The 57,671-nt window shown below is 42.6% G+C and carries 59 protein-coding genes (2 of these 59 cut by a window edge); 16 read left to right on the top strand and 43 right to left on the bottom strand.

All coding sequences use genetic code 11. The features are described from left to right. A protein-coding gene (locus tag NSQ29_RS10575) for an amino acid permease (protein ID WP_076283591.1) crosses the window boundary here: on the bottom strand, window positions 1-326 show its 5' portion. The gene continues 1,057 nt to the left of window position 1, outside the view; the window shows 326 of its 1,383 coding nt (coding positions 1-326); its start codon is at window positions 324-326; the stop codon falls past the left edge of the window. 172 nt (window positions 327-498) lie between these two features. Here NSQ29_RS10575 and NSQ29_RS10570 point away from each other — a divergent pair, with 172 nt between their 5' ends. Next, window positions 499-1,422, top strand: a complete 924-nt coding sequence (locus tag NSQ29_RS10570) for an L-lactate dehydrogenase (protein WP_042188714.1) — start codon at window positions 499-501, stop codon at window positions 1,420-1,422. A 90-nt stretch (window positions 1,423-1,512) separates the two neighbouring features. Here NSQ29_RS10570 and NSQ29_RS10565 read toward each other — a convergent pair whose 3' ends face one another. After that, the gene (locus NSQ29_RS10565) at window positions 1,513-2,418 is read right to left on the bottom strand and encodes a tyrosine-type recombinase/integrase (protein ID WP_076283590.1); all 906 of its coding nucleotides are present in this window, start codon (window positions 2,416-2,418) and stop codon (window positions 1,513-1,515) included. A 63-nt stretch (window positions 2,419-2,481) separates the two neighbouring features. Further along, the gene (locus tag NSQ29_RS10560) at window positions 2,482-3,378 is read right to left on the bottom strand and encodes a LysR family transcriptional regulator (protein WP_341124996.1); all 897 of its coding nucleotides are present in this window, start codon (window positions 3,376-3,378) and stop codon (window positions 2,482-2,484) included. Window positions 3,379-3,505: 127 nt separating this feature from the next. Here NSQ29_RS10560 and NSQ29_RS10555 point away from each other — a divergent pair, with 127 nt between their 5' ends. Further along, window positions 3,506-4,828, top strand: coding sequence for an APC family permease (locus NSQ29_RS10555; RefSeq protein WP_341060960.1), 1,323 nt, complete (start codon window positions 3,506-3,508; stop codon window positions 4,826-4,828). Between the two features lie 87 nt (window positions 4,829-4,915). Beyond that, a complete protein-coding gene (locus NSQ29_RS10550; RefSeq protein WP_341124995.1) occupies window positions 4,916-5,872 on the top strand; it encodes an alpha/beta hydrolase in 957 nt (318 codons plus the stop codon). Between the two features lie 239 nt (window positions 5,873-6,111). On the opposite strand, the gene NSQ29_RS10545 is transcribed toward NSQ29_RS10550, so the two are convergent. The 5 genes from NSQ29_RS10545 to NSQ29_RS10525 form a co-directional block, all read right to left on the bottom strand. Further along, the gene (locus NSQ29_RS10545) at window positions 6,112-6,492 is read right to left on the bottom strand and encodes a hypothetical protein (protein WP_341124994.1); all 381 of its coding nucleotides are present in this window, start codon (window positions 6,490-6,492) and stop codon (window positions 6,112-6,114) included. Between the two features lie 3 nt (window positions 6,493-6,495). Beyond that, on the bottom strand, window positions 6,496-6,672 hold the full coding sequence (locus NSQ29_RS10540; protein WP_341124993.1) for a spore gernimation protein GerPD: 177 nt from the start codon (window positions 6,670-6,672) through the stop codon (window positions 6,496-6,498). Beyond that, window positions 6,653-7,105, bottom strand: a complete 453-nt coding sequence (gene gerPC / locus NSQ29_RS10535) for a spore germination protein GerPC (protein WP_341124992.1) — start codon at window positions 7,103-7,105, stop codon at window positions 6,653-6,655. The genes NSQ29_RS10540 and gerPC overlap by 20 nt, the downstream gene beginning before the upstream one ends. A gap of 210 nt (window positions 7,106-7,315) precedes the next feature. Then, complete coding sequence (locus NSQ29_RS10530) at window positions 7,316-7,537, bottom strand: spore germination protein GerPB (RefSeq protein WP_341124991.1); 222 nt, start codon at window positions 7,535-7,537, stop codon at window positions 7,316-7,318. A gap of 12 nt (window positions 7,538-7,549) precedes the next feature. Then, window positions 7,550-7,774 carry a spore germination protein gene (locus NSQ29_RS10525; RefSeq protein WP_036687577.1) on the bottom strand — a complete coding sequence of 75 codons (225 nt, stop codon included), beginning with the start codon at window positions 7,772-7,774 and terminating at the stop codon, window positions 7,550-7,552. Window positions 7,775-7,889: 115 nt separating this feature from the next. On the opposite strand from NSQ29_RS10525, the gene NSQ29_RS10520 reads away from it, so the two are divergent. Then, on the top strand, window positions 7,890-8,348 hold the full coding sequence (locus NSQ29_RS10520; protein WP_341124990.1) for an Hsp20/alpha crystallin family protein: 459 nt from the start codon (window positions 7,890-7,892) through the stop codon (window positions 8,346-8,348). Window positions 8,349-8,585: 237 nt separating this feature from the next. Then, window positions 8,586-8,762: a hypothetical protein gene (locus tag NSQ29_RS10515; RefSeq protein ID WP_339241515.1), complete on the top strand. Its 177-nt coding sequence runs from the start codon at window positions 8,586-8,588 to the stop codon at window positions 8,760-8,762. Between the two features lie 131 nt (window positions 8,763-8,893). On the opposite strand, the gene NSQ29_RS10510 is transcribed toward NSQ29_RS10515, so the two are convergent. Beyond that, window positions 8,894-9,832 (bottom strand): GNAT family N-acetyltransferase, encoded by a 939-nt coding sequence (locus tag NSQ29_RS10510; RefSeq protein ID WP_341124989.1) that lies wholly within the window; start codon window positions 9,830-9,832, stop codon window positions 8,894-8,896. A 148-nt stretch (window positions 9,833-9,980) separates the two neighbouring features. On the opposite strand from NSQ29_RS10510, the gene NSQ29_RS10505 reads away from it, so the two are divergent. Continuing rightward, the gene (locus NSQ29_RS10505) at window positions 9,981-10,376 is read left to right on the top strand and encodes a hypothetical protein (protein WP_143759354.1); all 396 of its coding nucleotides are present in this window, start codon (window positions 9,981-9,983) and stop codon (window positions 10,374-10,376) included. 175 nt (window positions 10,377-10,551) lie between these two features. On the opposite strand, the gene NSQ29_RS10500 is transcribed toward NSQ29_RS10505, so the two are convergent. The 5 genes from NSQ29_RS10500 to NSQ29_RS10480 all read right to left on the bottom strand — a co-directional run bounded on the left by NSQ29_RS10500 (window position 10,552) and on the right by NSQ29_RS10480 (window position 14,568). Beyond that, window positions 10,552-10,770: a hypothetical protein gene (locus NSQ29_RS10500; RefSeq protein ID WP_341124988.1), complete on the bottom strand. Its 219-nt coding sequence runs from the start codon at window positions 10,768-10,770 to the stop codon at window positions 10,552-10,554. A 54-nt stretch (window positions 10,771-10,824) separates the two neighbouring features. Next, window positions 10,825-11,073 carry a hypothetical protein gene (locus tag NSQ29_RS10495; RefSeq protein WP_341124987.1) on the bottom strand — a complete coding sequence of 83 codons (249 nt, stop codon included), beginning with the start codon at window positions 11,071-11,073 and terminating at the stop codon, window positions 10,825-10,827. 60 nt (window positions 11,074-11,133) lie between these two features. After that, complete coding sequence (locus NSQ29_RS10490) at window positions 11,134-11,547, bottom strand: VOC family protein (protein ID WP_042188733.1); 414 nt, start codon at window positions 11,545-11,547, stop codon at window positions 11,134-11,136. A gap of 34 nt (window positions 11,548-11,581) precedes the next feature. Then, a complete protein-coding gene (locus NSQ29_RS10485) occupies window positions 11,582-12,505 on the bottom strand; it encodes a ketopantoate reductase family protein (RefSeq protein WP_341124986.1) in 924 nt (307 codons plus the stop codon). Window positions 12,506-12,792: 287 nt separating this feature from the next. Beyond that, a complete protein-coding gene (locus NSQ29_RS10480) occupies window positions 12,793-14,568 on the bottom strand; it encodes an ABC transporter substrate-binding protein (RefSeq protein WP_341124985.1) in 1,776 nt (591 codons plus the stop codon). A gap of 143 nt (window positions 14,569-14,711) precedes the next feature. Here NSQ29_RS10480 and NSQ29_RS10475 point away from each other — a divergent pair, with 143 nt between their 5' ends. Further along, window positions 14,712-15,947: an MDR family MFS transporter gene (locus tag NSQ29_RS10475; protein WP_339241526.1), complete on the top strand. Its 1,236-nt coding sequence runs from the start codon at window positions 14,712-14,714 to the stop codon at window positions 15,945-15,947. Between the two features lie 170 nt (window positions 15,948-16,117). On the opposite strand, the gene NSQ29_RS10470 is transcribed toward NSQ29_RS10475, so the two are convergent. Continuing rightward, window positions 16,118-17,074: a helix-turn-helix transcriptional regulator gene (locus NSQ29_RS10470; protein WP_339241528.1), complete on the bottom strand. Its 957-nt coding sequence runs from the start codon at window positions 17,072-17,074 to the stop codon at window positions 16,118-16,120. A gap of 114 nt (window positions 17,075-17,188) precedes the next feature. On the opposite strand from NSQ29_RS10470, the gene NSQ29_RS10465 reads away from it, so the two are divergent. After that, entirely contained in the window at window positions 17,189-18,124 is a 936-nt protein-coding gene (locus NSQ29_RS10465) for a Gfo/Idh/MocA family protein (RefSeq protein WP_339241529.1), read from the top strand. Window positions 18,125-18,412: 288 nt separating this feature from the next. Here the strand turns inward: NSQ29_RS10465 and NSQ29_RS10460 are convergent, their stop codons facing one another. From NSQ29_RS10460 to NSQ29_RS10445, 4 genes are all read right to left on the bottom strand, one after another. Continuing rightward, entirely contained in the window at window positions 18,413-18,892 is a 480-nt protein-coding gene (locus NSQ29_RS10460) for a flavodoxin domain-containing protein (RefSeq protein ID WP_341124984.1), read from the bottom strand. Window positions 18,893-18,925: 33 nt separating this feature from the next. After that, complete coding sequence (locus tag NSQ29_RS10455) at window positions 18,926-19,573, bottom strand: TetR/AcrR family transcriptional regulator (protein ID WP_341124983.1); 648 nt, start codon at window positions 19,571-19,573, stop codon at window positions 18,926-18,928. A 184-nt stretch (window positions 19,574-19,757) separates the two neighbouring features. Then, on the bottom strand, window positions 19,758-19,859 hold the full coding sequence (locus NSQ29_RS10450) for a sporulation protein YjcZ (RefSeq protein WP_197069683.1): 102 nt from the start codon (window positions 19,857-19,859) through the stop codon (window positions 19,758-19,760). Between the two features lie 184 nt (window positions 19,860-20,043). Continuing rightward, window positions 20,044-20,607: a GNAT family N-acetyltransferase gene (locus tag NSQ29_RS10445; RefSeq protein ID WP_341124982.1), complete on the bottom strand. Its 564-nt coding sequence runs from the start codon at window positions 20,605-20,607 to the stop codon at window positions 20,044-20,046. A 245-nt stretch (window positions 20,608-20,852) separates the two neighbouring features. Between NSQ29_RS10445 and xerS the strand changes: the two genes are divergently transcribed. After that, on the top strand, window positions 20,853-21,935 hold the full coding sequence (xerS, locus tag NSQ29_RS10440) for a tyrosine recombinase XerS (protein WP_149647344.1): 1,083 nt from the start codon (window positions 20,853-20,855) through the stop codon (window positions 21,933-21,935). A 230-nt stretch (window positions 21,936-22,165) separates the two neighbouring features. Here xerS and NSQ29_RS10435 read toward each other — a convergent pair whose 3' ends face one another. The 8 genes from NSQ29_RS10435 to NSQ29_RS10400 form a co-directional block, all read right to left on the bottom strand. Then, window positions 22,166-23,428 (bottom strand): molybdopterin molybdotransferase MoeA, encoded by a 1,263-nt coding sequence (locus NSQ29_RS10435; RefSeq protein WP_341124981.1) that lies wholly within the window; start codon window positions 23,426-23,428, stop codon window positions 22,166-22,168. A 174-nt stretch (window positions 23,429-23,602) separates the two neighbouring features. After that, window positions 23,603-24,109, bottom strand: a complete 507-nt coding sequence (locus NSQ29_RS10430) for a DUF4178 domain-containing protein (RefSeq protein WP_149647342.1) — start codon at window positions 24,107-24,109, stop codon at window positions 23,603-23,605. Between the two features lie 14 nt (window positions 24,110-24,123). After that, complete coding sequence (locus NSQ29_RS10425) at window positions 24,124-24,528, bottom strand: DUF350 domain-containing protein (protein WP_094869154.1); 405 nt, start codon at window positions 24,526-24,528, stop codon at window positions 24,124-24,126. A gap of 123 nt (window positions 24,529-24,651) precedes the next feature. After that, a complete protein-coding gene (locus NSQ29_RS10420; protein WP_042188756.1) occupies window positions 24,652-25,320 on the bottom strand; it encodes a PspA/IM30 family protein in 669 nt (222 codons plus the stop codon). Between the two features lie 70 nt (window positions 25,321-25,390). Then, complete coding sequence (gene lpdD / locus NSQ29_RS10415) at window positions 25,391-25,729, bottom strand: prenylated flavin chaperone LpdD (protein ID WP_341124980.1); 339 nt, start codon at window positions 25,727-25,729, stop codon at window positions 25,391-25,393. Between the two features lie 23 nt (window positions 25,730-25,752). Next, window positions 25,753-26,685 carry a dihydroorotate dehydrogenase gene (locus NSQ29_RS10410; RefSeq protein ID WP_341124979.1) on the bottom strand — a complete coding sequence of 311 codons (933 nt, stop codon included), beginning with the start codon at window positions 26,683-26,685 and terminating at the stop codon, window positions 25,753-25,755. After that, window positions 26,678-27,382: a dihydroorotate dehydrogenase electron transfer subunit gene (locus NSQ29_RS10405; protein ID WP_339796113.1), complete on the bottom strand. Its 705-nt coding sequence runs from the start codon at window positions 27,380-27,382 to the stop codon at window positions 26,678-26,680. The genes NSQ29_RS10410 and NSQ29_RS10405 overlap by 8 nt, the downstream gene beginning before the upstream one ends. Window positions 27,383-27,469: 87 nt before the next feature. After that, window positions 27,470-28,504 carry an NADH:flavin oxidoreductase/NADH oxidase gene (locus NSQ29_RS10400; protein ID WP_341124978.1) on the bottom strand — a complete coding sequence of 345 codons (1,035 nt, stop codon included), beginning with the start codon at window positions 28,502-28,504 and terminating at the stop codon, window positions 27,470-27,472. A gap of 185 nt (window positions 28,505-28,689) precedes the next feature. Between NSQ29_RS10400 and NSQ29_RS10395 the strand changes: the two genes are divergently transcribed. Next, on the top strand, window positions 28,690-29,571 hold the full coding sequence (locus NSQ29_RS10395) for a polysaccharide deacetylase family protein (protein ID WP_341124977.1): 882 nt from the start codon (window positions 28,690-28,692) through the stop codon (window positions 29,569-29,571). Window positions 29,572-29,701: 130 nt separating this feature from the next. Here NSQ29_RS10395 and NSQ29_RS10390 read toward each other — a convergent pair whose 3' ends face one another. Then, the gene (locus NSQ29_RS10390; RefSeq protein ID WP_149647339.1) at window positions 29,702-30,361 is read right to left on the bottom strand and encodes a 3D domain-containing protein; all 660 of its coding nucleotides are present in this window, start codon (window positions 30,359-30,361) and stop codon (window positions 29,702-29,704) included. 400 nt (window positions 30,362-30,761) lie between these two features. Here NSQ29_RS10390 and ppk1 point away from each other — a divergent pair, with 400 nt between their 5' ends. After that, on the top strand, window positions 30,762-32,876 hold the full coding sequence (gene ppk1 / locus NSQ29_RS10385; RefSeq protein ID WP_339265039.1) for a polyphosphate kinase 1: 2,115 nt from the start codon (window positions 30,762-30,764) through the stop codon (window positions 32,874-32,876). Here the strand turns inward: ppk1 and NSQ29_RS10380 are convergent. The 6 genes from NSQ29_RS10380 to glgB all read right to left on the bottom strand — a co-directional run bounded on the left by NSQ29_RS10380 (window position 32,824) and on the right by glgB (window position 40,549). Continuing rightward, the gene (locus NSQ29_RS10380) at window positions 32,824-34,353 is read right to left on the bottom strand and encodes a Ppx/GppA phosphatase family protein (protein ID WP_341124976.1); all 1,530 of its coding nucleotides are present in this window, start codon (window positions 34,351-34,353) and stop codon (window positions 32,824-32,826) included. The two genes, ppk1 and NSQ29_RS10380, sit on opposite strands and share 53 nt — an antisense overlap. Before the next feature lie 157 nt (window positions 34,354-34,510). Continuing rightward, window positions 34,511-35,233, bottom strand: coding sequence for an amino acid ABC transporter ATP-binding protein (locus NSQ29_RS10375; RefSeq protein WP_042188767.1), 723 nt, complete (start codon window positions 35,231-35,233; stop codon window positions 34,511-34,513). Continuing rightward, entirely contained in the window at window positions 35,220-35,885 is a 666-nt protein-coding gene (locus NSQ29_RS10370) for an amino acid ABC transporter permease (RefSeq protein ID WP_042128253.1), read from the bottom strand. Before NSQ29_RS10370 ends, NSQ29_RS10375 begins: the two co-directional genes overlap by 14 nt. A 106-nt stretch (window positions 35,886-35,991) precedes the next feature. Further along, window positions 35,992-36,810 carry a transporter substrate-binding domain-containing protein gene (locus NSQ29_RS10365; protein ID WP_341124975.1) on the bottom strand — a complete coding sequence of 273 codons (819 nt, stop codon included), beginning with the start codon at window positions 36,808-36,810 and terminating at the stop codon, window positions 35,992-35,994. A gap of 328 nt (window positions 36,811-37,138) precedes the next feature. Then, entirely contained in the window at window positions 37,139-38,563 is a 1,425-nt protein-coding gene (gene glgA / locus NSQ29_RS10360; RefSeq protein WP_341124974.1) for a glycogen synthase GlgA, read from the bottom strand. Window positions 38,564-38,611: 48 nt separating this feature from the next. Further along, window positions 38,612-40,549 (bottom strand): 1,4-alpha-glucan branching protein GlgB, encoded by a 1,938-nt coding sequence (gene glgB, locus NSQ29_RS10355; protein ID WP_340970124.1) that lies wholly within the window; start codon window positions 40,547-40,549, stop codon window positions 38,612-38,614. Window positions 40,550-40,765: 216 nt separating this feature from the next. Here glgB and NSQ29_RS10350 point away from each other — a divergent pair, with 216 nt between their 5' ends. Beyond that, window positions 40,766-41,989, top strand: coding sequence for a glucose-1-phosphate adenylyltransferase (locus tag NSQ29_RS10350; RefSeq protein WP_076283564.1), 1,224 nt, complete (start codon window positions 40,766-40,768; stop codon window positions 41,987-41,989). Window positions 41,990-42,184: 195 nt separating this feature from the next. Here NSQ29_RS10350 and NSQ29_RS10345 read toward each other — a convergent pair whose 3' ends face one another. From NSQ29_RS10345 to NSQ29_RS10320, 6 genes are all read right to left on the bottom strand, one after another. Beyond that, on the bottom strand, window positions 42,185-43,243 hold the full coding sequence (locus tag NSQ29_RS10345; protein WP_052404317.1) for a GNAT family N-acetyltransferase: 1,059 nt from the start codon (window positions 43,241-43,243) through the stop codon (window positions 42,185-42,187). 11 nt (window positions 43,244-43,254) lie between these two features. Then, window positions 43,255-44,712, bottom strand: a complete 1,458-nt coding sequence (locus NSQ29_RS10340; RefSeq protein WP_042188776.1) for a sensor histidine kinase — start codon at window positions 44,710-44,712, stop codon at window positions 43,255-43,257. Continuing rightward, a complete protein-coding gene (locus tag NSQ29_RS10335) occupies window positions 44,709-45,407 on the bottom strand; it encodes a response regulator transcription factor (protein WP_042128265.1) in 699 nt (232 codons plus the stop codon). The genes NSQ29_RS10340 and NSQ29_RS10335 overlap by 4 nt, the downstream gene beginning before the upstream one ends. Then, window positions 45,400-46,677: a hypothetical protein gene (locus tag NSQ29_RS10330; protein WP_042194029.1), complete on the bottom strand. Its 1,278-nt coding sequence runs from the start codon at window positions 46,675-46,677 to the stop codon at window positions 45,400-45,402. The genes NSQ29_RS10335 and NSQ29_RS10330 overlap by 8 nt, the downstream gene beginning before the upstream one ends. Window positions 46,678-46,717: 40 nt before the next feature. Next, complete coding sequence (locus NSQ29_RS10325) at window positions 46,718-47,443, bottom strand: phosphonate ABC transporter ATP-binding protein (protein WP_076283562.1); 726 nt, start codon at window positions 47,441-47,443, stop codon at window positions 46,718-46,720. A gap of 90 nt (window positions 47,444-47,533) precedes the next feature. Continuing rightward, entirely contained in the window at window positions 47,534-48,688 is a 1,155-nt protein-coding gene (locus NSQ29_RS10320) for an MFS transporter (protein ID WP_076283781.1), read from the bottom strand. 162 nt (window positions 48,689-48,850) lie between these two features. Between NSQ29_RS10320 and NSQ29_RS10315 the strand changes: the two genes are divergently transcribed. From NSQ29_RS10315 to NSQ29_RS10305, 3 genes are all read left to right on the top strand, one after another. Beyond that, window positions 48,851-49,768, top strand: coding sequence for an ArsR/SmtB family transcription factor (locus NSQ29_RS10315; protein ID WP_341124973.1), 918 nt, complete (start codon window positions 48,851-48,853; stop codon window positions 49,766-49,768). A 35-nt stretch (window positions 49,769-49,803) separates the two neighbouring features. Continuing rightward, on the top strand, window positions 49,804-50,550 hold the full coding sequence (locus NSQ29_RS10310; protein WP_341124972.1) for an HAD family hydrolase: 747 nt from the start codon (window positions 49,804-49,806) through the stop codon (window positions 50,548-50,550). A 103-nt stretch (window positions 50,551-50,653) separates the two neighbouring features. Beyond that, a complete protein-coding gene (locus tag NSQ29_RS10305) occupies window positions 50,654-51,379 on the top strand; it encodes a DsbA family protein (protein WP_341124971.1) in 726 nt (241 codons plus the stop codon). 89 nt (window positions 51,380-51,468) lie between these two features. Here the strand turns inward: NSQ29_RS10305 and NSQ29_RS10300 are convergent, their stop codons facing one another. Continuing rightward, the gene (locus NSQ29_RS10300) at window positions 51,469-53,724 is read right to left on the bottom strand and encodes a type IA DNA topoisomerase (RefSeq protein ID WP_341124970.1); all 2,256 of its coding nucleotides are present in this window, start codon (window positions 53,722-53,724) and stop codon (window positions 51,469-51,471) included. Between the two features lie 186 nt (window positions 53,725-53,910). On the opposite strand from NSQ29_RS10300, the gene NSQ29_RS10295 reads away from it, so the two are divergent. After that, complete coding sequence (locus NSQ29_RS10295; RefSeq protein ID WP_076298740.1) at window positions 53,911-54,774, top strand: pentapeptide repeat-containing protein; 864 nt, start codon at window positions 53,911-53,913, stop codon at window positions 54,772-54,774. An 11-nt stretch (window positions 54,775-54,785) separates the two neighbouring features. On the opposite strand, the gene NSQ29_RS10290 is transcribed toward NSQ29_RS10295, so the two are convergent. Then, on the bottom strand, window positions 54,786-56,501 hold the full coding sequence (locus NSQ29_RS10290) for a proline--tRNA ligase (protein WP_341124969.1): 1,716 nt from the start codon (window positions 56,499-56,501) through the stop codon (window positions 54,786-54,788). 423 nt (window positions 56,502-56,924) lie between these two features. Further along, window positions 56,925-57,671, bottom strand: partial view of a glutamate synthase subunit beta gene (locus NSQ29_RS10285; protein ID WP_341124968.1) — the 3' portion only. It continues 741 nt past the right edge of the window; the window shows 747 of its 1,488 coding nt (coding positions 742-1,488); the start codon falls outside the window, past its right edge; the stop codon is at window positions 56,925-56,927.

Here is a 57,671-nt window from a genome sequence, read left to right as displayed (position 1 = left end):
AGGTCCCAACCCAAAATCCAAGCGAGTAATTCTCCAAAAGCTACATAACTATAAGCATAGGCACTTCCGGAGACCGGGATGGTCGATGCAAACTCTGAATAACAAAGGGCTGACAGCACGCAAGCAAACGCGGCTAACAGGAATGAAATGACAAGGCCAGGACCAGCGTGTTCTGCTGCCGCTACTCCTGTCATTACAAAAATACCAGTACCAATAATCGCTCCTACACCTAACATGGTTAGATCCAGCGCACCAAGTGTTTTGTTTAACTTGGTTGCACCCGAGTTTGAAGGTGCGATTAGCGGTTTTTTGCGAAATAAATCCATTCTCACATTCTCTCCTGTCTAGTCTTGTTGTCAAATTGATTAGAGAATTTCTATTAAGTATGCCCAAAATGGGGTAATGCATTAAATAAGACCTGCTTGAAAACAATATCGTTAGCGATTATGATGGACAAGATTAAAAGCTAAAAATTTTAATTACTGAGGAGATGGAATCATGGCCCCCCCGAAACCCAATCGTGTCGTAGTCATTGGTACTGGAGCAGTTGGTACAACAACAGCCTATACATTACTGCTACGGAGACGTATGCCTGAGCTCGTACTTATTGACGTTAATCAAAAGAAAGCCCTTGGAGAAGCATTGGATATGAATCACGGCATGCCCTTTGTTGGTGGTGTGAAGCTATGGGCTGGTACATATGAAGATTGCCGGGAAGCGGATATCATCATTGTAACTGCCGGTGCATCACAAAAACCGGGTGAAACCCGGATAGATCTTCTCCGCAAAAACATTTCAATTTTCAAAGATATCGTTCAAAAAATCACCAAATATAATCAACATGCGATACTACTTATTGCTACTAATCCTGTAGATATTTTGTCATATGCCACTTTGAAAATAAGCGGTTTTGATCGCAGAAGAGTCATCGGTTCCGGAACGGTGCTGGATAGTGCACGTTTTCGCTACCTGATTGGACGCCACAAAGAAATTGATCCACGCAGTATTCATGGTCAGATTATCGGGGAACATGGAGACTCGGAACTTCCTGTTTGGAGTCTAGCGAATGTTGCCGGGATTGATCTCGGTTTTGACGAAGCAGAACAAGATGAAATATTCCAGGATACTAAGAATGCCGCTTATGAAATTATTGATGCCAAAGGTTCAACCTCTTACGCAATAGCATTAGCACTAGATCGTATTGTGGTATCCATTCTTCATAATGAAGGCTCTGTATTGAACGTATCTACTTTATTGAATAATTATAACGGAGTTTCGGATGTCTACCTTGGCGCCCCTTGCGTCGTAGATCGGTCCGGTGTACGAGAAGTACTAGATCTTCCATTAAATGAGACAGAACGAGCTCTATTCCAGAAATCTGCCGAGAAGCTTAAAGCTGAGATAGCTAAGCTAGAACTATAAGCAAATGAATACATGGGGCTCTCCCTGTTGTCATGATACATGGCCGGGGATAGCCCCTTTTTCACGAAAAGAATTGCACCTTGAATTCTATCAAATCTGGACTTGCAATTTCGACATGGCTTCTTCCTTCTCACGGCTCGTGATATGCGTGTAAACCGTTGTTGTCTGAATGGAAGAGTGCCCCAGTAGCTCCTGAACCGTCCTCAGATCCGCACCTTTTCGTAGCAGCATGGTAGCGAAGGAATGTCGTAGCTTATGGCTGGAATAGGGTCGACGTTGTGCAGCAGGCACATCCCTTTGGAAACGATCGAAGGTGTCCGCAGCGATTTGCTGAATGCCACGTATGGACAGCCTGCGTCCTTTTTGTGAAATGAACATAGCTTCCTCTTTACTGCGCCAAGGATTTAATCGTTCTTCTATTGCCAGATCGAGAAAAGGTACCACATCCTCTGGAATCGGTACATTACGCCATTTACGTCCCTTACCGAACACTCGAAGGGAATGTCTTTCTACATTATAATCACTTAAATTAAGCGTGTGGACTTCCCCCACCCGAAGCCCCATATAGGACATCAGTAAAAAGACTGCTAAATTACGACCTTTGTATTTCCCATCTATAGAAGACAAAAATCGCCCCAGATCACCTTCATCTAAGTAGACCGGTTCGCGATTGATCTCAGTTTTAGATTTCTTAATCCCAGCTGCAGGATTGGTTAGAAGCAATTCCAGCTCAATTAATGCCTTAAAAAAACAGTTAATTGAGGCATGCTTCCGGTTACGGGTAGCATCACTTACTCCACGTTCACGCACTGACGTAAGAAAAGAAATAACATGTAACTTCTTTACGGACTCTAGCTTTTTACCATTCAGACTTTCTAAAAACTGTTTTACATCCACTAAATAGGATTTCTGCGTATAGGGAGTGTAACCGGCATCCTTCATCCAGATTAAAAAAGCCTCAAGCCCCTCTTCGTAGTCTTCACTCCACTCATTCATGGCTTCGAGCCTCCCTTGATTTCGACAATCTATTGTACCATAGAATAGCTACAAGAATTAAACTTAGCTGCTCCATTTTTCAGCATGCTTTTGCACAGCTTTTAAAAACTCTGTTAGAACAGGAGATTTCCATTTCTTATGATGATAGGCAATTTGAGTAGCCACACGCTGCGATTCATCATTCCAACTCAGCCTAGCTAACTTCCCTTCCGCTAATTCGTTGCTCACTGTAATCATTGGAATAAAAGCAATGCCTAGACCCGCCATAACACATTGCTTGATCGCCTCAATACTCCAAAACTCTAACGTAGGGTCCGGAAATACCCCGTGTCTGTTTAAATGATGTTCAAATAAAGTACGGTAGCTACAACCAGTTTCCGTATGCAATATCGTTTCTCCCTTAAGATGAACCGGTTCTACCACTGGAAGACTCAATAAGGGATGATCCGGCGGAGCGATCAGGGTCATTTGTTCATGCACCAGTGTTTCTATATTCAGATCTTTATCTTCCATCTCTGGTTGAAGTAGGAAGGCCAAATCCAATTCACCGGATCGAACTAAATCCGTTAGCTCCCAGCAGACCCCAGGCTTCAGAAGAATTTGGACCTTTGGATATTTCACGCGAAACTCCTTGATAATGCCTGGTAAGCGAAAAGCAGCCAGAGATTCAGGTGCACCAATGCGTAAAGACCCCGTTAGCTCACTCTCGGAGCGAAGAGCATCTTGCGCTAGAGAGTGCATTCTGGAGATCTCTTGAGCGAATGGGAGCAGACGGCGGCCTGCATCGGTTAGGATGATCTTTTTACTGATCCGATCAAATAAAGGCTGACCTATTTCAGTCTCTAACGCTTGGATCTGTGCGGTAATACTGGATTGTGCATAATCAAGCTTCTGTGCAGCGCGTGTGAAGCTACCCGTCTCCACTACGACTATAAAGGTAAAAAGATGACGTGATTCCATACATGCCCCCTGAATAATAGTTACCCATCGGAATTTCGAATGGATACTATCCAAAAAATCTGTTTTTCCAATGGATCTATTATCTGCTACTCTATAACAAAAGACAATGAAAGCAGGATTAAAAATCATGAAAGATTCAAGTTCAACCACTTTACGAAGAAACATCGGCATGCCGCAAGCCATAGCTCTTTATATCGGCGCTGTATTGGGCTCGGGAGTCTTAATCGTTCCCGGACTGGCTGCAGAAATGGCAGGTCCCGCTTCATTGCTGGCATGGGGATTTATGACGCTGTTGATTTTACCAATGGCATTATCGATGGGCCTGCTCTCTGCCAAATTTCCTAACGCAGGAGGCGTGTCCCACTTCGTTACCCTTGCTTTCGGACCTAAAGCCGGATCTTTAGTGGGCTGGTTTTTTCTAATGTCTGTTCCGATTGGTGCGCCTGTCGCTGCGCTGACCGGAGCTGGTTATATGACAGCCGCAATGGGCTGGGATGAACCTGCGAGAATTACTATCGCTGCGGTGATGTTGGCCATTGGGCTAATTACAAACTGGATTGGTATGCAAGTGGCGGGAAAGGTACAAATTGCTGTAGTGATTGCGATTGTAGCTGTTCTCGTCTTCTCCTTTGCTACCGCGCTTCCTCGGATGGAGGTTGAACACTTCACTCCCTTTGCCCCACACGGATGGATGAGCATTGGACAGGCTGCAGCAATCCTATTTTGGTGTTTTATTGGTTGGGAAGCTGTCTCACATCTCTCTGAGGAGTTCAAAGATCCACAACGTGCTGCAGTCAAAGGTGTGACCATCGCTGCTATTATTGTAGGTGTTCTATATTTCTTATCCGCTTTAGCAACGGTTGGCACACAAAGCTACCTTAAAGGTGGGTCGAGCACTTCACTTGTCTGGATCATCAGCCAGCCTCTTGGACGCTGGGGAGGATTTATCGCAGGACTTACAGGTCTCTTCATCTGTACAGCCACCATTATCGCTTATGCCGGTGCTGCCTCTCGTGTGGCTTATGCGTTATCACGTCAGGGCTATGCACCGCAATGGATGGGGAGACTATCCAAACCATATCATACCCCTATCGGTGGGATAGCTTTCCTGCTCCTCTGTTTTGTAACGGTCATGTCACTGTACAGCAGCGGATTGATATCTATCACTACTTTGATCCAGTTTCCAAATGCGACATTTATCCTGACTTATATCGGAGGTTGTGCTGCGGGGATACGCCTACTTAAGGGAAGTAGATTAGGCGTAACGATTAGCTGGATCTCTTTTCTAGCTACCGCTGCTGTGTTTCCTTTTACGGGCTGGGCGATAGGGTATCCGTTACTTATTACTTTGATGTTTATTTTGATCTTCCGTATCAAACATAAACAAGCGGTTGCCGGAATAAGGGATTTAAAAAGTGAAATTCGTGAGGATCAACAAAAAGCATTGTAAGACTCATGTCGTTTCAGCATTCGTTTAGATGGTTATGGTATGAAGAGGGTAAACTATACTATGACCAGACAAAGGAGACGATACATCATGTCAAATCAACCAAAGATCATTCTAGAGCCAGCAGCGCAGAAATTTGCCGATGATAATTCCAAGCCTCCGTTCCTTCCTGATCTTGGACCAGATAAAGGTCGTGAGACGGTAGATACTGTACAATCCAGTGAGATATATAAACCTGAAGTCGAAATTGAAGATCTTATGGTGCCAGGAGGACCTAATGGTAATGTTTCCATAAGAATTGTTCGGCCTCCTAGCTCCTCTTCCGCGTCGTTGCCAGTGATCCTTTACATTCATGGTGCTGGCTGGGTGTTTGGTAATGCACATACCCATGACCGCTTGATCCGTGAGCTAGCTGTTGGAGCGGAGGCTGCCATTGTTTTCCCAAATTATAGCCTCTCTCCAGAAGCTAAATATCCTACAGCAATTGAAGAAATCTATGCTGTTCTGAAATGGATCGCTGCACAGGGTAGTGAACATGCACTTGATGCTAGCAAGCTATCCATAGGCGGTGATAGTGTCGGTGGAAATATGGCAGCCGCCATTACGCTTATGGCTAAAGAACGCAGTGGCCCGAAGATAGGGAAACAACTTTTGTTCTATCCGGTAACGGATGCCTCCTTTGATACCGAATCTTATCATGAATTCGCAGAAGGATACTTCTTGCAGCGTGATGGAATGAAATGGTTCTGGGATCAATATACAACTGACCCTGAGGAGCGGAAGCAGATCACAGCCTCCCCGCTTCGAGCTAGTGTAGATCAGTTACGCGATCTACCCGAAGCACTAGTCATAACGGGTGAAGCAGATGTTCTACGTGATGAAGGTGAAGCTTATGCCGCCAAATTACGTGAAGCTGGAGTCACAGTCACGGCAGTTCGTTTTCAAGGGATCATACATGATTTCGTGATGCTTAATCCTTTAGCTGAAACCAATGCCAAAAAAGCCGCCATCAAGCTGGCGACTACATGGCTTCGCGAAGGTTTCTAAATAAATATGTTCGTTCACCAAATTAGAGAAAGCCTGCAAATGTGCAGGCTTTCTCTAATTATGAGTTTAATGCTATTTCAATAGCTGAATGCCTTTGATGGCCCTCCTTTTCATAGCTCGAAACTCCTTTATTTGTGAAAAGTACTTTCTTATAGGACAGTACCTTATATTAGTTAACATAATAATGATTATGTTAACTATTTTATTTTTATAAAATAAGTATCAACAAATATGCTAAATTACCCCTCATCTTCTGAAGCTATTTCTCGCTTGAACTCACTGGTTCGACTCTCCAGATAAACTGAGCCACCATTTCCAATCTGGAAGGTCGTCCCAGACCCAATCGATAAAATCCTAATATATTGCATGTTAATCGTTGATTCCTTGGAATCATTCAAAATCTTAAATTCATCTTCATTCACTTGCTTCGGCCATGCCATGAGTGGGATCTCTAAGGGTGAAGCCTCTCTATTATTGCCATTAATCTCTTTTATGTTATATAGGTAATTTTCTTTATTTCCCACAAATTTAGACTGAATCCGCTCTACAGATCCACATATGAAAATCGAACTGTCAGACAGATTATTGATATACACATCTAGTATACGTGAGGTGTGCATTTATTAACTGCCTTTTCGGACTTGATCTGGAGCACTCGGAGCATACTCTATCACGCTGTCAAACGCCGAAGAACAGTTAATCGTCTGTGTATCCCCTACTAAAAATACTGAAGAACCTGATATCGAAACCACTTTTACTGCGTTTACATTTATGTCTCTGTTAATCACGGTTACTTTCATGCGGCTTCCGCCTTCCAGTTATGTTTATTTCCAAATGCCGTTCTACCGCCGTAACAATATCTCGTTTGATTTGTTCAACAATAGAAGCACTTTCCTCTTCTGTGTATCCACGCCCTTCTTCTGCGGCAGGAAGCTGGCTTACATACTCGTTAATCCGGCCATCCATCTGATTCAGCAGATCCTGAGTTACCATTTGGATATACTGCTCATCAATACTTAAGTTCTGTTCTTTTTCTAAGCGTGAAAATTGAGAAGGAACTTCCTCTTGCACATACTTCAGAATCTCTGGACGAATTTTATCCGATATTGCAGTTGGTGTCCCTCCCTCTTGCTCCCCAATAGGCTTACCATTGATCATCGCTTCATCCAGATTATTTCCCTCATTTGGTGTAATGCCTATATTTAAAGTGCCTTCCAGCTTCTCGATTTTCAATTATTCAAAATGATAACTTATAGGACCTATACTTGCAATGTTATTGTTCTTTATGCTGACTACTTCACACTGTAAATCTTGGAGCTGTTTTTCTAGAAGTCGAATCTTTTCAGTTTGTATTCTTAATGCGTTAAAGACTTGCTGAACATAATACGGATGCATACAACCCCCTCCTATGGTTTATTGTATGCGAAGGATAAGAGCCTAATTCTAGCGTGTATATAGTTCAGTTGGTGGAGGCAAGGGTACAAGAGGTGAATCACTTACCGCTGGTGATGGCGCAGGAGGAGATTCTGGATCGTCACTAGACTGATAACTATGAGACAAGGCATTAATTCGGCCGGAAGTACCGATCTGCAGTACCGATGAATTTGAGATCGTACCAATTTTCAGATGATTGACCGATATGCACTGATACACCGTAATATTCATGTAAACCCACCCTTAAGGAGGCGATACTTGATCCACCACATCTGAATCCATCGTGTTCGTACTGCTGGCTGCATTATTCGTAATGTTTGTACCTATGGAGTCACCTATGGAGAAGGAGTTGGCACCGGCATAGATTTTGGAGTTACTGCTCAAGATAACAGATGCCGTATTTCCTACTAAGACTGTGGAACTGGGGCCTACGCTGTTGATTTTAATATTGCCGATGATTGAAACCACCAAACCACTCCTCCCTTCGGAATGATAACCTATTCTATGTAGATATCCGCCCAGATGTCACTGAATAAGTCATACGCCCATACAATGGATTAAAAATGAAGGAGGTTGAGCGTTCATGAGTCCGAATAAATCAAACCCTTTAAATTGGATGAACGAAGATCCCTTTTTTAAGAAAAAGTTATCCTTAAAGTCGCTTGAAGAGCAATGGAAGCTGGATCCAAGCCAGATCGATGGATATGTTGAAAAAATAATCAGAGAAGCTACCGCGGCCACCTCTTCCTCATTGACGGACGAAACCTCAAGTCTGCAATTTGAGCATCTAGACACACATAATTATTTGATCACGAAAATTCGTATTCCAAGTGGAATTCACCCCGAAAGTATTTGGGCACAAATCAACCGAACACAAATCAAATTAAGCGGTCTCGGAAAAGATCATAGCGAGATCATCCCACTCCCCGTTCCAGTCAATCCCGATCAGAGCAGAGGCACTTATAAACAAGGCTCATTGCAATTCAGAATGCCGAAAATGTCAGTAGGTAAATTTAGAGATATCGACATCCGTTATTTATAAAAAAATCCTTAAAATCCCTCCTTTTTGCTCGTCCAAGTGGCGATCTCTCCTCAAAAAAACGTCTTAAAACTAAAACAGCGTATAATTTAAGTTATGCGCTGTTTTTTTAGGGCGTTTTTCGCCCTTTTTATCCTTAATTTTGTCTGCAATCACAAAGGAATTTATAAGCTTTATTCTCCGAACTTTAAGGTTCCCTCGCTCATAAGATAGGGTATCAATCGCAAAGGTGGGCTATTTATGTCTAAAAACAAGCGTGGCAAAGCACTCTGGCGTATGCCATCCCGAAGCAGAGGAACATGTCTGATCTGCGGCAGCACTCGTATTAAGCTGTTGTACATCGGAAAAGGACTTTCTGGCGAAAAGGTTAACGTGTGTAAGAAATGCGAGGGTAAACAAGTAACTAACAGTAACTGAACAAAATTGTTCAGAGGATTTCCAGTCATCATTTATTACAAGGCGAACGGATTACTAAAAAAGTGCAATCCTGTCATCGAACCTCGATGAAACTGAATCACACTTTGCTTAGTAATCCTCCACTTCAAAAACTATAGGAGTTCTATACGATACCGTCTTTCCTCACTCGATAAACTGAATCCGACAGATTCATAAAGATGCAATGCAGAATCATTATCTGTTAACACCATTAAATAGGCTTCTTCAAGTCCATGTGTTCTGAAATAGTTTAACGCTTGAGAAAGCATGTACGTAGCAATCCCAAATCTTCTCCACGGCTCTAGTACAAAAACATTTTCAATATACCCACTTTTCTCTTCCTGCCATACCATCAAGCTGCCTACAACCCTCTCCCCTTCTCGAACAACCATAGAGTTCCAAAGCGGATTTTGCTTAAACTGAGATAGCCGTTCTTTCCCGAGTGGGGTTTCTGGCCAAACCTCTGCTTCCAATTCTAAATAAAGATCTTCTTCTTGTGGCGTCTCCATCATCCAAGTTGCAAATTCAAATTCCTTTTTCAGTTCAGGTACGGTGTAGGAATGATCAAGAGTATGATTCATTTTAAATAAGCTATTGAATTGACAGAAGCCCTTTTCTTTTTCAAAAAATTGCGTATTTGCGATCTCTGATGCGTTATTCCCGACACATAGCGTCGTTTTGTACGCTGTTGATAAAGTTTCCTTCAATTCAAGTGCTCTCAAGAGGAGCGTTTGATACATGCTCTCTAATAAATCGTAGTCTTCTGCTCGTTCAGGTATTGTTTTCAAATTCAAATAGATCGAATGTCTGCTTTCCTTTGAACGCCCAGGTGGCACAATATTTATGATCTCTACTTGACCTTTGGCAACCATTTTTCCATTTTCAAAGGCGCAGTACACATTCTCCCAGTTTTCTTCATCACCAACCCACCAAAAAACAGCATTTCCCCGCGAAGTGACCGAGTTATATAACTCACCCAGTAATGGCATGTCCCCTTGTTCAAAATGACGAATCGTTATTCCTTCTGATGAAAGAATCGTAGATTTTGTCAAAACAAAACCCCTTTTCATATAAATTTTGGCATACATTAAGGGTAGCACAACTCTTCCAATTTCACTTGTTAATGAATAGTTATAATTAATTCTTATATACCGTAACATTTATCGAGTGAACCCTGTCTTACTTACATAGGGGGACTGCATGATGAAGAGACGATTTTTTATAGGTATTGCTATATTTTCAATGGGTATTGTGATAGCTTTCGGGATCAGTACGATATCCAATATTCTGAGTCCATTTAAGAGTTTCTTGCTCACTGTAGATAATCAGTCGGATGATGATATTAGCTCTATTGAAATAGGTTTAATCCATACGGATTCCAAGGAATTATTTACAAGTCCCATCAAGAAAGGTGAAACGAAAAGGTTCAAACCTACACTGAGCTTAAGTGGTGAAGGTTCTATATACCTTAAGTATACTAACGCAAAAGGACAATCCACCCAAGAAACTGTATGCGGTTATACAGAGTATCTATCTGGTTATTCAACTGTCACGATTACTAATGAGGGCACAACTGTTGTTCAGCAATGTAATTAAATCCGTTCTTCTAAGAAGAAACGATAGTGTCGTCTTTTTAAGATGATAACCGTTTCTCGTAAAAATATAAGGATAAAGTATACTGTGAAATTTATACTTTATCCTTATATTTTCAAAAAAAGAGGAGGTAAACCCTATTAGGTTCACCTCCTCTTTTCATTTATGCAGCTTGCGATTATACCTCCTGAACTGCAGCCCTCGAGATCAGATAATAGTCGTTGAAAGACACCAGTGCGTTGCCCACAATTTTTGAATAACCACTATTTAATAGTGCGCTGATTCTTTGCTTAGCGGTAGGAATGGCCTTGGTAATCATCGCATCAACCCTAAAACAATCATAGAACTCCTTCTCAATCATAGAGAGGATCTCTGTAAGAACTCCTTCATTCTCCAATCTCGAGATCAGATCAAGCCTTAGAACCCCAATCAGTCCTACCTCTTCAACGCTCTAATTTCTCGCAAAAAATTCAACAGTACCAACAGCTTTATCACTATCTTTCTCTACAATACTAAATCGAACGTAAACATGTCCTGCATATTCATCCAGCCAGAATCGTATACAGCCACTCATCTCTTCTATCGTTTGAAAGTTAAAATCGTTATTACAGTTATCGCTATTGAAGAGCGGGATAGAAGCAGCGTCTGAATAACATTCCAGTAGGTCCTCAGCGTCTTCCTCTTGAACCAATCTATACATCAATTGATCACTTTCAAATACCGGGCATTCCTGATATGGGCCTTCTTCAAAGTTTTCTTGTTACGCATTCCCCGAAAAATTTAATTGCCAAGTCACGCCAAATCTATCCGCTACCCAGCCAAATTTCGGACTAAACGGATAGCTTCCAAGAGGCATTAGGACCTGTCCACCTTGCGCTAATGATTCGTAGACCCGATCAATTTCAGCTTCACTCTCACAATTTACATATAAGGATATCGCTGGAGTAAAGGTAAACCCGTGCTGAACATAACTATCTATACACATAAATACTTGTCCATGCATAGAAAAGGAAGCTTGCATTACACTCCCTTCAGGTCCTGCTTCATTCGCTCCATATCGCTTAATGCTAATAACTTCGGAATCATCAAACAAGGACGTATAGAAATTCATAGCTTCTTCTGCCTTACCTTCGAACATTAGAAAAGTCATGATCTTTTGATTCGTTTCCTTCATAATTGTCCAGCTCCTTATTGTGATTTAAAGTAGATCATTTCATATCATTAACGCTTTCGTATACTTTCAAACGGGCATACACGGTTTCGAGAACCGGATACGCGCCTTGACCCGGAACAGCCATAGCCAGAAGTGCCCCATGCAGATGGTCCGCTTCTACAGGTAGTTGCTTATGCATATCCCGATGCATGGATGAAGTAAATTCAGGTAACACAGAAAGCATCTTTTGCATCGTGGAAGCTATATTTTTCGGTCCCACAGGCATTCCAGCATTTTGAGCCAAGCTAACAATCTCTTGAAGAAGCTGCTCATAGATTGCACGTGCTTTTGGGGAAGCAAAAATAGGCCCAACAGAGCTGTCCATTAAAGTGGTAATCCCACTTAGACTAGCTACAAATATATATTTCTGCCACACTTCGCGCTGAATGTCAGAACTTAATGTCACTGTGAATCCAGCATGATCCAAATGACTCAGAAGCAACTGTGTTCGTTCTGACTCACCACCTGCCCATTCACCAAACACAATACTATGGAACGAACTGCTTTGAACGATAGTACCTGCTGAATCTAGAGTTGTTTCTATATAACAAAGACCACCCAGTACATGTTCTGGGCCAAAACGCTTCTGCAAAATGCTAAATTGATCGTAACCATTGAGGAGCGGGAGGATCAGTGTATGTTCACCAACGTAGGGTTCAATGTCATTCATCACCTGAGGCAAATGGTATGCCTTGACCGCTATAATAATGCAGTCGAAGGGCTCTACTGCTTCCCTATTAGAAATCGTTCGTACAGAAGTCTGAAAATCCCCATGAACACTTTTTACAATCAAACCGTCCGCTTCTAACTGAATCTGTTTGGCATTTCGGACGAGAAAAGTAACATCTTCTCCTTTTTGAACTAGACGACCCCCGAAATATCCACCTATAGCTCCTGCACCCACGATAAGAAAACGCATAATAATCTCCCCTTCTTTTCCCTTAATTTAAACAAACAAAAAGACCTTTTAGCTATCTGCTAAACAGGTCCGAAAGGCAAAAAAAGAGTCAAGTATCGACCGTTCTTTTGTCTCGGTCCTTACGGATCTGAGCAAAATCCAACGAGTTCACCTCCATGGCTACAAGTTAATTACTATTCATTTATTAAAACCTATTAGAGCACCATTCGATGATTTATCGATACAGCCTCCCTGGAAAGTATAGCAAAAGAAAACATTCCTGTACAAGCATATTTAGGTAACTCTCCTTAAAGACTAGTAGTTTTGATCCACAGTTTTGAGATATCCAGAAATCCGAATGAACTGGTGTGAAGTCCAAACAAGCTTTGATTTAGCTGCGCTTTTTTATTCATATGACAACCATATAACACCCAATAGTTGTCCCTAAGCACACCTTCTGCCTGATCCAGCAACTTTATTCTTTCTTCCTTTGGGGATTGCGTGAAATCGGTAAGTACATCTGAGAATAACAAGATCTGTTCATCTCTCAGCAGAGAAAAAAGATAATTAAGTTTATTATTAAAGTAGTTAACCATTCCCCACTGCCAATCATCTTCAAGAACCTCTTCAGCAAGGAGGATTTCGGAGGTGTTCTTTATATCTGCTGAGTTAAACTCGTTGAATAAATACAGCTCAATATGCAGTCCTACTGAAGCAGCTCGTGCTTGAAGCCACAGGGCTTCTTCTCGCTCTTCTTTTTTATCTTTTGTAGCTAATCTTAAGGTCTCCCCCTGGTAGCCACTTGCTACTAGAAGCTCTCTCGCATGTTCCAGAATAGGCTCAATAATACTTCTCTTACTGCTCTCCCAAGGTAAAAAGCTATCAGCAGGGGTACTACGGTTCCCTCCTAACTCCTTAATTAAGGCTTCTCGGCTGTAAAGGATTCGTATAGCCTGCCGGAATAGTTGCTGTTGATGAATTCCGTCTTTATGGAAATTGAACAAGAGATATCGGCATCCCAAGGCAGGGTAGTCAATACTGTGGTTACAGATGATATTAGGTAATAAACCTTCCTGAGCAGATTCAGGAAGTTCATACAATCGTTCATTTGAAGCTTGTTCTGGCAAATACCAGATTTCCACACGATCTAGTAGCGGGCGTATACCGTAATAATAGTCAAATGCCGCGAGGACTAGCACATCTTCATTAAGATCTAGTAAACGATAGGGCCCTGTTCCACTTACTTCATTTAAAAGATCTACATCATGAGGAAGAATCGACATATGAATACAACTGAACATATGGAGAAAAAAGAGATTCGGACGAGACAGCTCAAACCTGATCCTGTGATCTCCTTCAAGCTCTACTCGTTCAATATCTTTGTACAAGCTCAACGCCGGACTGTTCAAGTCTATAAGTCGTTGAAATGTCTCTTTTACGTCTCTAGAGGTCATAGTCCTGCCGTGATGAAATCGCACACCTTTCCGTAGATAAAAAATATAACTAGTACAATCTTCATTGGCTTCCCACATATGCGCCAATCCGGGAAGAAAGGTATCACTTGCCGCATCATAGGTAACTAATGTGCTATAAATTTGTCCGAGTAAATAGGATTCAAACGCGGTATATACATAAGCTGGATCCAGCACTTCCATATGCCGGTTTCGTGTAATTCGCAAGACATCCAATCCTGATGTCGACTCCGTTTCACTACGGAAGCCCATCTGCTTATTTAACACCATTAATAACCGTTCCTTTAATGTGTCGCTAACCTGACCACGACTTAATAACTCTATAGCTTCCTTAATCTTCCCCTTATTAATCAGTTCCTGAAAGTTGTCCTCCAGCACCTCTTCAATCGTTCGAAGAAAAGTTAGCTGCGAGATATTTCCACGTCCTCTTCCAGGCTGCCAGTGTATAAAACCCTGCTCTTCAAGTTTTCGCAGAATAAACTTTACATTACGCGGAGTGCAGCACAGAATCGAAGCTAGTCTATCTATCGTCACAGGATTAGCTTCCCCTATATCTATTGAGGATGGGATGGCTATTGCTAAACATAAAAAATGATTACTAATATGGTCCACGATCGTTCACTCCTTTAAAGGTGAAACACTGTAAGTAATTCTTACACTTTTACTTCCCCCTTTTATCATTATAATTATACATATATCGTTAATGAATATGCAGTACTAAATTATAGCTATCAGATTAGGAGACCTTTTCAATTATGAACCAGCATCTTAGGCATATTCACCCACTAGCTTGGACCATCATCGTCGGTACGATGTTCGGACGTTTGGTAACTTCAATGAGCATTCCGTTCTTATCCATCTATTTAACCCAAGTCCTTGGAGCCACCCCCACACAAACGGGGATTACGGTAGCCGTCAGCTCTCTGGCGGGGGTAATGGCCAGCTTCTACGGAGGATATATCTCGGATATTGTAGGCCGCAAAATTGTCATGTTAATCTCCGTATTTGGCTGGGCGGCAGTATTCTTCGGATTCTCTGTTGCACAACATCTGTGGGTGTTCTTCTTGGTCAACACCCTGAACGGTTTATGCAGATCCGTGTTTGAGCCCACATCACGGGCACTTTTATCCGACATTACCCCTGCTGAAAGTAAGCTACTTGTATTCAATCTTAGATACGCTGCGATTAACCTTGGTGTTGTTTTTGGTCCGATTATTGGAGTACAGCTCGGTTCTGCCGAATCAACGTTTCCTTTTATGATCGCTGGTGTTGTATATGTTGCATATGGACTTGTATTATTCGTCCAATTTAAATTGCATCGTTCAACCATGCAGAGTCATACGCAAGCTGAACCACCACGTTTACTTGAAGCCTTGGCAACAACCGGTAGAGACCGTGTATTCTTGCCAGTTCTACTTGGTACAATCTTTTGTGTACTTGGATACGGACATTTTGGTTCAACTATGGCGCAATATTTAGCAATGAACACCCATTTCACAAATGGTGGGCAATTATTCTCCTATATGTTGTCACTCAATGCCATTACAGTACTCGTGGTACAGTATCCTATCGTACGTACTGCAAGTAAATTCTCACCGATTGTTCCATTGATTCTCGGAAATATCTGTGTTGCTATTAGTCTTCTCTTAGTAGGTTTAGCTGAAGGTGTAGCCCTTCTAATGTTTAGTGTCGTACTATTTACGATAGGAGAAGTACTGCTCTTTACGATGATGGATATGTTAATTGATCGGATCGCGAAGCCAGAAATGAAGGGTACGTACTTTGGAACGATTGGCTTTAACAATTTGGGGAGTGTAATCGCGCCTATCTTCGGCGGAGTGTTGTTGGATCATTATGGAGCTCAGAATGGCCTTACGATCTTCCTGCCACTCGCTTTAACCACGGCTATAGGTCTTCCTTTTCTAATCGTAGCGCACAAGAGGCTTACTGCCAGAGAGAAGTTATCTCTTGGCGTAGACGCTAGCACATAAAAGGCTAAATTTTTTAAATCTAAAGGTTATTATGGGGCAATCCCAAATTAGTTAACATATTAATTATTATGTAAACTTATTGAATGAATAAAGCCTATTCACAAATGAGCGGGACCGTTTCATTGCAGAACATGCAATCGAAACGGTCCCTTTTTCACAAAAAAATCATGCTAATTGTAAACCTCCTGTAGCAAATTCGCCTGTACTTTCACATATTGTCTCAGTTCCAAAGGTTCCACAATCTCGCCTTGTCCAAGTATTCCCCAAATATTCGTACATGCACTATCATAGCTATACATATTTACAGTAAGGGTTATTTGATCTCCTTCCTCTACTCTATTCATAATCTCCACCCCGTGTAGCGAGGCCTCTCTCCTCTTATCCGTTCTAATCAATACTGGGTAGATCTCTTCCTCTTTACAAGCTTGCTTGAATCCCCTCTCCTGCTGCTTCCAGTGCCTTTCTAATGAAAAGTCCTGAGGGATAGCATACTCTTCATCTATAAGCTGTGTAGAGGCGATTCGCTCACATTTAAACGTGCGGGTTTGTTCGATTTCTTCACAGTAGGCTATAAGATACCACTCTTCTTTTTTCACAACTAGACCATAGGGCTGTAATTTCCTGCTCGAGATGATTCCGTTAATCTTGTGGTACTCAATCTGTAGTTTCAGAGATCTCCAAACAGCAGTTCGAATCGATTCCAGACATGGAATCTCTAAGCGTTCTGTCCACCAAGGTGTATCATCAAAATAAAAACGTCTTTGTGCCTTCTGGATATCATTTTGATAGGAAGCGGGTAATGATTTTTCTAATTTCAAGAGGGTTGTCTTTAGCTTTAATCCGGAATCTGTATGTCCGCCAGTATGAATCCCCATTCCTGTTAAAAATAGATTGATTACATCTTCCCCATGAAGCTGATTTAGGTTAACAGTATACCCCTCCATCAAGGAGATGCCACCATTCGGTCCCGGCGTGGATAACAGTGGTATTCCTGCTTCAGCTAATACATCAATGTCTCTATAGATAGAACGTACGGAGGTTTCCAAGGCTTCAGCTAAGTCATTGGCCTTCATCTTCCCTCTTGATTCCACTAATAATAAAATTGCAATCAAACGATGCAAGCGCATGGGGAGCCTCCAAATCTTTCTTTTTTTTTTATAGTATACATCATAATTCTTGCCAAGCTGTTGTCAACAATAGAAGGTTATGATTAGTTCATTACATTAAAGGAGCTGATACACATGAATATAGGCGTATTGGGAACTGGATTCGGAGCTTATCATGCGCAGTTATGGACGACAATGGATCGAGTAGACAAAGTAATTATCTTTGGTCGGAACGAAGCTAAGCTGCAGGAGCTAAAACAATCTTTTGGCGTTGAGATAACTACCAATATTGACGATATTATGCTTGATTCCACCATCGATGTGATTGATATCTGTTTGCCCTCTTTTTTACATAGGCAGTATACAGTCGATGCGCTTAAGCATGGAAAACATGTATTATGTGAGACACCGGTTTGCTACAACTTAGAAGATGCTCTTGCGATGAAGGAAGCTGAACAACTGTATGATTCGCGAATTCTCGTCAACCAGTTTATTAAATTCGATCCTGCGTACAAATATCTTTACGAAGCGACTCATAATGAGAAATACGGAAAACTCTTATCTCTTACCTTAAAAAGAGAGACGCCTCCTTTGTGGGGTGACCTCGGTCTGCACGCTATCGCTACAAATCTGATGATTCACGAATTGGATTTTGTGACCTGGATGCTGGGGTCTATGGAGCCGCAATCGGTTTGGGGATCCGATGGTGGTAAAAGTAATCAAGCCTTAGTCCGTGCAATTTTTCAACAACCTCCTGTATCCGCAGAGATCGTTGTTTCTTCACAAATGCCGGCTTCGTATCCTTTTACCGTAGGCTATGAGGCTTATTTTGAACAAGGCAAGCTTGTCTATCAAGAGAGTGACAACATGAATGGAGCTGTTGAAAGCTCATTAATTGAATATACCGCTGTAGGTAAACAAGATCTTTTGTTAGAACCAGCTAATCCCTATGAAAAAAGTTTGGAGTATGCACTCCAATGTCTAGTGGAGGGTAGTTCATCAATAATTGAGTTAGACAATGCGATACAAGCTTTAGAACTAGCTATTTGCATTGAAAAAAAGCTTGTATAAATGGATCAAGGGATGTTATATCCTTTTTCATGGGTTTTGTTTGTAGGGTGAGGTGAATTGTTTATTGATGTGTAGTGTCTAGGGTGAGACGGTAGTGGATTTTGATTAATCTATTGTGAATTTTTCATATGATGAAATAGCGGAAAATAATAGCGATAAAATCAAAAATCAATACTTTTTATAAGCCCCCCTTCTCCTAACTAATGAAATTTGTATCTAGAACAATAATCAGTTAACATAATCATTATTATGTTAACTGATATCAGGAAATCGATTTTCCACACTCGTTCACCGCTTCTTTAGCGCAAGTGCAAACCGTTCTATCGTCTCTTGGGATAATCCATTTACACTCTTATTCTTCCCTTTTACCACTCGCAGAACCACTCGATCTAATGCAGTCATCTTCTCTTCGTAAATCTCATCACCGAACACTTCTTTTGTAATTGATTGGTTATACAGCTTCTCTGGAAATGAAGATTTCAATTCTTGTATGGCTTGCTCCCCCTTCGCTCCTGCACAAATAAACAATCCAACGCGCTTATTAGCTAGTTCATTTTGATATTTTGAAGCAAACTCCGTCATTTGTTTTTGTATTTTCCCAAAATAAATAGACCCACCTAAGATGACAGTATCGTACCGTTCTAATGTAGGCTCTTTAGCATGCATTAAATTAACTACTTCAGTCTCATCATCCAATTGATTTTTCAATAAATAGGCAGCTTTCTCCGTACATCCATATTTAGAAGTATAAATAATAATCGTCTTCATTCTGATTCTTCCCTCCACCCTCTGATCATCCTACTATCTTAAAGGCTCATGTATCTCCTTGGTTGCTATTGAAACCATAGAATCCAAATAACAAGATATCAGTGCTTCAACCTGATCTTCTGGCAAATCCTTTTCCACAATCAAACGCATAATTAATCCGAACGCAGCACTCCACATCACTTGAGCAGTGAGCTCTATCGAAGATTCCATATGTTGTGCTTTCGATTCGAACCTAGATAGACATTGACAGAGCATACCTATCGCTTTACGCTCCTGACCAGCTCCCTTGAATAGAACTGCTGTGTAACTAAGAACAGCCGGTGTATCATTTAGCATAACATTACGGTACTCAACACTTGTGGTAAGGGTCATCCTGATCCATTGCTCAAGCGATTGTCTCAAAAGCATCTCTGGTGGCAGTTCATGCTCTGCCTTTCGTTGTACAGACTGAAGCCCGTCAACCATATCTGTATATTTCTGTTGCAAATATCTCACCACAATTTCATCTTTACCCTGAAAGTAATGATAAATAATACCCGGAGAATACTCGATTTCCTCTGCAATTTTGCGAATAGAAAGCTTTTCAATCCCCTCCTCTGCAATCAACAAGGCCGCAGCCTCTAAAATTCTTTTCTTCATTTCCTCACGCTCACGCATTTGCCGTTGTTCTTTAGTCATCATGACGTCTCCTTATAATTTGAACATCGTTTATTCATTGAACACTGTTAAATATATATAATTTATAACGATCTTTTCTATATAGTAAGTCACAGGCAAACCACCCAACCCTTATTGTCATATCCAAACATGAAAAATCCGCCAGTCCTTATAGACTGGCGGAACCACACTTCATGATGTTAAAGGATTACAGACAAAGAGTTTTAGTGATGATAACCAACAGGATAAACAGAACCAGAATCGCTCCTGTGGAAGTAAATCCACCATATCCTCCTGCGAATTCGCCCATTTTAACTCCTCCTTTGTAATTGAGTACACCATAAGATATGCTAAATCCCACTCTGTGCTTGGGTGAAATGAACAAAAATAACCCAACATTCCTGTTAAGGCTGTTGGGTTATTCATTGTTGGTTTACATAATAATTATTATGTAAACTATTTCCGCGTTTATCTTAATTGTCGTGAGATAACCATTAATTTTTCATGACTACATCATCGCTGTTACCTTTACAATCATTAACCTTATTATTAGTTAATGTATTGAAGTATTGACTCGGATTTCCTTGAGGCGGATTAAAACGCTCTTTAAATTCTCCATTTGTGTACTCTCCAATCACTCTATGCCAGAAACTACGGGCAGGCGTATTCGCACGTACCTGTGACACCTTCCAGTCGCCTGGATACATATCAAACAATTTATGCGCGGCCCAGGTCCCCACACCGCTCCGGCGATATTTTTGCATCACAAAAAACTCAGTCATGTAAAATTGCCCTTCGGGATCATACAACAACCGTTCTACCAAAGCAAATCCGGCAATATTCCCGTCTACTTTAAACAAATACGCAAATTTATTGTTGCCACTACTCCAAAATGATTCTAATCCCGGATAAGCTGGATATACTCCATCTTGATCTACATCAAGCTCCAGATAACGGGTGAAATCATATAAATAGTACTGCATTAGTTTGCTTATCGTCTGTTTCCGCTCTTTGGGAACCAGCTCCATTCCAAGTTCCATTTCGTGCACCTCTGCCATTTATGTTTACTACACATCATATAACTTAGTTACTTCAGGAGCAAGTTCATCACTAGTAAATAGCTTTGATCAAAGCCATGGGACAAGAAGAACCGGCTTTACCGTCCTTATTGGGACGGTTTCCGTTTCTGCGAGAAATATAAGGCATAAAGTATGGTGTGAAACTTATACTTTCTTATATTTGGACAAAACATGATAAGATAGAAAGAAGAAATGATATGCAAACTATGGAAAAGGTGAATCACATGAGCGTTCAAAAGAACGATGACCGTAAAAAACTGGATCTAAAGCTACCTCTCATGCCTTGGTTCGTTCAGCAGTTTATTGATTATAAGCGTCCTGATCTATCCCCATCCACCCTGCTGGAGTATATTCGGGACTATGAGTCCTTTTTCGGATGGCTGCGTGCTGAAGGTCTCTCACAGGCCAGCTCCAACACAGAGATCACACTACTGGAATTAGAGACCCTGCATATGGATAGTATTGTTGGATACCGCCTACACCTCACTACCAGAGCTGAGGGAACCAATACACGTGTAACCGTGTCACGTAAGTTGTCCGCATTACGCTCTTTATTTCATTATTTAAGTCAAATCGCTGAGGATGAGAACTTCTATCCATTGCTTAAGCGAAACATTATGGCTAAGGTTGAAGTTAAACGAACGCATAAACCTAAGGATACTGCTGCTAAATTAAAGGGCAAGATTCTAGAGGATGAGGAACTGCTGGAATTCGTAGGGTACATTTTCGAAGGATATGGACGAGATGTTGAAGGGAACAAACAAGCCTATTACTCCTTTCAATTAAATCGTGAACGCGATGCCTGTATTGCCAGCTTAATTCTGAATTCTGGTCTTCGTGTATCCGAGGTAGTCAATCTAAACGTGGATGATCTGGATGTTAACAACAAGCTGATCTACGTCACCCGAAAAGGGAACAATGATGAAACCTTCAAAACCCCTGTTTATTTTCGAGAACAAGCTAAAGAGGATTTAGCTCTTTATTTAAGCCTACGTCAATCCCGTTATAAAACGCCGAAGAGGGAAAAAGCTTTATTTATCGCTTTGCCCAATGGACGGCAAGAAGGCAAACGCATGACCAAAAGAGCCATTCAAGAAATGATTATTAAATATGCAAAACGCTTTGGTAAGCCCTATCTAACGGTACATAAGCTTCGTCACTCTTTTGCAACAGACTATTATCTGCAAAACGATATTTATAAAACGAAAGAACAACTCGGGCATGCTTCGACAGAAACAACCGAGATCTATGCTCATCTCACGGACAAAACGATGTCTGAGGCGATTGAACGCCGTTTGGATAGTTAATTTTTTGCGAAAAGCCGGCCATACCCTATCCGATTTTTATGGAAAAGGTGTGGCCGGCTCTCTTTTTACATGGTTTAGAAAGACTGATCAGATTAGCATTATGTTGAAATATCGGCTTTTCTATTATGAATTTTTCATATATTGAAATGTTGTAAATAATATCGTTGGCATATTAGATAATTAGCTATTTCCGTCCTATTGTTAATGTCAAAAAGCATTTTACCTTTATCCTATCCCCGTATTTCTCCCGGAAGCTTGATAATAGTCACTTTAGCACCCGCAGATAAGCCTCGATCCCCTGGTGGAACAACAATCAGACAATCGCTATCCTTGATCGTGACCATCACGGAAGATTCGTCTATCGCTGCTGGAATGGCATAAAGGCTGCCTTCACGGATCTCTAATCGCGCTCTAACAAATCGGGTAAAGTCATTCACTCTGTTATAATCTGCACCGAGTGTGGCGCTCCATTCTGGTAAGAACGGCTGTGACGCACACTGCATTAATCTGATAACCGGACGTGCGAACAATTGAAAACCAACGAAACAAGCACCTGGATTACCTGATAGGGCTAACAGCAGCTTACCACCTCTAACAGCAGCAGTGGTTACACTCCCCGGACGCATCGTCACTTTATTAAATAACATATCTCCACTCTGTTCACGAACCAAATCGCCCATAATATCATAATCTCCTACCGATACTCCACCCGTAGTGATTACAAAATCATAGGTTTCCAACGCCATCTGTACTTTACTTCGAGCCAGCTCCAGATCATCCACAATAGATCCCAGCATCACGGGCTCCCCACCTGCCTCTTTGACTAAAGCTTCGAGCATGGGTGAGTTGCTGTTTCGAATTTTGCCAGGCTGTAGTGGTTCATGTACCTCTAGCAGCTCTGTGCCTGTCGCAAAGATAGCTACCTTAGGCCGACGATAGACTTTCACTGTATGTATGCCAAACGCTGCCAGAACAGCTATATCCCCGGCAGAGATTAATCGCCCCGCTGGCAGCACTAGCTCACCAGAGCTTAACTCCAGCCCCATCGGTGTGATATTAGACTTCGCTTCCTGCTTCTTTCGAATACCTACGTAAGTCTTTCCTTCCTCCTCACGTGTCTCCGTTACTTCTAGCATAACTACAGTATCTGCCCCTAACGGCACTTGTGCTCCAGTCATTATCCTTGCGGCTGTTCCCGAAGTTATATCTACCGATGCCACAGCGCCACATGGAATATTGTCCACCATTTCTAACCATACGACTTGTCCATTTACACAGTGACTTGTATCTGCTGCAATAATTGCATATCCATCCATGCTAGAACGGTTAAACGCGGGAAAAGAATGTGGCGCAATCACTTCCTCAGCCAAATAACGCCCACAGACCTCATTCAATGAGACCTCCTGTGACTCTAGCGGATTCGCAAATTTGATTATTTTGGCCTGTGCCTCTTTTACTTGAAGCGCTCTGCGCTGAAATTTATGATCCTTCATACCATGCCTCCGCTCTAAATCGTCCGTTTTTTGCAGTACAATAGGTACTATTTTAACATGAGCTATCCTGAAGTAAAATGAATGGTGGAAACGACATTAATCCTTTACCGATTTCATCTACGTAATTACAAAAAAAAGATGCGATCTCAAGATCACATCTCTTACGATTCATGTCTAGGATGCTCTAATTACCTTCACATCACCAGGAATTACTTTCTCCCCTTCATACAGCATGAACCGTCCATGTTGCCATTCTACACGCAGAAGCCGAGAATCATCTGACTGATATTGCCATACATGCTGCTCTCCACCATTCATAAAAGGGGTTTGGCCTAGGGCAGCAACATATCCATCATACTCTTCCTCCAGAAAAAATGTATAATCATCCAGTTCAAGTGTTGTTGGAACCTCAGCAGGATTATCTAAGCGCCCATCAATAGGTTTATATAAACCATATTGCAGCTGTTCCCGCTCCTCAATATGCAAATAGGCAATTTGACTACCATCTCTTAATGTCAGCACTACCGCATTTCGTCCGCGATTATGGGTCCTGCCGGTTACCTCGTAGGTAACGAGCGATACTTCACAGATGTCTCCGGGAGACAAATTAAGCATACTTTTCTGAACTTCCTGAGCCGCTGGTTTGGAGAAAAGATTACCTATACGTTTCCATATACTCAACTTGATCGTTCCCCCTACATAAATGCAGAAATAATTAAAGCTCCCGTAATTTGCAGTGAGCCTGATAATAAGCCGTACCCGATTTTGCCAAGCTGTGTACCATGATCCAGATCCAGATTCCCCCATTTAGCTAAGAGGAGACGGACCGTTCTTTCCAAAATAAGCAAAAGAAAAAAAGATACAATCGAGATCAGCAAAGCATCTGGCAGGCTGTTAGAAGCAGCTATCGATGATGATAAAATGAATGCCTGTGCCAATAGCTTCATTACAAAACGTGTAGTAACTGCCATATTTCCAGCCTTTAACTCTTCTAAATCATTGTATCGAGTGAAGAGTGAATCTACGAACATCAGCACAAACAGCAACACCGCGCCGCTCACTGTCCACACGACCATGGACACCAGGATATGGAAATCCATTCTAATAGCCCCCGCTTATTCATTTTGCATGCTGTCATAAGCATAGATAAAGCGAAGAGGAAACGATATTCCTGTCTCCCCTTCGCCTGTGAACATCAGCCGTGAAACGGCTAAGATCAAATGTTATTGCTTCTCGTATTGTTTCATCAGAGCAGCCAATTCATCTTCTACTGCTTGATCTTTGTTCAACTTCTCGAACTCATCATCAAGTGATTTGTTGCCCGAGCTCATCTCGTTGCTAGCTTCGGCTTGAGCTTCTGCTTGCAGCATTTTTTCTTCCATACGTTTCAGGCCAGCAGATGCGGAATCAGAGCTGAAACCGCTCATCGCTTTATTAATTTCAGTTTGAGCTTTGGCAGCATTATAACGTGCAACCAAGGTTTCGCGTTTGTTCTTCATTTGAGTGAGCTGCTTACGCATCTCGTCAAGTTTGCCGCGAAGATTATCCGCTGATGCTTTGTTCTGGTCGAAGCTAGCTTTGTATTCTACCAGTTTAGCTTCAGCAGCCTTCTTCTCTTCCAGAGCACGGCGAGCGAGGTCAACATTACCAGCTTGAGCTGCAGCATGTGCCTGTTGCGTACGTTTGTTAACAAGTGCTTCCTGCTCTTCATATAGCTGCTTGAACTTTTTCTCAATAGCGATTTGAGCCGCTACCGCTTTTTCTGCATCTTCCAAATCTTCGGTCATATCACGAATGTACTGATCGGTCATCTTAATCGGGTCTTCTGCTTTGTCGATAATCGCATTCACGTTAGACATTGTTAAATCGCGCAATCTTTTAAATATAGACATGGTTTCATTCCTCCAAAAGATAATTTAAATACTCACTTGATATCTTTTACGCAGAATTGCCAATCCCGTTTCACATTTGTTGCGCTAAATATTGAATTACTTTATTATTTACGATCTCAACGACCTCTTTAATACCTTCTGCCGTGAGATCGTCGTAATGAATGCCCATAACCACTGTGACCGTCCTGTTTAAAGCCTCAGCTACCCTAATGGCAATATCTTCGCTTATCGTATGCTCTTTATGATGAGGAACCGCAGAGGTCTGCACTTCCACCCGCTCTCCATTTAAATACGCAGTACTTGCCGCTCCAATATGACGAACGCCCCCACTAATTACGAGTAAGAGATCACGTCCGACAGGCGTCGCCATCAGCTCAATATCCTCAGGGTTAATCTTGTTAGAAGTCAATAGTATCTCCTCACTACTCCACTTTATATAATGCCACGTATTTCATCCAAGGATTGAATATTTTCTTGAACCATGAATTGCTCAAGCTCTTCAACAAGCTGGCTACCTGCTCTCAAATTCATGAAATTGTAGGTTCCTACTTGGATTACCGAAGCACCTGCCATAATAAATTCAATAATATCAGTAGCTGTGGTGATGCCCCCCATTCCGATTACTGGAATAGATATGTTCTGTGCGACTTGATGCACCATGCGCAAAGCAACTGGCTTAATCGCTGGTCCGGACAGTCCGGCATACAAGTTATTAAATACACTACTTCTCCGTCGCACATCAATTTTCATCCCGGAAATGGTGTTGATCAGCGAGACAGCATCTGCTCCCTCTGCCTCACACATTTGCGCCATCTCAACGATATTCTCAGCACCTGGAGACAGCTTTACCGCAAGTGGTAGCTTAGTGGAACGTCTAACAGCTTGTACTACTTTTTGCGCTTCTGAAGTCTTGATTCCAAATGCAATTCCGCCCTCTTTTACATTTGGACAGGAAATATTCAACTCAATCATATCAACAGCTGGTTTACCTGCGCTTGATCGAAGATCTGCATCATGCTGGATCATTTCTGCTCCAAGTACGTAATCCTCAAGCGTCCCGCCGCCAAGATTCACCAAACGGGCTGTATCGAGTGTTTCCCAATAAGGGCATTCTTTTTCCAAGAACGCAGCTACACCGGGATTCTCCAATCCTACACTATTCAGCATGCCAGAGGCTGTCTCATAAACTCGAGTGCCAGGGTTACCTGCTTTTGGATGGAGGGTGAGCCCTTTCCCTGAGATTCCACCTAGCAAAGATACATCATACAGCTTTCCATATTCACGACCAAAGCCGAATGTTCCTGAAGCCATTACAATCGGATTTTTAAAATGAACGCCTGCAATTGTTGTACTCATCTTAGTCATGAAAAATCACCTCCTCAGAAAGGAACACGGGTCCGTCTGCACAGGCTTTTCGCTGACCATCACGACAAGAAACACTACAAACAAGACAGGCACCAATGCCGCAAGCCATTCGGTTCTCTAGAGAGAGATAAACTTTTGTATTGCTTCCTGCCTCTTCGGCCGCTACGCCTTTAAGCTGTGCAGCTTTAAGCATAGGATGGGGGCCGCAAACGAAAATATGATCATATTGACTAAAATCCACACGATCCAAAATAAATCCGCCTACATCTACTGTAAGCTCGGCTGCTAATGGACGAAAAGCTTCTGTCCGGTAAGCTTCCCGACTAAAACCTAGAAAGATATCACAACTAGGCAGCTGCTTTGCACAATAATATAGCGGCGCTATTCCAATTCCACCACCAATAAGTGCAACCTTGCCTTCGACCTGTGGGAATCCCGTACCAAAAGGCCCTTCAAGCTCCACTGAGTCACCAGGAGTCAACCGTGAAAATATCTCAGTGCCTTCCCCCACTACGTGATATAAAAATTCGACACTATCCTCTTTTACTTCATGTATACTTAACGGTCTGGAAAGGATCGGATAAGCATCCCATGCCCGTAACATGTAGAATTGACCCATTTCACCGCCGCTATTCGTTTCAACTTTAAGGTGGTACACTCCGTCAGTTAGCCGATCGTTACTTAAAACCATCCCCACGTTATCAAGCTCCTTCAAATTTTATCTTTATTAAGATTGCCTTAGAAGGAGTATAAAATCTGTGACAAACTTCACATTCAAAGCGCGCTATCCCTTTTTCCAGATCCCGCGTTCATAAGGTTTGGGTACATTACGTACGCTTCCAAGCGCCTCTTCCGCATGTAAAGCCCAATAGGGATCGCTCAACATCCCACGGCCAACGGCTATCAGCTCTGCCCGTTCTTCAGCGACGATGGACTGTGCCTCAGTAAAGGATTCAAGCCGCCCCACTGCAATTACAGGCACCTGTAATTCACTACGGATAAACTCTGCCAGATCCACTTGATAAGCAGGGCTTGCATTGGGCCCTCCATTTGAACCTATAGGACCTTCTCCTCCAGAAGAAACATGGAACAGATCCACTCCAGCATTCTTATACCGTCGGCAAATATCCAGAGCGTATGCAGCATCATATCCACCCTCTACATATTCCTTCGCAGATATTCTCATAATCAATGGCATGTCTACAGGAACCACTTCTCGGACTGCTTTAACTACCTGTTCTCCGAACAACGCAGGATCTTGTCCATATTCATCATCTCTGGTATTCGTCAACGGTGAATGAAACTGGTGAATTAAATAACCATGTGCACCATGAATTTCGACCGTATCAAATCCTGCCTCTATAGCTCTGCGCGCCCCTTCACGGAAGGCCTCAATTAATTCTGAAATTCCTTTTTTAGAAAGAGCCTGTGGCGTTTTGAAATTAGCATCAAAAGGAATTGCTGATGGAGCCACTGGCGGCTCTGCATCCACAGCTTTTCGTCCAGCATGTCCTAATTGAACAGCGATTTTTGATCCATACGCATGCACACCATCCGTGATTCTACGATAAGCTTCAATTTGCGAATCACTCCAGATTCCTGTATCTCGATTAGTGATTCTACCATCTGGATGTATGCCAGTCATTTCCACGATAATAAATCCTGTACCGCCAATAGCACGGCTTACATAATGAACATAATGCCAATCATTAGGGATGCCATCCTCTTTATCCACCGAATACTGGCACATTGGTGGCATGACAATACGATTCTTCAGCGATAACCCCTTCAATTCATACGGTGCAAACAAATCAGACATTCATGTCTCCATCCTTCCGTAATCTATAATTGACTCGGGAATTCCCCGTTCTATTAGTATACACGCATTGGTTCCTTCAAGAAATCTTAACCAATACTGTATTGTTATCAGCATAAATCCACCCATCTATGGAGATAACAATTAAGAATATGACGGTGATCAGGTAGTAAAGGAGGCAGATGGGGATGTATTTTCAACGGAGAGGTCAGAAACTGCTCGTAATATTAGGAACAATCATAACTATGCTATTCCCAACCTATTCTTCAGAGGTTGCGTCAGCGCCTGTACAGAGTCAGAAGACTCCGCAAGAACAAACACAAAGTGTACCCGCTTCAGACGAAGATACGGCAATTTCAGCAGGTAGCGCTGCTACAAATAGTTCGACACTTAACAGCAATAAAAACACTAAAGGTCTGACATTAAGTCAGCTGTTACACAAATACCCAGAGACTTTTAAGACTAGTGGACCTCGGAATAAAGTCATAGCACTTACTTTTGATGATGTTCCTGATCCAAGATTTACCCCCCAATTGCTTAGCATCCTGAAAAAATATAATGTCAAAGCAACCTTCTTTGTGGTGGGAAGCAGAGCAAAAAAACATCCAGCTTTGGTGAAAAGAATGATTAGAGAAGGACATGCGATTGGAAATCACTCGTATAACCACCCTCAGTTTGTGAAGCTTGCGATGAATGATTTTCAATCACAAATCATAAAGACCGAGGATATTATACAAACCTTGGCCGGATATAAACCACGACTAATTCGCCCACCCTATGGGGATATCAGTGAACAGCAGCTAAAATGGGCAAAAAGCCATGGCTACACGCTCGTGAATTGGAATGTGGACTCATTGGACTGGAAAGGACTTTCCAAAAACCAAGTCAGAAATAATATTCTAGCCCATATTGGGAGAGGAGCGATTATTCTTCAGCACGGTGGAGGCGGTCCAGGTAGTCATCTACAGGGAACGATTCAGGCTTTACCTGAAGTAATCACTATTATGCGCAAGCGGGGCTATACTTTCGTTACCGTTCCTCAATTACTACAAGTGTCCAAAAGTAAATAAATTACCCCCAAATATATATTTTATAATACGCAAAAAACGGAGGCAGCCGCTAAGGACTTCCTCCGTTTCCTGTGTAACCTTATTTTAGAACTTTTCATATCTCATAGGTTTTCTCTCTATTTTTATCTATCTATTTAACAATGTATAATTGTACATATTGATAACCGAATGATGATACAAAGCTTTGGCTACCAGGGATAAAGATATCGATACGATTGCCTTTTATAGCACCGCCCACATCCGTTGCCGTTGCTAAGAATGCATCTTTAGGCAATCCATCATGTGAATGGCCTGTCACCAATACTTTGGTACCGAGAGGAATCACATTTGGATCAACAGCAATAGTTCCAAGCTTGAGAGGATTTCCGAAATAATCTACTGCACCCCATCCGCCGTTCTCACTGCTTGCAGAAGAATAAGCTGAAGCTTTGACTTGAATCGATTTGTCATAATTAAAGGACTTACCCCATGCTTCAACTGTTTTGGACTCTGAGTTTACATTCAGACTTGGTGTAATCACTGGTGATTTGTCAGTTGTAGTTACGGACTCAGCCTGCATCTTACTAGGGATAGTAATTTCAAGACCTTCGTAAATGTTAAGTGCTGCAACGTTTGGGTTTGCTTTCATTAATTCATTCACACCTACATTATATTGCTTGGATAAAGTATAAAAAGTGTTGCCATCCTTAGCGATATGAACGCTGTCTGCATGAGCTGGGACGGCATGCAGTAATGCACTGATTCCCATAATTGCAGCAAGGGTTTTAATTGTTCTAAATCTGTTCTTCATAATTGCCTCCTCATTAGATGGGCGTGAACGGTATCACTTCCGTATACGCTCGTGTACATTTTAAGTACTTATGTACAACCCGTGTGTGATTTCTTGATATGTTGCAGTCTTTTGTAAAACTGACAGGACTTAATATATCACAATTTTGTAACCTGTGCTTATGTAATTGTTACCACTTTGAAAAATCAAGTTTCAATATTGTCATTTTTTCGGATTGTGGTTAACATATTTTTCATTATGTTAACTACATTAAAAGATACATGCACCATTTTTAAAAATTATCATATAAAATTCCCGAAGATTTTACATAGCGTTAACATTTCATGCTTTATCCAATAGTAGAATGATAGAATATGATAAATAGAATAGATATAGACAACGAATCATATTTGGAGGTCCCATGAATACAGAAGAGAATAAAAACAACCAAAGCAGCCCAGCCACTGCTTACCTCAATAGAGATTTGAGCTGGATCGAATTTAACCGACGCGTGCTGAAAGAAGCTCAAGACCCTGATAATCCGCTAATGGAACGGGCTAGATTTCTGGCAATCGTCTCAAGCAATCTTGATGAATTCATAAGCGTTCGAGTGGCAGGAATTCAAGATCAAATCCGGGCAGGCTATACTAAAAAAGATTTCACTGGCTATACCCCTTCCGGGCTATACAAACGTCTCATCAAGCGAGTTACCAAAATTGTTGCCGACCAATACCGGATTTTCCGTGATATTTCACGGAGTTTGCATAAAGAAGGTATCGTTTTTGTGGATTATGAGGATCTCACTCATGCACAGGAACAGTCCATAGAACAATATTACCGGGATATCATCTATCCTGTACTTACGCCAATGGCTGTAGATCAGAGTCGACCGTTTCCACTCGTTCATAGCCAATTTATCTATTTAGCAGTAGTTCTTACTCGTAAGAATGGCCTTGAAGAAGAGCCTTTTTTTGCTATTCTGCAAATTCCATCTAATCTGCCAAGATGTATCCCGCTACCACACCGGTCTAACAGTAAGAAACGGCAGTTCGTATTTATAGAGGATGTCATCCGTCATCACATTCAAACTTTATTTAGTGGTTATGAGCCCGTTGCTGTTAGTGAATTTCGTTTGACCCGCAACTCTGATCTCACGATCGACGAAGAAGGGGCCGAGGATCTTCTAGAAGAGATTGAAAAGGAGCTGCGCAAGCGTCGCCGCGGTGTTCCAGCAAGACTTGAAGTACAAAAAGGAATTCATCCATATGCCTTGGAACAGCTGCAAGCTGAGTTTGAAATTGAAGATTTCGTATTCGAAATTGAAGGTCCGCTAGATCTAAGTTTCCTTCGTAATTTCGCCGGCAGTATTAAGGGCTTTAGTTACTTAAACTATCCAAGCATTGAACCCGTCTACCCTGCTGAATTTGAAGAGAACGAGGATTTCTTCGAGGTATTACGTGAGCGGGATGTTCTGGTCTACCACCCTTACGAATCCTTTGATGCGATGACGGACTTTATCATTCAAGCCTCAGAGGACGAACAAGTGATGGCCATTAAGATGACTTTATACCGCGTGAGCGGAAACTCTCCTCTGATCACTGCACTGGCTAATGCTGCTGAATCCGGAAAACAGGTAACAGTCGTTGTTGAGTTAAAAGCAAGATTTGATGAGGAACGTAACATTGCTTGGGCCCGCCAACTTGAAAAATCCGGATGTCATGTCGTTTATGGTCTTGTTGGACTCAAAACACATGCCAAAGTCACCTTGATTGTCCGTCAAGAAGGCCATGAATTACGTCGTTACGTGCATGTAGGCACAGGAAACTACAATGACAGTACAGCTAAAGTCTATACGGATCTCAGTCTATTTACTGCTCAAAGCGATATCGGACTTGATGCTTCCGAGCTGTTTAATCAAATGACTGGCTATTCCGCTGATTTTGACTGGAATTCCTTCATTGTAGCTCCAACTGACATGAGCCTTTCCTTACAAAAGCTGATGAAGCGTGAAGCGGAGCATGCTGCAGCTGGAAGACCTGCACGTATCATTGCCAAAATGAACTCACTCTCTAATCAACAAGTCATCGACGATTTATATGGTGCCGCACAGGCCGGTGTATCTATCGATTTAATCGTTCGGGGGGTTTGTTGTCTTCGTCCGGGGATTGAAGGCTTGAGCGAAAACATTACGGTTCGCAGTATTGTCGACCGCTTTCTGGAGCATTCAAGAATTTACTATTTTGAAAATGGCGGGAAGCCTGAGGTGTATTTATCCAGTGCAGACTGGATGACTAGAAACCTAACCCGACGGATCGAGCTGATGTGTCCGGTAAGAGACAGCAATATTCGTAAACAAATCGTTAAGATTCTTGAACTATCCCTTAAAGATAATGTGAAGGCCAGCTTCTTACAGCCTAATGGGTATTACGAGCAACCAGACGACAAAAAGGCCCCTTTCCGGAGCCAGTTCGCAGCAATGGATGTTACACGTTGGAAGGAAAATCGAGTTTTACCTTCACCGCCCAAGCATTCTTAAATGCTTTTAAGGCGTTCTCAATGTCCTCTAGACCAATCAGAAGCGCTGAAGCGCCCTCAAGATCCAGATTAAGAGTATTGCCGTGGAGATTAGCCTTCAGGCCGCTTACAATTCCGATCTCGGTGCTGTCTAGTGCAATGCTTAGCTGTACAAGCGATCCGAGCTTATGAATCCACTCTTCGTCGGAAGGCAGTAAAATGTCCTTATACATCTGGGACAATTTCTGCTTCCGGCTTTTTGTGCTATACGAGGCAATCATCGCGCACAGGATAAGCTGGCGGTGTGTCAGTCCACGAATCGGTGAATTCATCAGCCAATACAGGGTGTGTCGTTTAGATTGATAATAGTTAATGTTAGACCCTGTTCGATGTAGCATGATGGATACATAAATTAACATCTCATGTTCAGCTTTATTCTCCTCATCCTTGAACGCGTCAAACAGACTTAGAGCAAGCTTGTTAATATGATCTAAATACCGTTTAGAAGTACGAATATCAAACCGAATAATCGTATTTAAACTGTATTCAAGCGCACTGTCTCGCACCGGTTGATCCGGCTTCAGTAGATCATGTAGCATACCTTCCCTGAGCCCCTCCCCGCTGATTACAGCCTGGCTAGCCCCAATATACTGATATACCGTATGGAAAATAATCAACCCGGATACGATGATATCTGCTCGACTCTTAGACAACCCATCTAAGTCTTTACGCTTATCATAAGGCATTGAAGGTAATGTGTTCATAAAATGCTCAATCGTCTCACTGGCCATGGTGTAACCGTGAGAGTTAGGTAATGAGTATGCTCTAGTCTTTTGATCCAGCTTACCTAGAGAACGAACCGTACCTCCCAGACCAAACAGTGGAAGACCTGCTGTTGAGTTAAGCCAATCATGCTCTACCAATCTCCCCAGAACATAGGTCTCCAGCTTCTGAATCTGCTCTCCATTCCAGTTCCCGCCTTGACCAAACATAAGATTGGTATTCACCGCTCCGAACGGAAAGGAAATACTATGTTGATAACGCCGCCCGCGAAAAAGTGTGATTTCAGTACTCCCGCCACCAATATCGATGACATAACCATCTTCAACATTAAATGCGTTTATGACACCTAAGAAGCCAAAGTAAGCTTCCTGATGACCACTGATAACCTCAATGGGTATGGTAGAAGCTTCTGACAAAAAGGCAATAATTTCACTGGAGTTAGCAGCATTTCTGATTGCCGCTGTAGCGCCCGCACGAATGGTCTCTACATCAAAAGCATTGCAGATCTCCTTAAACTGGCGCAAGACTGGGATGATCGTCTCCATATCCTTCTGCTCCAGTCGACCTTCCTTCGTAATCTTCTCACTAAGACGTGCAGAGTACTTACACTCCTTGATGATCTTATAGCCTCCCTCCGGCGTTGTATCATAGATTACAAGACGTATGGAGTTAGAACCAATATCGATAATGCCTATCCGGCGCAGATCATCTCTCATTATGTATGTACTCCTTTTCAAGTTGATTGACCATCTATTATACATGGTTTACATAAATAAATGAACTCAGTCCATTATATCCTCAAATTATGCAACTGTTAAAAAAATAAAGCAGCACCCGGATAACTTGCCCGAGCGCCGCTTCGATTTGACTTACTTATAACACTTTACTTAAAAAATCCTGTGTACGTACATGCTGAGGATTTCCGAATACTTGTGCAGGTGTACCCTGCTCTACAATTACGCCGCCATCCATAAATAGAATACGGTCGCCCACTTCGCGTGCAAAGCCCATCTCATGCGTAACAATGACCATTGTCATACCATCTTCTGCAAGCTTCTTCATAACCTCCAGCACCTCACCGACCATCTCTGGGTCAAGGGCTGAGGTTGGCTCGTCAAAGAGCATCACATGAGGCTGCATCGCCAGCGCACGGGCAATCGCGATCCGCTGCTTCTGCCCTCCGGACAGTTGAGCAGGATATGCATCCTTTTTATCTTCAAGGCCTACAGTCTTGAGCAGCTCCATTGCGAATTTATCTGCTTCGGACTGCTGCTGTTTTTTCACCTTAATCGGTGCTAGTGTAATGTTCTGCAGAACTGTTTTGTGAGGAAAGAGGTTAAACTGCTGAAATACCATTCCCATCTTCTCACGTGTGACATTAATATCGTGCTTTTTGGAGGTAATAGATTCACCTTCAAAAGTAATTTCGCCACCAGTTGGCTGCTCCAGGAGATTCAAACAGCGCAGAAAGGTACTTTTACCCGATCCACTCGGTCCGATAACGACGACGACCTCACCTTTATGAATCTCCAAGTCAATTCCCTTGAGAATTTCCAGCTTCCCGTAATTTTTTTGCAAGTTCTTAACGGCGATCATCGGTATTCAGCCTCCTTTCCAGTCTACCTAGGATCTTCGATAGCGTAAATGTCAGCACAAAGTACATAAATGCGATAATTACAAGTGGTGTCATACCATCGTAAGAAATCGTTGTAACCGTACGTGCTTGAAACATCAAATCCGTAACGCCGATAAAAGAAATAATCGATGATTCCTTGATAATGGTGATAAATTCATTTCCGATTGCCGGAAGAACACTCTTGAGTGCCTGCGGGAGTATGATATGGCGCATAGTCATCCCTTGCTTCATTCCAAGCGAACGGGCTGCCTCCATTTGTCCACGATCTACCCCTTGTATCCCAGCACGGAAAATCTCTGCAAGGTAAGCAGAACTGTTAATGGATAAAGTGATTGCCCCCGACTGAATCGGTGTAAATTCAATCCCGAATGTAGCCAATCCATAATGGATCAGAAACAGTTGTACAAGCATAGGTGTACCACGAAGGAATTCTACCCAGGCTGTTGCCAAGAAGCGAAGCACACCCCATTTGGACATACGTAGCAAGGAAACAATAATCCCTAGAATAAAACCAAAGAAGACGCCTAGAACAGCAAGCAGCAAGGTATACTGCAAACCGGTTAGGAAAAAATCACGATAATCATAAGCCATTTTAAATAAAGTAATGTCCATAACCTATCCTCCCATCTCCAAAAAAATAGAAAATAGCTTATTGTCGCTATTTTCTGTATACACATACAATTTACTTTAGCAGACTTTAAAAATATCCGTTGTTTCTTTACTTCGTGCTATCTGCAAGCTCACTAGCTGCCGTTACGTACTCATCAATTTTACCTTCTGAGTTTAAACGTGTCAGTGTGCTGTTTACTTGATCCAGTAGCTCTTTATTTCCTTTTTTAATACCAATAGCATAACCGTCATCTTCAACTTCTGGCTTAGCATCAGTAATTACAAGACCAGGAACATTCTTAACGAATGATTTGGCGACGGGCCCTTCAATGATAGCAGTATCTACACGATTGGATTGCAATTGTAGAACGATTTCGGAGATTTTACCAAGCGAAGTGATTTTCGCTCCCTCGATCCCTTTAGCAATTTCTTCTTGAATGGATCCAGTCTGCACACCAATTTTGGTACCTTTTACAGCATCCATAGTGGCGTATTTATCTTTGTCCGCTTCGCGCACAACAATCGCTTGCTCAGCCTTGTAATAAATGTCTGAAAGATCAACAGCTTTTTTACGTTCTTCCGTCGGGCTAAGTCCAGAAATTACAATATCTACTCTTCCGCTGGACAATTCGTTCAATAGTGAGTCGAATGGCAAGTCCTTAATTACAAGTTCTGCACCCATATCAGCAGCAATTTCCTTAGCGATATCGATATCGAAGCCCACGATAGTATCTTTACCGTCTACTACTTTATGGAATTCGTACGGAGGAAAATCTGCACTTGTGCCCATAGTAAGCTTCTTAGTAGCCCCACCGTTAGTTGCATTTCCATTTGCAGCGGTATCACTATCATTTTTATTTTGACCGCAGCCTGACAACAGGCCTACTGCTAATAACATACCTAAACTAAGTTTACCCCATTTGTTCATTTCTATATCTCCCCTATTCGTATGAAAAAAATCCAAGTTGTCTCTTTGACCGACTTATTATAAATCAGAACGCATGAATATGCAAAGGCATAATTGTGACAATAACTTCCTTTTATTGGGTTTCAAAGCAAAGAATTCATTCTTCTGAAACATATTATTCAACATTTATTCAAATTTTATATAATTTTATACATTTTTACTATTCCCTAACTTAACCAAATCATGCGGCAAATCGCCCCTAATTTTCATCAAAAAAAGGAGTGCACTAAAGTATGAGTTATACTTCAGTGCACTCCCTTATTAACCTATTACGGAATCTAATGAATCCTTATTCCGTAATTTCATTATAAATATCAATGTACTGTTGCGCCGATACATTCCAGCTATAATCACCAGCGAATGCGTTTTTCGTAATCTTTTTCCAATGTTCAGGCTGCTTGTATAATGAGATCGCCCGGCGAAGTGTAAACATCATATCGTGGGCGTTGTAATTGCTGAATGTAAAGCCGTTCCCTTCACCGGATTCTTCATTATAAGCTTGAACGGTGTCATTCAAGCCGCCAGTTTCCCGCACAACAGGTATGCTTCCGTAGCGTAAAGCGAGAAGTTGACTGATCCCGCAAGGTTCAAACTTGGAAGGCATAAGAAAGATATCACTAGCAGCATATATTTTGCGTGAGAGTGCATCATTAAAGAGGATTTGTGAAGATAGCTTTGTCGGATAACGCCAAGCCGCTTCCTTAAACCACCGCTCATAGGACTCATCCCCCGTTCCAAGCAGAACAAATTGAATGTCATCCTTATACAATAGCTCATCCAATACACGCGTAAGCAAATCTAAACCTTTGGAATCCACAAGACGAGTAACCATAGCCACCATCGGAATATTAGCATCCACAGGTAGTCCTAATTCCTCCTGCAAGGCTAATTTGTTCTCCGTTTTCTTCGCCAGATTAGAACGATAACGGGTAACAAGACTTGTATCTGTTGCAGGATTATAACTTTTTGTATCTATTCCATTCACAATACCGCTCAAAACATCCGCTCGCGCATTCAACAATCCATCCAGTCCGTAACCATAATAAGGTGTTCGAATTTCTTCCGAGTAGGTTGGACTTACTGTGGTGACACGGTCGCTGTATACAATGCCACCTTTTAAGAAATTCACATTCCCGTAATACTCCACGCCTCCAAAATAACTGCTGTCCAGACCCAATAGCTCCCCAAGTACCTCATAAGGAAACACACCCTGATACAACAGGTTATGTATGGTAAATACACTTCGCATTTCGCTGTAAAATGGATTGTGTCGATAATGACCCTGAAGCAGCATTGGGATTACAGCCGCATGCCAATCATGGCAATGCATGACGTCCGGCTGAAAATCAATAGCTGGCAGACACTCCAGCACCGCACGATTATAGAACGCGAAGCGTTCCCCATCGTCCATATATCCGTAGATTCCGTCCCGTCCAAAATAATATTCATTGTCGATAAAGTAAACGGGAATACCGTCGTAAACCATATGTTCGATTCCGCAGTACTGATTACGCCAGCCGATTGGCACATACACTTCTGTTAAATGCTCCATTTTTGAAGTGAACTTTTCTGGAATCCCACGATATTTAGGCAAAATCACTCGTACATCCACCCCGGCACCCTTCAGCGCTTTAGGTAATGCCCCAATGACATCGGCCAGACCACCCGTTTTGATAAATGGATGAGCTTCAGCTGCGGCAAATAAAACTTTCATGATTATTTCCCCCTTTAAAGTGTACGGATTCTCTATTCGTTCTTTAATCTATGACTCATTTGCCTCTTTACTCTTACCCACTCGTGACGTTTTCTTAAACACCAGGAAGCTAAGAGGCGGTAATGTTAGCTCTATACTGTTCACCTGATTATGCCATTCTAACTTTTTGCTCTTCTGAGGCAAGTTGTGTATACCCGAACCTCCGAACGCTACATCTTCCGAGCTAAAAAGTTCTTCATAAGTCCCTGGGCGTGGAACCCCTATACGATACTGTTGACGCTGGACAGGTTGAAAATTGATGATAAACAGCAACGTATCTCCAGGCTTCTTGCCTTTACGCAGATATGAAATTACGCTTTGTTCATTGTCATCTGCATCAATCCATTGATAACCCTCTTGGGAATGATCAAGCTCCCACAGGGCTTTCTCCGAGCGATACAGTTTATTAAGTGCAGCAGTGTAAGCTAGCATACCACGATGGCTATCATAGTCCAGCAGTAGCCAATCCAGCTGCTCTTGATCCTTCCATTCGATAAATTGACCAAATTCTCCTCCCATGAACAGAAGTTTCTTTCCGGGATGGGATATTTGATAACCGAGCAGTTGCCTAAGTCCTGCGAACTTCTGTTCATAAGAACCGGGCATTTTGTCCAGTAACGACTTCTTGCCATGTACAACCTCGTCATGTGATAAAGGTAATGCATAATTTTCGGCATAAGCATAACATATTGGAAATGTTAATAAATTATGATGATGAGGGCGCCCCCAAAAATCATGTTCTATGTAGCCCAAGGTGTCATTCATCCATCCCATATTCCATTTGTAGTTAAAACCGAGGCCACCTTCATGAGCTGGCGCTGTAACTCCCGGCCAAGCACTAGATTCTTCTGCCATCATTAATGCCTTAGGAAAATACTGAAATATCGCTTTATTCAGGTTCTGAATAAACTTAATGGCTTCTAAATTCTCCAGACCACCATTCACATTACGTCGATATTGATGAGCTTGTTTCTCAAAGTCGAGACGTAGCATACTGGTAACCGCATCTACACGCATCCCGTCAATATGATAATACTCAAACCAAAAGAGTGCATTAGAAATGAGGAACGAAGAAATCTCAGGCTTGCTGAAGTCAAACGATAGGGTTCCCCAGCCTGGTTTTTCCGCTAACATTGGATCTTCATATTCATAAAGTGGCGAGCCATCAAACATTCTTAAACCGTGTGCATCCTTTGCAAAATGGGCCGGAACCCAATCCAGAATGACACCAATTCCAGCTTGATGCAAATGATCGATTAAATACATCAACTCATGGGGTTCACCATATCGGCTCGTAGCCGCAAAATACCCCGTACCTTGATAGCCCCATGATAAATCGTATGGATGCTCAGCAAGCGGCATAAACTCAACATGGGTATAACCCATTTCCACCAAATAAGGAATTAATAATTCACTCATTTCCTGATAGCTGTAAAATTCCCCATCTTCTTTTTGACGCCAAGTTCCAAAATGCATCTCATAAATGTTCATCGGTTGATGATATGGTGCTTTACTCTTTCTCCGCCATGTAGCATCTCCCCAACGATAACCACTGAGATCCGTAACAACGGATGCAGTCGCCGGGCGAACCTCAGCTTTGAAGGCAAAAGGATCCGCTTTTAGGAAGCTGGAGCCATCACTGGCAACAATCCTGTATTTGTAAAAAGTTCCCGGCTGTATTCCCGGAAAAAAACGACTCCAAAATCCTGAATCGGGTATCTTATATAACGAGTCCATGTCCTGCGTTCCATCCCAGCCATTATGATCACCAGCTAGTCCTACATATGTCGCATGAGGAGCCCACACGGTAAAGCGCACGCCCGTAACGCCTTCTTCAGCGGCAGTGTGCGCACCCAGCATAGAATAGCTGCGATAATTGGTGCCCTCATGGAACAAATAAATATCAGCAGCTGACGGAAGGGTATCGATTGTTGCTTTTTCAGCCAATTCTACACCACCTTTTTTGAATGCTTGTACCTATTACATTAACCGAATATTACCATTTTGAAAATGATTTGATGTGAAAACAAAAGATTTTCTGATAAAGAAATATTAATTGTAATTTTTCTTTTTACACAGCAATATACTTCACCTATGTCGTTTCAAGTGCTTGTCGTGAGTTTATATATCAAGCATTGACAAAATAAATGGGAGGGATAACAAATGAATAACAAAAAAGATTGTATCGCCATGCTCTTGGCAGGAGGGGAAGGCCGCAGATTGGCTCCCTTGACTTCCAGTATGGCTAAGCCTGCAGTCCCTTTCGGTGGACAGTATAAAATTATTGATTTCCCACTAAGTAATTGTGTAAATTCTAAAATTGATACAGTAGGTGTCCTGACGCAATATGAAGCTGAATCCTTACATGAACACATCGGTGAAGGTGAGCCTTGGGGCTTACATAGTCAAAAGGATAAAGGTGTAACCCTGCTTCCTTCCGGTGTTGAAGGCAGAGACAGCTATACAGGAACTGCTGATGCAATTTATAAAAACATTGAGTATATCGATAGCCGTAATCCAGAACATGTTCTCATTCTATCCGGTGATCATATTTACCATATGGATTACCGAAAAATGTTGGATTACCATGTAGAGAAGGCTGCAAAAGCCACCATCTCCGTAATGGAGGTGCCGTGGGATGAAGCTAGTCGTTTTGGAGTGATGAACGTAAATGATGAACTAAAAATCTCTGAGTTTGCGGAAAAACCAAAAGTACCTAAAAGTAATTTAGCTTCTATGGGTATATATCTGTTTGAGTGGGCTTATCTGAAGGAGCACTTGTTGCGGGATGCAGCTAATCCGAATTCCAGTCATGACTTTGGTAAAGACGTTATACCAACGATGCTTGATCAGAATGATGATTTATTCGCTTACCGCTTCAAAGGATACTGGAGAGATGTAGGTACTGTGGGTAGTCTCTGGGAAGCACATATGGATCTTCTGCAAAAAAACAATGGCATGAAGCTCGACAAAGCTCATTGGCCGATGTATAGCCGGAGTCGCCGGACTAAGCTTGCTGTTCATAAACCACGTGTTCAGATTCCATCAACGGACTCTCTCGTGAATGAATTCTGCACGCAAGAAGGTAGCTTGCAACGTTCTGTAATCTTCAATGGTGTGGAAATTGGAAAAATGAGCCAAATTAAACAAAGCGTTATTATGCCTGGCGTTCGCATCGGACGTGGAGTACAGATCGAAAATGCCATTATAGGCGAAGGCGCCATTATTAAGGATGGTGCTGTCGTCAAGGGAAGTATTAATAATATTGTAGTTGTTGGGCCCAATGAGACCGTAGCTCCTAAGCCAGCGGTTCGAAATCAACCCTCCCGTCTGTTTCAGGATGTTTATGAGAAGACAGGACGTCTACGGGAAGTTCTCCCTTCTTAAAACCATTATATATATAAATACTTTATCAAGCAAAAACGCCTTCGGCGTCCCAAATGGACGGTAAGCGTTTATGCGAGAAATATAAGGATAATGTATAGTGTGAAACCTATATATACTTATATATATAAAAAGGGGCTGTTGTCCTGGTCGAACATGACCAGAGCAACAGCCCCTTCGGTTGTTAGAAGTTTACCTTTATGATTCATGGAGCGCTAACCATTCTCGATCTAAAATACTCATTTCCACACAATCTACATATTGCTCCCCAAACAGCGCTGATTCGCGCTCTACACCCTCCCGCTTAAAGCCCAATGCTTCATAGGTTTTCAGGGCAACGGTGTTGAAAGCAAAAGCTCCCAGAGAAATACGATGCAGATCCAAACTCTCAAATCCGATCCGGAGCATTTCATTCATCATCCTTGTTCCAAAGCCTCTGCCCTGATAATCAGTATCTACTACTACTCTGCCAATACGTGCAGATCGATTCGCCCGGTCAATAGCTGAAAAACTGATGTGTCCCACGACCTGCTGAGTAGCTTCATGCACCGCACAGAAGATAAGGCGATCAGAATTCGCTGGATGATTAGCCCCATCTAAATACTTAGTAAGCTGGTCATCGTCAAGAGGAAAAGTTAGTGAAGGTCCAGCCCATTGCTTCAGATACTCAGGTGAGACACTCCATCGTTTCAGGTGCTCAAAGTCCGATTCAGAAATAAATCTAAGAATCAGACGATCGGAATCAGGTTGTTCCTCAAAATGCTCATACAGGTTCACTAAACGACCATTTCCCATATCGTTAGTACCCATGTAATGAAAACCCATGCTCTGATAATAACGATTGAGTTTAATGTTATGTGCGACGGTATCAAATCTGAGTCCTCTGCAGCCAAGTTCTTTGGCTCGCACCGCAGCATATTTAAGCATATGCTGACCAAGTCCCTGACTGCGGTGTGAACCCGCTACAGCTAATCTATGCAAATATGCATAAGACTCATCGTTTTTGCTTCCCCAGTATTGAGGATCACTGAATTGTAATGTGAACATTCCAACTACTGCTTCATCGTCAATCGCAAGATAAACATGCCTATCAGTGAAATAGCCTGTGATATCATTCTCGTTAAATTGGCCGGGGGTCCATTGCTTTATCCCATTTCGTTCCATCCAATTTGCTGCTTCCTGCAGCAGCCTCAAGATATCACCAGTCCGATCAGGTTCTCCACGAACGATCCTAATCGAATTCCCCCATACTTCCATTTCCATACCTCCTAGACATCTGATTCAGGTAAGGTAGCTGTTATTTGTGCTACATGATCTGAATTGACTTCAGGCAGCTTCTCAGTAAGTGGCAAGATTACGGTAACTTCAGTTCCACTACCTAGCTCACTTTCCATTTCGAGCTTCCCGTGATGAAGTTCCACGATTTGTTGTGAGATGGCTAGACCTAAGCCCGTTCCCCCGTTCAACGCATCCACTTGAAAGAAACGGTCTTTCACTCTGGAGATATGTGCTTCACTAATCCCAATCCCACTATCACGAACCATGATAGCAGTCTCTGTAGCCGAAATTCTCTTCGCAGACAATTCTATACTGGACTCCTCATGTGAAAACTTCACGGCATTGTCTACCAGATTCAAGAACACTTGTTTTAGACGATTGGCATCCCCTTTAACATAGATCCCGTCTTCACATTCAAGAAGCAGGTGAATCCGTTTTTTCTCCGCCTTGGCCCAAATATTAAGTATAGTCTCCTGAAGTAACACTTTCACGTCAACAATCCCAATGGACAGCTTCATTTGGTTCTGCTGCAGCTTTGAAAAGTCTAGAATCTCCTCTACTAGACCAATCAAGCGTTCACTTTCTTTGGAAATGATGCTGACTCCAAGCTTTGTCTCCTCCGGATCATAGCCACCAGAGACCAAGGTTTCACTCCAGCCCTTGATACTAGTAAGGGGTGTCCGAAGCTCATGTGAAATGGACGAGATGAAATCATCCTTAATCTGATTACTGCGCACAATTTCCTGAGCCATATAATTCAGCGTTGAAGCCAAGTCACCAATCTCAAATTTGTAATTCCCCTTAATCCGCACATTAAATCTACCCTTAGCCATTTGGGCTGATACCGCCGTAATGTTATTGAGCGGCTTTACGATTGAATTGGCAAGTCCGAAGCTGAACACGATAACAACAGCCATAACAGCTGCGCCTATACCAATTGACAGTAACGTAAGATTAAGCAAATCGTTGTTGATGCCCTCAAGTGAAGTAAGATATCTTAGAATATACGTATCACGTCCGTGAACCTGTAGCATCTTGGACACAGCCATAACACTCTCGTTAGTACCACTCTGGCGTCCTACCCAGCGGCCAATACTGCCCCCTACCGCCTCAGGGACGTCACTAGTTGTAATCGTACGATCAGGCTGAAAACCGGTCGAACTGGTAATCATGTCACCATTCATGGTCAATACTTCTAGCTCTGTATTGGGCAGCTCAAATCTATCCAGCAGTACTTGCAGCTGATTCGAGTTGTTATCGCCATCTAGCTCGTATTTATGAAAAAACGACTCTGCCGTGGTAATGTGATTTTTCATCTTGCTATATACACTGTCATAATAATACGTTCTGATGGCAAGCAGGAAGATAACTTCTACGAGGAGAAGCGCCAAAAAAACTACAAGAATGTAGTGTAGAACAATTTGTCTGCGCATCCCCTTCTTAATCATTGTACTTGGCCTTTCCATCTATATCCGTGTCCCCATACCGTTTGCAAGAATTCTGGCTCTGACGGATTATTCTCTATTTTTTGACGCAGACGACGAATATTCACATCCACAATTTTGGGATCACCCATATACTCCTTGCCCCACACATGATCCAGCAGAAGATCGCGGCTGAGCGGTGTATTTTCTTTTTCGAGGAAGAATTGAATCAACGAAAATTCCGTTGGCGTCAGTTCAATCGCTTCATTATCACGTTTAAAATGTTTGGAAATAAGATCCAAGGTAAATGGCCCTGAAACGAATGAAACTTTCGCTGACTGTTCACGATGAACGTTCACTCGGCGCAGCAAAGATTGAATTCGAGCAATCAGTTCTGTCGGGCTGAATGGCTTGCTAACATGGTCATCCGCTCCTACAGACAATGCATACACTTTATCTTGCTCTTGAACCTTGGCTGTCAGAAAAATAATACCCAAACGCTCATTGGTTTCTCTGACCCGTCTACATACTTCAAATCCATCAATACCCGGAACCATTACATCCAACAGAGCGATATCAATATCAGGGATCGTGGTTAACTTGTGAAGAGCTTCATGCCCATCCGCAGCCTCTATCACTTCGAACCCATTACGCTTCAAGTTAATGACAATAAAACTACGAATGGACTCCTCATCTTCCAGTATCAGTACTTTACTCATCTATTCCCTTCCTTTCTATAGGGGAAGCAATTTTATTGCTTCCTTCCTTTGTTGTACTTTGTTCTAACTTACCGCGGTAGGCGATGACCTTGTCTGCATCACGTGCAAGCAAATCCCAACCGTCATTTTTTACGCGATCCCATTCTGAAGGAGAAAAGAAGGAAACCTCAGCAACCGTCTCACCGGTATCTGACATGATAAACTTAAGGTTCTTATCCAGAACCGATTTCGTATCAACTGTCACCTTTCCATGCCATTCCGGAGAAAAATTAATATTGAATCGATCCGATGGATCATGATATAGCTGGGTTGCGAAGGTCAGACCTTCTTTCCCATCCCATTTATAATAGGAGGTAAAGTATGGAATTTCAGCTGGATCGAAATACTCCCATCCTTTAGGCGCCTCAAGCAATCCAATTTCAATAATGCCATCATGATCAATATCTTCACTTGCAATCCGACGATCTTTATAAGTCCGCGCATCGCCTGGTAATACCACACGCAGCTTGTTATTCTCCATAACGACAATAGAGGTATAGGCAGATTGGGAATCCACTGCAGCATCCAATACGATTCCTTCTTTATTCTCTGAGATTTTTCCTGCAACAATATTGTAATAATTATTAAAATAAGGATCGATATTATCAAGCTTATCGAGTACCTTAAAGCCATCATTGTACTGATAGACCGAAATGGTTGCAAATTCATTTCTTTTAAAGTAAACAACGGTTATGTCTTCAATTCCATCCCCATTAAGATCATCAATCATATATTTTGTATAAGGATGTGAAAGCACTTCTTCTAATGTTCCGCTGGAATAGCTATAGACGACAAGACCCTTTTCTTCACCTTGTGAATAGCCGGTAACAATTTCAAGCTTCCCATCACCCGTCATATCCTTCAAATCAACCGACTCCAGCACAGACCCGTCGCCATCGAATACAAGTTTCTTGACCCAAGTGTCGCCCTGTTTCTCCAGTATCATCCCGTGAATCTGTACCGCTTCACCTGGAGTCCTATAGAACACTAGCGTCTCCATAACTCCATCCTTATTGAGATCTTCAGTAAAGATGGTACTATCATCGTCATTGGTCGGACGAATCAACGTGGAACCTGCTGGCTTAAGTGAATTAATAGCAGCCATAAGTGTTGCTTTGTCAGCAGACAATTGTGGGGATTTCATCTTAGAAACAGGATCACTGATGAAAGTACAACCCGACAGTACGGATAACGTCAGCGTTGCGGCTACAAAGCACCTAAGACTTCTCATATTCAACTTCATCACTCTTTTCCTTATCCGTGTCCTATATTTAAAGATTTGCACGTTCTTGGAACGTTAATCTACGCCCCTTTATATCATGCTTAATTCTGCCATCTTCTAGTACCCATAGACGCGTAGCAAAACGTTCCGCTAATTCAATCGGTAATACCGTTACAACCGTAAGACCGGTTTCTTTACACAGCTTCCGCAATGTTTCCAAGACACTCTCCGCGGATTTAGGATCTAATCCCGTAACCGGTTCATCCGCTAAAATCACTTTAGCACCGTGAGTCAACGCTCTAGCAATCGCTACACGCTGCCTTTCTCCGCCACTAAGTTGACTTGTCTTCATCTTCGCCTTATCCAGGAGGCCAAGGGCGTCCAGTTCATCCATTGCACCCATATAATCATCTGAACGTACCATCCCAGTGACCATTCGCCATAACGGCGTTTGTGAAGACTGGCCGATCAGTACATTTTTCAATGCAGTACGGTTAGGATTGAGCTCTGCATTCTGCTCCAGGTATGCCCACTCGCGGCGGATTTTTCTTTTACCTGTAAAGGCACTCGCCATTATATCTGTACCGTCCACTCTAAAATTCCCTCTATCCCACTTCTCACGCAGCGCTAAACAGCGCAGTAAAGTGGTCTTACCGCTACCGCTAGCTCCAAGTATTGCTACGAACTCACCCGGTTCTAATTGAAACCCTATATCCTGTAGAACTGGATTCTTATCTTCCCCAACTGCCTTGGCTAAGTGTTCAACTGTGATCATAGTTCAGCCTCTCCCTGTCTTTATCTATAATCTATAGTGTACTCTGAAAGCCAGATGAATTTCCATGCGAGCACTCGTTCTTATCTTACCTCAAATTTTTTGCCGTGGCGAGAAAAATAACCCAAGCAATCCGAAGGCGATATATAAAGCGCCCATCAAGCCGAAAATCCCCCCGCCCCAGCCGACTTGCATGAGCAAACCGCCGATCCCTGGACCTATAATACTGCCTATACTAAAATGAAAAGAAGCAACCACATTTGCAGCAGGCAGTAAATGTCGTGGTAAAATGTCCGCAGCCAGACTAAGGCCTAACGAGAAAAAGGAGCCTACAAGTCCACCAGCAATCATCAACAGCACCATAGTCACTTTGAAATGGTCACCTGCTAATGGCAGTAATGCGAAGGCAATCCCGCCTCCAATCCCAGTAAGAATCAATACCTTCTTTCGACCAAAACGGTCGCTCCACAGTCCTAGCGGGAATTGTAACAACAGTCCTCCAATGCCCGCAAAAGGCAATAAGGCTGCAATTTGATCCGTGCTGTATCCGATCCGGAGGCCATACACTGGAAAATTACTGTTTAAGCTTGCTTCCATGAAACCGTATAGGAGTGCAGGAATTAAAGCAAACCACGCTAGACTGTAACAACGTCCAAACCGGCGTACCTGACTTTCTCCACTCTCAACTTTATCTGGACGTGAATCCGGAAGCATTGTAACGGCTAGTATTAGGACCAGCAAAAAAAGAAAAGCTAGAACAATAAAGGGTGTTGCCTGACCAAAGCGCAGCAGACTAATTCCAAGTGGCCCCAAGCTAAAGCCCAGACCATAGGACATCCCATACAGGGAAAGATTTCGTCCACGATGCTCGGCAGGTGTCATTAGCAGCACCCATAGCTGGGCGGCATAATTGATAGCTGCATCACCAACACCTACAAGTAGACGTAACACAAACCATATTTTGATTCCAGGAAAAAAGGGGAATAAAAGCAAGCTTACTAAGACTAAGCTTATCCCGCCAGCAATCAATTTTTTGAATCCAATCGCTCCGAGAACTCTTTCAGCAATCAAGGTCATTCCGAATGATCCTATGTATAAAGCAGCTGCATTAAGTCCATTAAGCGAAGAGGAAACTCCTTTCTGCTCCAATAGAATGGATAATACGGGAAGCAGCATTCCTTGGCTGAGTCCAGCCGCTATAGTAGCGGTAATAAGAATCATGAAATTCATTTTGCTGTTACTTCGAATAGATAATTTTGGCCGGTCTGACACAGATGATATCCCCCTATGATTAATAACGCTAATTTGTTCTAACGCCAATTGGCAAACACCGAACATTATAGTGGACAACCCTCTTCAAAACAAGAGATAATATGAAGATGTTACGGATTTCCTGGGGGTGCATGAGACATGGAGTACGAATTAAAGATCGACGTATCGCCGGTTTATGAACTGCTGGACAGTTTTATGTTATATGTAACTAGAAAATGGATCTCCAATTTGGACATTGGTCCCCACTGGATAAGTGATGTGGAAGATCGCATTTCTCCTCATAAGGTAACAGCTTTAATGCAAGCCGCCGAGTGGCCTTTTACGGATTATGATGTGCTATATGCCTGGGTTTACATTCGAGGACCCGCAACTTCAGTGCTGCATTACTTAGATGATCTGGATTCAGCCTCCATAGATGAATGTTATCAGCAAATCGCTCCGCTCATTCAGGAGTTTACGATTGAAGATGCTTTTCGGATTCGGAGCAGCTATAGTCCACTCTTGCGTCTCTGGTACGAGCAATACTTCCGCCATGTGGAGCACAAAATATTACCGCTATTAATTGAAGATGCTTCTGAGAAAAAAATGCTTGAAAGTAAAATGGATCCCATTTCTCTAATTGAATACGCGTCTGGCGGTGTAGTTTTCGAGGAGATCACGGATCTAAAAACGATTGTATTACTACCAACTGTTCATAATCGTCCGATTAACACCTACTGCTTCTACAAAACCATGGTGATCGTACAATACCCTGTAGATGTACCTTTAGAAGACGAAAATGAACCACCTATGGTGCTTTTGCGCATGACCAAGGCACTTTCCGACCCCACCAGACTTCGATTGCTTCGCTATGTCGCACATGAACCCAAGTCGTTGTGGGAGATGCAATCAGATCTTAATCAATCCAGAGAAATGCTGATGCATCACCTTATGATTCTACGAGTAGCCGGCCTACTCCGCATCCATCTTAGAGGTGAACAAGATGAACGTTTCAGTATTCGCCCTGACGGCGCATCAGAGCTTCAAATGTTCCTAGAGTCTTATATTTATCTATAGAACACATACAGATACAGATCCAAGGAGTGAGAGATATGAAATACATGACACAACAGGTGATTTTCGATCTAGATGATACACTGGTCCACTGCAACAAATATTTCGATCTGATTTTAGGGCAATATTTTGAGCTAATGACTGATTGGTTTAACGAATTTGGCCCGAGCACCAGTGACCTACGCGACAAACAAATAGAAATTGACGTGCACACGGTCAACACAAGTGGTCTTGCCAGCGATAATTTCCCTAAATCCCTAATCGCTACCTACCGCTATTTCTGCGCAAAATATAATCGTCCGACGGACCGTTTTCAAGAACAACAGTTACACAAGCTTGGACTAAGCGTCTATGATCAAGAAATCGAAGCTTACCCTGGCATGGTTGAAACGCTGGATACTCTGAAGCAGGATGGTCACCATTTATTCCTGTACACAGGTGGAGACGATACGATCCAACAACGTAAAATTGAGCAAATGAAGCTAGATGCTTACTTTGATGACCGGATCTATATTCGTCAACATAAAAATGTTGAGGCACTTGAAAATATTTTGACTACGCAAGGCTTTGACCGCAAACGCACCTGGATGATTGGTAACTCTTTACGTACAGATGTACTTCCGGCAGTAACCGCAGGCATTAACAGTATCTATCTGAAGCAACAGAATGAATGGAGCTATAACCTTATTGAACTGGAGCAAGAAATGCAACAAGCAGTGAAGACCATTTCCTCCATCCATGAGGTGCCTCCTGTTATTCGTAGTGCTACCCTGCAGAAACTCTAGGTGCAAAGTAACCTCAGACATTGTTACAAATGACATATCTACTCTACCTCTGGGATGATTATACTATTTTTGTATAATTCCTAAATGAGGTAGGAGATGAGATATGAACAAGAAAGTGAAGTCCAACCATTCTCGAACTAACAAACAAATGCTTCCCATGCTCTTAGGTATAGTTGTTGTAATCCTTGTCGCTGTTATTGTCTTCATTCTAAATGACAAGACGGACAGTACAGAGGGTTTACCTAACTACACTGATGTGAAGGGGAGCATTGTTGTTGATGGGCTGAAATATGAAAAGCAACCTCATCTTGGTAGTCCTGATGCCAAAATCAAAGTCATCGAATTTGCAGATTTCAAATGTCCTGCCTGCAAAAACTGGACGGAGAAATATCTGGATACGTTTGTTAAGGACTACGTGGATACTGGAAAAGTTGAGCTTTTCTTCATGAACTTTGCCTTCCTTGATCGAGATTCCTATCTTGCTGCAAGTGCAGGTGAAGCCATTTATAAGCAAAGCAACGAGAAGTTCTGGGAATATCTCCATAAGCTGTACACCAATCAAGGCGATGAGAGCAAAATATGGGCCACACAGAAGTTCATTCTAAATTTCGTCAAAGATAACATTGAAGGTATTGATTACGCACAATTCGAAACAGATCTCAAGAATCATACCTATATGTTCGACGTCAAAGAAGACTTCAAGATCGCGGGATCGTACGGGGTAAATGGTACACCTAAATTTATGGTAAACGGCACCCTGCTTCCTGACTCCTCCTATGAAGGGTTAACTGCAGCGATTGAAGCGCAGCTGGCTAAATCCGCTGAATAATTATAAGGCATGATTAAAAAGGTGTCTCCGCCATGTATCCATCATGGCTAGAGACACCTTTTTACCGTACACACAATCTTTCCGTTCGACTATGATTCAATTGCTAATTGGCCCGTATCCATATTTTGAAGCACTAGCTTGCCTTCCAGAGGTGTACCGTCTTCGCTGGTAAGCTTTAGCTTGCCCGTCCGACCTTTCTCAATCAACGCCTTCACTTGTGTATCCGTGAGTGTACGACCATGATTCTCTTTCCAGATCACAAATTTGCAGCCTTCCTTGTAATGAGAGCAGCCGTAGCCTTTTTTTCCCATAAAAATCATTCCACCGCAACCGGGACGCGGACAGTTTCCGATGACCTTAAGTCCTGAATTGGCAGATTCCTCTTCACTACTTGCCTTGCGCTTTCGCGGCGCCGCAGGTTTGTCGGTGGTTTTACGAGATGTACTTCCAGCACTTCGTCCTTTAGCACTTGTATTGACAGAAGGCGTCTCCCCTTCAAATGAGGTTTTGGACGCCCGAGATTGTACTCGTACTTTGTCTACGATCATGCAGGCGAATCTTTTTACATTCTCCATAAACTGCCCGTCCGACGCCGTTCCTCTCGATATTTCGTTCAAACGACGTTCCCATTGTCCGGTCATTTCCGGTGAAGTCAACAGCTCAATACCCGCTCCACGAATCAGCTCAATGGCTGTTCGTCCTTTTTGTGTGATGGCAATTTTTTTGCCCTGCATTTCGATGTATCCGACATTCTTCAGCCGTTCTATCGTTGCTGCACGGGTAGCCGGAGTTCCAAGCCCTGAATCCTTCATAGCATCGCGAAGCTCTTCATCCTCAATCTGCTTTCCGGCACTTTCCATCGCTCGAAGCAGCGTACCTTCTGTGTAATGCTTGGGTGGCTGAGTATCTTTCTCTTTAACAATAGCCTCACTACAAACCACTTCTTCTGCCGGAGCAATAGAAAATGGTTCGTTCACTTCGATCTCTTCGTCCTCTTCGTCATCCTTGTTCTTACCCTTGGAAGTCTTCGCTTTATCCTTCTTCTGGTCCGCGTAAATGACCTTCCAGCCGAGGCTTAATAATTCCTTGACAGTGGTTTTGAACTTTTCCTCTTCTACCTCGGTCATCACCGTATGCACTTTATACTCCGCTGCCGGATAGAACTGAGACAAAAAACGCCGCACAATCAAATCATACAGCTTTCCTTCATCTGCACTAAGTCCTGATGCTTTACGATATGTAGGCAAAATCGCGTGGTGATCCTCAACCTTCGAGGGGTTGCAGATGAATTTATTCCCTTTATGAACGAGATTGCGATTCGCACCCTTCACCCACTCATCATAAGCCGTCCCTTGCAGCGCGGATAACGTCTTATGCATCTCAGGAATATTCTGTTCTGTAACATAGTTGGAGTTCGTCCGCGGATAAGAGATCACCTTATGCTTTTCATATAACGCTTGAGCAATATCAAGCGTCTTTTTTGCGGAAAAAGCGTACTTTCCATTCGCCTCACGCTGCAGCAGCGTTAAATCGTACAGCTTATTTGGATACTCTTTTGTTTCCTTAACCTCGTAAGACTCAATCCGGCCCGGTTTTCCTTTGACCTTGGCAGCTAGCGCCTCCGCCTTATCCCCGTCAGTCAGCCGATCCCCCTGCCACATGCCTTTATAGGTCATTTCATTCTGAGTAAAATGTCCCTCCACCTCAAAAAACTTTAGGGAAGAGAACGCCTCAATCGTCTTCTGACGGTCGTAAATCAGCGCGAGTACGGGAGTTTGAACCCTACCCACGGACAGCAGCACATTATGCTTTGTAGTAAAAGCACGTGATCCGTTCATGCCGATGAGCCAATCCGCTTCACTGCGAGCTTTTGCTGCTTTCGTTAGATTCTCGTACTCCGATCCATCCTTCAGCTCCTGGAATCCTTTGCGAATGGTCTCTGGCGTCAGATCCGAGATCCACAACCGCTTCACAGGATGCTCCAGCTTCAAATGTCGTTGAATGAGTGAAAAGATATGCTGCCCTTCTCGCCCGGCATCGCATGAATTCACTAGAAGATCGCTACGTTTCGCAAGATCTCCAATTACCTTGAGCTGGTCGATTGTCCGCACATTAGGAACCAGTTTGAACTGGTCTGGAATAATGGGCAGATCATTAATATTCCACTTTTTGTATTTGACATCATAAGCATCCGGCTCGGCCAAACCGATTAGATGCCCTATTGCCCAAGTAATAATGTACTGCTCCCCTTCAAGATAGGAACGGTAATTTTTGGCCTTCGGTTCTATTGCGGCGGCGATATTCCGCCCCATATCCGGTTTCTCCGCAATAATGAGTGTCTTCAAAAACAATCGCTCCTTACCTTTTCGTTCTTAAGTCCAAAATGCGTCCAGTATTCTATTATACCATTAACCTCGGTTTTTTTTAATGGATTGGTTAGTAGGCCTAGGTAAAATTCAGACTTCCCTTTGTCTTTTCTATGAATTAGAATAGTTTGGTAAACGAGTTTTATATATCGGAGGAATCAAAACGTGTCTGAAAATCACAAATTTACAGAACCTTATAAGGACAAAAACGGTCACTATTTAAAAGCAGAATGTGAGAGTTGCTTCGGTTTGTGCTGTTCCGCACTACCTTTTTCAGCTTCAGTGGATTTTGCTATGGATAAAGCAGCTGGCCAGCCGTGCCATAACCTACAATCAGACTTTCGCTGTGGTGTACATACAGATTTAAGAACGCTTGGATTTCGTGGTTGTACTGTATATGACTGTTTTGGGGCTGGGCAAAAGCTTTCTCAGGTTACTTATACCGGTGAGGACTGGCGGAAGAATCCAAAAACTGCAAAGCAAATGTTCGAGGTATTTACGGCCATGTGGCATTTGCACGAATTGCTATGGTACTTAAATGAATCATTGAACTTAGATATAACCCATTCAATACATGTTGAGCTGCAAACAGCACTCGATGAGACGGAACAACTCACTTTACTTAACCCTGATTCTCTACAGAAGGTGAATGTTGACGCTCATCGAGCAAAGATTAATCTGTTACTGCTGCAAGTCAGTGAACTTGTGCGTACTGAGGCTCGTCGTAAACTAAAAAAAGCATCGAGAACTTTCAGCCGTGGTGCTGACCTTGTCGGCGCAAATCTTAAAAATGCAGATCTCAGGGGTGCCAACCTGAGGGGAGCCTATTTGATTGCCGCTGACCTTAAAGGCGCTAATCTTAGAGGTGCAGATCTTATTGGTGCAGATTTCCGTGACACTGACCTTAGGGGCGCTGATCTATCAGAGAGCATTTTTCTAACTCAGGGTCAGATTAATGCGGCAATAGGTGATGATCTCACAAAGTTACCTCCAGCACTTTCCCGCCCTGAACAATGGCTTTCAGTTTGAGTTATAGAAGTTTAATTCAGCTGCGAAAAGAATTCTTGGATACGAGAAACTGCTTCTAACTTTTCTAAGACTTCTTTACCCGCAGCGGAGGCTCTTTCTAGATACTCCACCCTACCTTGTGCAGCCTCCTTACCGACTACTAACGTTACGGGTATACCAATCAAACTTGAATCCTTAAATTTAACGCCAGCACGTTCATCCCTATCATCTAGAAGCGTCTCAAAACCGAGCTTAGTAAGTTGATTATAAAGCTCCTCTGCAACTTCCAGTTGCTCCGAGTCCTTTATGGACATCGTCAAAATATGAACATGATAAGGTGCTAATGCAACTGGCCACATTATTCCTTGATCATCATGATTCTGTTCTACAATTGCGGACAATAGTCGCGAGATTCCAATTCCGTAACAACCCATGATCATAGGCTGACTTTTGCCTGAACGATCTAAAAAGGAAGCTCCAAGCTTCTCACTGTATTTGGTACCTAATTTAAAGACATGTCCGATTTCAATGCCTTGATGAAAATGAAGAACGCCATCCTCGCAATGTGGACAAGCTTCTCCTTCCGCTACATTGCGAAAATCCCCCACATGCTCAAGCCCAAAATCTCTACCAGGTACAATATTACGGAAGTGATAATCTTTTTCTCCTGCTCCCGTCGTACCTTCCGTCATCTCAGCAACTGCGGCATCAACTAGTACAGTTAATTGAAGTCCCACAGGCCCCACAAACCCACTCTCTACACCCGTTAAGGATTTCACAGCTTCATAGTCAGCAAGCCTGATCTCCATTGCTCCGATATATTTACTCACTTTTATCTCATTAACTTCATGATCTCCTCGAACCACTACAGCAAAGAATTGTCCGCTACCTTCGTAGATCAATGTTTTCATAATCTGCTCTGGCTGGATCTCCAACTCCTGCTCTAATTGATCAATTGTACGTAAATTTGGAGTATGGAATTTCTCTATCGCTGGTACTTCGAAATTCATTTCCTTCTTAACAGGACGCACAGCTTCTGCCTGCTCCAGATTGGCTGCGTAATCGCAAGAGGAACATACCGCAATCGTATCTTCCCCGATATCAGCCAGTGCCATAAATTCATGGCTGCCCCCTTCTCCGCCAATTGCACCAGAATCTGCATGAACAGCTCTGAACTTCAATCCACATCGCTTAAATATCCGGTGATAAGCAGCGAACATTTGGTGGTATGATTTATCAAGTCCTTCAGAGCTTATGTCAAAAGAGTACGCATCCTTCATCAAAAACTCTCTTCCTCTTAGCAATCCGGAACGTGGTCGCCGTTCATCTCGAAACTTAGTCTGAATTTGATACACGGTAACAGGAAGCTTACGATAGGAGCTGATCTCATTCCGCACAAGTGTGGTTACTACTTCTTCATGCGTTGGACCGAGAATGAATTCCCGCTCATGACGATCCTTAAAAGTCATCAACTCCTTACCATAAACATCATAACGTTCTGATTCCTTCCAAAGTTCCGCAGGCTGCATGGATGGCATTAAAATCTCCTGCGTTCCGGAATGATCCATCTCTTCTCTCACAATCGCTTCTATCTTTCGCAGAACCCGCCGTCCAAGTGGTAAATAGGTATATACTCCAGCAGCTAATTGACGGATATACCCCGCACGCAGCAGTAGCTGATGACTGTTTGTCTCCGCTTCCGAAGGCACCTCACGCAGTGTTGTTAATAATAAATTGCTTTGTCGCATCTTAAATACCCTCCTCAGAAATTATCTCTCTAAATGCAAAAAGACACATTCGTCAGGGACGAATGTGTCGTGATACCACCCTTATTTAACTGCCAGCTCAACATACAATCTATTCTGATTTGGCAATCCTCAAATCGGATAACGGTCGATTCCGGTAGCGGGTTAGTAGATACTATCGCTACAGCTACCAAGGCAGGATACCACTCACACGTGTTTGAGGAACCTTTCACCCGGTGGGTTCCCTCTCTGTTCTAACGCTTCTTGAATCGTAGATCCTTGGTCAATGCTTTTATCATGTGAATAATGTATTTAATTTATATGATACTGATATCTACGTCAAGCATCGCTTTATTTAAAAAACCGTTTCTCCAGCAGGTAAACTGCTTTTGAAACGGCTTATTAGACAATTATTATCTTAACGTTTTAAACAAGAACGGTTGAACCCATCAGGTATTTATCCACTTCACGCGCAGCTTCGCGTCCTTCGTTGATGGCCCATACAACCAAGCTTTGACCACGTCTCATATCGCCAGCAGCAAACACTTTATCCACGTTGGTATTGAATTTACCATAACGTGCTTTCACATTGGAACGACGATCTGTCTCAAGATCAAGCTCTTGAATAATATCTTGTTCTGGCCCATCAAAACCGATGGCTATCAAAGCTAATTGAGCAGGATACACAGCTTCGGTACCTGGAACAGGTTGATAGATCTTACGACCTGTCTCATCCACGATCCGGCGGATCTGTACAGTATGCAGCTCTTTCAAGTTACCTTCATCATCACCAACAAATTTAGTAGTCATGATAGAGAACTCACGCGGGTCATCCCCAAATATGGCTTTAGCTTCTTCTTGCGCGTAGTCTAGGCTATATACATTCGGGAATTGTGGCCAAGGGTTAGCAATCGGATCACGCTGAAGAGGTGCTTTTTCATGTGTACCAAATTGAGTGATACTGCTGCAACCATGACGAAGTGCTGTAGCAACACAGTCAGATCCAGTATCACCGCCACCCAAGACGATCACGTCTTTACCTTCAGCAGATACATAGTTGCCATCTTCAAGATTGGAATTCAAATAGCTCTTAATCGTACCATTTAAATAGTCCATGGCGTACATAACACCCTTAAGCTCACTGCCTTCAACGTTAAAACGACGTGCCTTTGT

It is taken from the genome of Paenibacillus sp. FSL F4-0236, assembly GCF_038000135.1.
GTDB lineage: Bacteria > Bacillota > Bacilli > Paenibacillales > Paenibacillaceae > Paenibacillus_AQ.
The sequence above is the reverse complement of the archived record's forward strand: the minus strand, read 5'-3'. Positions and strand labels throughout refer to the sequence as shown.

Excerpts from the sequence above, each read along its gene's own strand:
- NSQ29_RS10550 (WP_341124995.1), top strand. The coding sequence starts at position 4,916 with ATGTCAAATCAACCAAAGATCATTCTAGAGCCAGCAGCGCAGAAATTT.
- NSQ29_RS10325 (WP_076283562.1), bottom strand. The coding sequence starts at position 47,443 with ATGATCACAGTTGAACACTTAGCCAAGGCAGTTGGGGAAGATAAGAAT.
- NSQ29_RS10305 (WP_341124971.1), top strand. The coding sequence starts at position 50,654 with ATGAACAAGAAAGTGAAGTCCAACCATTCTCGAACTAACAAACAAATG.
- NSQ29_RS10560 (WP_341124996.1), bottom strand. The coding sequence starts at position 3,378 with ATGGAATCACGTCATCTTTTTACCTTTATAGTCGTAGTGGAGACGGGT.
- NSQ29_RS10365 (WP_341124975.1), bottom strand. The coding sequence starts at position 36,810 with ATGAACAAATGGGGTAAACTTAGTTTAGGTATGTTATTAGCAGTAGGC.
- NSQ29_RS10570 (WP_042188714.1), top strand. The coding sequence starts at position 499 with ATGGCCCCCCCGAAACCCAATCGTGTCGTAGTCATTGGTACTGGAGCA.
- NSQ29_RS10425 (WP_094869154.1), bottom strand. The coding sequence starts at position 24,528 with ATGGATTTCCATATCCTGGTGTCCATGGTCGTGTGGACAGTGAGCGGC.
- NSQ29_RS10495 (WP_341124987.1), bottom strand. The coding sequence starts at position 11,073 with ATGTATAGATTGGTTCAAGAGGAAGACGCTGAGGACCTACTGGAATGT.
- NSQ29_RS10465 (WP_339241529.1), top strand. The coding sequence starts at position 17,189 with ATGAATATAGGCGTATTGGGAACTGGATTCGGAGCTTATCATGCGCAG.
- NSQ29_RS10435 (WP_341124981.1), bottom strand. The coding sequence starts at position 23,428 with ATGAAGGATCATAAATTTCAGCGCAGAGCGCTTCAAGTAAAAGAGGCA.
- NSQ29_RS10410 (WP_341124979.1), bottom strand. The coding sequence starts at position 26,685 with ATGACTAAGATGAGTACAACAATTGCAGGCGTTCATTTTAAAAATCCG.
- NSQ29_RS10485 (WP_341124986.1), bottom strand. The coding sequence starts at position 12,505 with ATGCGTTTTCTTATCGTGGGTGCAGGAGCTATAGGTGGATATTTCGGG.
- NSQ29_RS10380 (WP_341124976.1), bottom strand. The coding sequence starts at position 34,353 with ATGAGAGATGATCTGCGCCGGATAGGCATTATCGATATTGGTTCTAAC.
- NSQ29_RS10545 (WP_341124994.1), bottom strand. The coding sequence starts at position 6,492 with ATGCACACCTCACGTATACTAGATGTGTATATCAATAATCTGTCTGAC.
- NSQ29_RS10330 (WP_042194029.1), bottom strand. The coding sequence starts at position 46,677 with ATGAGAAGTCTTAGGTGCTTTGTAGCCGCAACGCTGACGTTATCCGTA.
- NSQ29_RS10460 (WP_341124984.1), bottom strand. The coding sequence starts at position 18,892 with ATGAAGACGATTATTATTTATACTTCTAAATATGGATGTACGGAGAAA.
- NSQ29_RS10520 (WP_341124990.1), top strand. The coding sequence starts at position 7,890 with ATGAGTCCGAATAAATCAAACCCTTTAAATTGGATGAACGAAGATCCC.
- NSQ29_RS10370 (WP_042128253.1), bottom strand. The coding sequence starts at position 35,885 with ATGGACATTACTTTATTTAAAATGGCTTATGATTATCGTGATTTTTTC.
- NSQ29_RS10390 (WP_149647339.1), bottom strand. The coding sequence starts at position 30,361 with ATGAAGAACAGATTTAGAACAATTAAAACCCTTGCTGCAATTATGGGA.
- NSQ29_RS10470 (WP_339241528.1), bottom strand. The coding sequence starts at position 17,074 with ATGCGCTTGCATCGTTTGATTGCAATTTTATTATTAGTGGAATCAAGA.
- NSQ29_RS10340 (WP_042188776.1), bottom strand. The coding sequence starts at position 44,712 with ATGATTAAGAAGGGGATGCGCAGACAAATTGTTCTACACTACATTCTT.
- NSQ29_RS10450 (WP_197069683.1), bottom strand. The coding sequence starts at position 19,859 with ATGGGCGAATTCGCAGGAGGATATGGTGGATTTACTTCCACAGGAGCG.
- NSQ29_RS10445 (WP_341124982.1), bottom strand. The coding sequence starts at position 20,607 with ATGGCAGAGGTGCACGAAATGGAACTTGGAATGGAGCTGGTTCCCAAA.
- NSQ29_RS10335 (WP_042128265.1), bottom strand. The coding sequence starts at position 45,407 with ATGAGTAAAGTACTGATACTGGAAGATGAGGAGTCCATTCGTAGTTTT.
- NSQ29_RS10420 (WP_042188756.1), bottom strand. The coding sequence starts at position 25,320 with ATGTCTATATTTAAAAGATTGCGCGATTTAACAATGTCTAACGTGAAT.
- NSQ29_RS10475 (WP_339241526.1), top strand. The coding sequence starts at position 14,712 with ATGAACCAGCATCTTAGGCATATTCACCCACTAGCTTGGACCATCATC.
- NSQ29_RS10565 (WP_076283590.1), bottom strand. The coding sequence starts at position 2,418 with ATGAATGAGTGGAGTGAAGACTACGAAGAGGGGCTTGAGGCTTTTTTA.
- NSQ29_RS10290 (WP_341124969.1), bottom strand. The coding sequence starts at position 56,501 with ATGCGACAAAGCAATTTATTATTAACAACACTGCGTGAGGTGCCTTCG.
- NSQ29_RS10455 (WP_341124983.1), bottom strand. The coding sequence starts at position 19,573 with ATGATGACTAAAGAACAACGGCAAATGCGTGAGCGTGAGGAAATGAAG.
- NSQ29_RS10315 (WP_341124973.1), top strand. The coding sequence starts at position 48,851 with ATGGAGTACGAATTAAAGATCGACGTATCGCCGGTTTATGAACTGCTG.
- NSQ29_RS10505 (WP_143759354.1), top strand. The coding sequence starts at position 9,981 with ATGATGAAGAGACGATTTTTTATAGGTATTGCTATATTTTCAATGGGT.
- NSQ29_RS10490 (WP_042188733.1), bottom strand. The coding sequence starts at position 11,547 with ATGAAGGAAACGAATCAAAAGATCATGACTTTTCTAATGTTCGAAGGT.
- NSQ29_RS10555 (WP_341060960.1), top strand. The coding sequence starts at position 3,506 with ATGAAAGATTCAAGTTCAACCACTTTACGAAGAAACATCGGCATGCCG.
- NSQ29_RS10400 (WP_341124978.1), bottom strand. The coding sequence starts at position 28,504 with ATGTCTGATTTGTTTGCACCGTATGAATTGAAGGGGTTATCGCTGAAG.
- NSQ29_RS10310 (WP_341124972.1), top strand. The coding sequence starts at position 49,804 with ATGAAATACATGACACAACAGGTGATTTTCGATCTAGATGATACACTG.
- NSQ29_RS10530 (WP_341124991.1), bottom strand. The coding sequence starts at position 7,537 with ATGAATATTACGGTGTATCAGTGCATATCGGTCAATCATCTGAAAATT.
- NSQ29_RS10540 (WP_341124993.1), bottom strand. The coding sequence starts at position 6,672 with ATGAAAGTAACCGTGATTAACAGAGACATAAATGTAAACGCAGTAAAA.
- NSQ29_RS10515 (WP_339241515.1), top strand. The coding sequence starts at position 8,586 with ATGTCTAAAAACAAGCGTGGCAAAGCACTCTGGCGTATGCCATCCCGA.
- NSQ29_RS10375 (WP_042188767.1), bottom strand. The coding sequence starts at position 35,233 with ATGATCGCCGTTAAGAACTTGCAAAAAAATTACGGGAAGCTGGAAATT.
- NSQ29_RS10350 (WP_076283564.1), top strand. The coding sequence starts at position 40,766 with ATGAATAACAAAAAAGATTGTATCGCCATGCTCTTGGCAGGAGGGGAA.
- NSQ29_RS10395 (WP_341124977.1), top strand. The coding sequence starts at position 28,690 with ATGTATTTTCAACGGAGAGGTCAGAAACTGCTCGTAATATTAGGAACA.
- glgA (WP_341124974.1), bottom strand. The coding sequence starts at position 38,563 with ATGAAAGTTTTATTTGCCGCAGCTGAAGCTCATCCATTTATCAAAACG.
- xerS (WP_149647344.1), top strand. The coding sequence starts at position 20,853 with ATGAGCGTTCAAAAGAACGATGACCGTAAAAAACTGGATCTAAAGCTA.
- ppk1 (WP_339265039.1), top strand. The coding sequence starts at position 30,762 with ATGAATACAGAAGAGAATAAAAACAACCAAAGCAGCCCAGCCACTGCT.
- NSQ29_RS10345 (WP_052404317.1), bottom strand. The coding sequence starts at position 43,243 with ATGGAAGTATGGGGGAATTCGATTAGGATCGTTCGTGGAGAACCTGAT.